The organism is Peribacillus sp. TH27, assembly GCF_016650915.1.
GTDB classification, from domain to species: Bacteria; Bacillota; Bacilli; order Bacillales; family DSM-1321; genus Peribacillus; species Peribacillus butanolivorans.
Genome location: NZ_JAEKEV010000002.1, coordinates 1,384,117 through 1,441,787, shown reverse-complemented (window position 1 = coordinate 1,441,787; position 57,671 = coordinate 1,384,117). Strand labels below are relative to the sequence as shown.

The window sequence follows — 57,671 nt, the reverse complement described above, 5'->3', positions numbered from 1 at the left end:
GCTTTGGCTTGATTGCTGCTGGACTAATTTTACTGGCTTTGACTAATATGACAACTGCCATAATCGGTGCATTTGGCGTATTTGCCTATGTTGTCTTATATACTATGCTTTTTAAGCGGAGATTTGTCTCAAATACAATTATAGGCAGCATTTCCGGTGCCGTTCCTCCACTTATTGGCTGGGCTGCCGTTGATCCTGGTCTTGATACTATGGCGTGGGTTTTGTTCGCTATTATGTTTTTGTGGCAGCCTCCTCATTTTTATGCGCTTGCAATGAGACGTGTCGAAGAATACCGTGCAGCGGGAGTGCCAATGCTTCCAGTTGTAAAAGGGTTCAAGGCCGCAAAAAGATCGATTATGTTATGGATTATTGTATTAATGTTTATTCCTTTCTTTTTAACACCTTTAGGTACTCCGTTAGTTGTTCTGGTCGCTCTATTGAGCACAGGTTGGCTTATTTTAGGAATAAAAGGGTATAGAAAGAAAGATGATGTTAAATGGGCAACATCCATGTTTGTATATTCTTTAAACTATATGACCATTTTATTTGTAGCGATGGTTATTGTCACACTCATTTAGTATTAGTTAAATAATGTATATTGCAGCCTGTTCTTTGACAGGCTGCAGCTTACTTATCAATAATTGTCCACTAACCGCCAACCATACATATAAACTGAGAACGCATCAAGAGAGTACTTCATAAGAGCGGTTACATGAGCCATTTTAATAATTCCTTAGATTAGGGATTCTTTCTTTTTTTAGAAATTGACATAGAGAGAATATTCGCAATTGCGCCCATTTTTATTTTTGTGAGAAAATTTTGACGAAAGAGGGGTTTCTGAAGCTATGAAAAAAAGGCTGCACAAATGGCGCCTAATTGCTTTGCTGGGTATTGTAGGACTTGTCCTTTCGGGCTGCGGCGAACCATTCCTATCCGCGCTGAAGCCAGCTGGCAATGTTGCGCAATCTCAGTATGATTTACTGATATTGAGTACGTTAATCATGGTACTGGTTATTATTGTTGTGGTTATTTTGTTCGTTGTAGTGTTACTGCGCTTCCGCCGAAAGGAAGGCGACGAAACAATACCGAAACAAATTGAAGGAAGTCATAAACTTGAAATTATCTGGACTGTTATTCCTATCCTTCTTTTAATTGTTCTGGCTGTTCCAACTGTCGTCACAACTTTTGACTTAGCTGACACAAAAGCAATGGATAAGAAAGATAAGGATGGAAAGACGAAGGACGCACTTGTGGTAAATGTTAGGGCGAACCTTTATTGGTGGGAGTTTGAATATCCAGACCTTGGTGTTGTTACAAGTCAGGATTTGGTCGTACCAACTGACCAAAAAGTGTATTTCAATTTAACTGCCTCAGATGTTAAGCATTCATTCTGGGTACCGGCTGCCGGAGGAAAGATGGATACAAATACAGATGGAGTTAATCAGTTTTTCTTAGAATTCGATAGTAAAAAGGCAGAAGATTCGAACAATTTATTTTACGGGAAATGTGCTGAGCTTTGCGGACCTTCCCATGCTTTGATGGATTTTAAGGTGGTAACAAAATCTAAATCCGACTTTGAAGCATGGACTAAGGATATGAAGTCTGCAAAAGAACCCACTGTTACTGGTGATTTAGCAAAACAGGGTGAAGACGTCTTTAACCAAAGCTGTATCGGTTGTCATGCGGTTACGCCTAATGACAGTAGACCTGAGGCTGCCCGTCAAGCTCCGAATCTGGCTACATTTGGTGAACGTGAGAAAGTAGCTGGAGTTTTGGATCATACTGAACAAAATGTGAAAAATTGGATCAAGGATCCTGAGAAGTATAAACCGGGTAACACGATGACCGGTACTTACGGTGAACTTTCAGATTCACAAATTAATGCACTAGCAGCTTATCTTTTACAGCTGAAGGTGGAAGGAAAATAGAACATTGATTAAGGAGGTTAAATCGTGAGTACGTACGCTAATAAAAAAGGATTTGGCGCTACGATTTGGGATTATCTGACAACGGTAGACCATAAGAAAATCGCCATCTTATATCTTATTTCTGGCGGATTGTTCTTTGTGATCGGCGGTTTGGAAGCGATGTTTATTCGTATCCAGCTTGCAATCCCAAATAATGACTTTGTAAGTGCCGGATTTTATAATGAAATTTTGACCATGCACGGCACGACGATGATATTCCTGGCAGCCATGCCATTAGTATTCGCTGTAATGAATGCAGTTGTGCCATTACAAATAGGGGCTCGTGATGTTGCGTTCCCATTTTTAAACTCATTAGGTTTTTGGTTATTTTTCTTTGGAGGTATATTCTTAAATCTTTCATGGTTTCTAGGAGGAGCACCTGATGCAGGCTGGACATCGTATGCATCACTTTCTCTGCACTCTGAAGGCCATGGTATTGATTTTTACGTCCTAGGATTACAGATATCCGGACTGGGAACATTAATTGCAGGGATCAACTTCCTTGTAACCATTATAAATATGCGTACGCCAGGTATGACCTACATGCGTATGCCGCTGTTTACATGGTCAACGTTTGTTGTTTCTGCATTAATATTATTTGCTTTTCCTCCACTTACTGTAGGATTAGTGTTAATGATGTTTGATCGGATGTTTGGCTCAAATTTCTTTGATGTAGCAGCTGGAGGTAATACGATTATTTGGGAGCATTTATTCTGGATATTCGGTCACCCAGAAGTATATATTCTGATTCTTCCGGCGTTTGGTATTTTTTCTGAAATTTTTGCGACATTCTCTCGAAAAAGATTATTTGGTTATTCATCGATGGTATTTGCAACCGTTTTAATCGGTTTCTTAGGTTTCATGGTTTGGGCCCATCATATGTTTACCACTGGTTTAGGTCCTATCGCAAATGCAATCTTTGCGGTGGCTACCATGGCTATCGCTGTACCAACAGGTATTAAGATATTCAACTGGATTTTTACGATGTGGGGAGGAAGCGTCAAGTTCACGGTTCCAATGCTTTATGCAGTTGCCTTTATTCCTACATTTACAATGGGTGGCGTAACAGGTATCATGCTCGCATCCGCACCTGCTGATTATCAATACCATGATAGTTATTTCGTTGTTGCACATTTCCACTATGTAATTGTCGGTGGGGTTGTATTAGGTTTATTGGCTGGAATCAATTTCTATTGGCCGAAGATGTTTGGAACTATGTTAAATGAAAAATTGGGGCAGATCACATTTTGGACGTTCTTAATTGGTTTCCATCTAACATTCTTTATTCAACATTTCTTAGGGCTAATGGGGATGCCTCGTCGCGTATTTACATTCTTGGACAATCAAGGTCTCAATACAGGTAATATGATTAGTACCGTTGGAGCCTTCTTAATGGCATTTGGTGTCTTGGTAATGGTCATCAATATAATCATTACATCTGTGAAAAATGAAAAAGTAGGCAATGATCCATGGGGAGATGGTCGTACGCTTGAATGGGCTATTCCATCACCACCGCCATTTTATAACTTCAAACAACTTCCGCTTGTGCGTGGTTTAGATCCTTACTGGGTTGAAAAAATGGAAGGAAAAACGGAAATGACTCCTGCAGAACCACTTGGGGATATCCATATGCCAAATTCATCTATTCTTCCTTTAACGATTGCTTTCGGTTTATTTGTAGCCGCATTCGGTGCTTTATATAATATGGATGATAAGACATGGACCCTACCTATAATCATTGTTGGACTTTTGATTACATTTGGTTCAATGTTAATCCGTTCCGTTAAAGACGATCATGGATACCATATTCATAAAGAAGACCTTATGGACGATAAAGATAAGGGAGGTAAGGCATAATGCAAGCAGATGAAAGATTCACGGATGCTACTTGGCCTGCTTCTCCCGAGAAAGCGACTTTAGAAGGTAAAAATAAGTATTTGGGATTCTGGTTGTTTCTTGGTGGAGAGACGGTATTATTCGCCTCACTATTTGCAACTTACCTTGCTTTAAAGGATAAAGTTCCAAATGGTGATGCAGCCCTAGCAAAAGATTTATTCGAATTACCACTTACTTTTGTTGCGACTATGCTGTTATTGACTAGTTCATTAACTAGTGTGTATGCAATGTATCATATGAAAAATAATCACTTTAAACAAATGCAGGCTTGGCTTGTGATTACGGTTGCACTTGGTTTTGCTTTCCTAGGTCTTGAGATTTATGAATTTAATCACTATGTTCATGAATATCATCATACTTTTACGAGTAGTGCGTTCGGCTCCGCTTTCTATACGTTAGTCGGCTTTCACGGAGGACACGTTGCTTTCGGTTTGATGTGGATTATTTCGCTGATGGTTCGTAATGCAAGAAGGGGCTTGAATTTATATAATGCGCCTAAATTTTATGTTGCGAGTCTATATTGGCATTTCATTGACGTAGTCTGGGTGTTTATCTTTACAGTCGTATACTTAATGGGAATGGTGGGATAACTGATGGCGAATGAACAATCAAATTCAGCGAACCCGAATGTCGATTTAAAATATCGCCGTAAGAAAAATGCTGAAGAGATGAAACATCAAGTGATATCATTTACACTTATGATTTTCTTTACATTAATTGCTTTTGCTGCAGTTGGAATTGAAGGATTTTCACATTGGTTCATTAAACCAGTCATTTTGCTACTGGCAGCCGTACAAGTGGTTTTCCAATTGTATTATTTTATGCATATGAAGCACAAAGGGCATGGTACTATTGCATTGTTTTTATTCTCTGGCCTTGCAGTCGGCTTAATAACTGTCCTTGTTTTCACAACGATTGTTTGGTTATAAACCATAAAGAAAATCGGCTATTGATTAATAGCCGGTTTTCTTATGTCTCATTCATTTGTTAGGAAAATAATCCAAGTTTATCTATATTTGTTACTAATTTTTATTTTAGGTATAATGAAAGTAAGAAAAAGTTTATGACGAGGTGATTTTTTGTCTATTGATATTTTCGGCTTTCGTGCTTTGTGGAGTCCATACTATTTTGCCGCCCTCGTACTTATAACGGTTGGATATTTTTGGTTGGCGACAAAATACAGAGGGAAGTTTCCGGGTAGTTCATCGCTTTCCGTAAAGCAGGTAACTTATTTCTTAATAGCAATGTTCCTTCTTTATATGGTAAAGGGTTCCCCGCTGGATTTATTGAGTCATATCATGTTCAGTGCCCATATGTTTCAAATGGCTCTGCTTTACTTGGTGATTCCGCCATTATTTATCATTGCGATACCAGACTGGTTCTGGAGATCTTTCATAGGTTCAAGGGGAGTGAAACCGTTATTTCAGTATTTCACGAAACCCCTCGTGGCTCTTTTACTATTTAATGTCCTTTTCTCGTTGTACCATATCCCGTTAGTTTTTGACTTTATTAAAACGGGGATATGGTTTCATGCTGGCTACACGGCGATCTTATTTACAACTGCAGTTCTGATGTGGTTTCCTCTTGTTAATCAACTTCCAGAACAAGAAAGTCTATCAGGTGTTAAAAAAGTAGCTTATATTTTTGGCAGTGGTATTTTAATGACACCAGCTTGTGCATTAATCATTTTTGCTAATTATCCGATGTATGATACGTTTACGAATGCGGAATCATGGGCCAGTGCGATGGAGCTTTGCGTGCCTGCTTCAGCATTGTCCAATTTATCACTCAGTGGTCCAGAAATGTTTAATGGGCTGCCGTTACTTGAAGACCAGCAGCTTGGCGGGGTACTTATGAAGGTTATTCAAGAAATCGTTTTAGGATATGTTTTAGGAGTCATTTTCTTTGCATGGTTCAAGAAGGAAAATGGAGAGCAAAATGGGATCGATCCGATTCCTTCAGAATTTCAGACTGTAGAATAGTCGTATCATAAAGGACTTGTCTAGTAACGGACAAGTTTTTTATGATGTCATCGCCATTACGGTGCTGCCTAACGAAGACTTTAATAGGGATAAGAGGCCACCTTTTTTATAAATCGTAAAAGCTAGTGATTAGTCTTAGCTTTTCTATAAAAGTGAGCATTCTGTTAAAAATCCTTGATTTTATTGTATTTTATGATTACCTCTTATAAAATGGTAGTTGATTAATAAATATAGAGAGGACTACAATTCTTATGTCTTTACCAATCCTTCCAACGATAAGTACAGCTTTCATTGTATTAAGTGCCATCACTGTTGCAATAGGCTGGTATCAAATTAAACAGCGCAAAATCGAGACCCATAAGAAGACAATGATGGTAGCTGCAGTTTTTGCGGTAATCTTTTTCACTATCTACCTTTCACGAACAGTCTTTATTGGCAGTACGTCATTTGGTGGACCTGATGACATTAAAATTTACTATACGATTTTTTTGATTTTCCACATAACGCTTGCTACGACAGGAGCTGTTCTTGGAATTATTATGCTTACCACTGGGTTTAAAGGCAATTTTGCTATCCATAAAAAAATTGGGCCTACGACAAGTATTATTTGGTTCTTCACTGGAATCACTGGAGTAGCCGTTTATATTCTGCTTTATGTCATTTATCACGGTGGAGAAACAACATCTTTAATAAAGGCAATTCTAGGGTTTTAAAACAAAGAAAAAGCCTGGTGCAAAAAAGCATCAGGCTTTTGTTATAGGTATTAAAAAAAGAGAGAGCATCTATAGACACCCTCTTTTTTTACTGTATTTTTTGCTAAAGGCTTTTACAGGCCATTAAATTGTGTGAGTTCTTCTTTGATCTGAGCAAGGATTTTTTCACTTTGCTTCACTAATGAAGCAGGGAAGTCCTCTCCTTCGCCGTATTCAACGCCGTGTGGATAATAGTGTTTTCCTAATAGAGGAACCATTAGTTTGATGACGGCTCTGTGAGCGCCTACATCGCCTTCTGTAGCAAAGCCAAGTATTCGCAGATAGAACGTGCCTTCTTTTATTTCAAATTTACGATCGTAACTAACTCTTTCGTAATCCCATTGTTCTGCACGTATTAAACCATATTGCGGCATTAGGTCATCTAGTCGGTTTAAGTCGGCTGTGATGTTCTCGATTCCAAAGCTTTCAAATTTCACGAGTAGTACCTCCTATGTTTACATTTGAGAATTAAAATGACATACCAGGAAAATGTTATGTACATAAAATATTTAAATAATTCTCCAGTATGTTTATAATATACCATTTTATCCTATATTTTATAATAGTACGAAATGGTGGAAGTTGCAATGAACTCAAACATGGTATTTTCATCATTCACAAAAGTTACACTTTTTAAAAATAAATTAAATGGAGTGGCATTCCATTGTAAATTAGAAAATTATGATTGAACAATGATATAATCAGGAAAGAAAGATGTGAGCATTGTATACATAAATTAGATAGAGAGAGGGAGTGTTCCTCTGCGCGGGTTAGGTAAGGTAACGGTATTAATTATTATTTTTTTTGTAATCGGTATTTATCTTAATATCGGCGGTGAAGATGAAGGTAATCCCCTAATTGATGGTAACAAAGGTGTTAACCCTAATGAACATATAAATGAGAAAAGTACTTCTTCTGAAAAAGAGGTGACTGAAGCTACAGAAGGTTTGGCAGTTACAATTGGGAAAAATGCGAAAGAGATAGAAAAAGAATTCGGAGAACCTGATCGAATTGATATGTCCGCTTATGGCTATGATTGGTGGGTTTATAAAAAAGACTATAGTAATTATTTTCAATTAGCCATTGAAAATGAAAAAGTGGTTTCTGCATATGGTATAGGTGATAAGGTTAATGTTGCGCCATTTAAAATCGGACAATCCATTGATGCCATCTATTCTAGTTTGTATGTAGAACCAACTGTTGATATTGAGGTTGGGGATAGTTCCTATCGTTTTGAATTGTCGGAGGAAGATATGAACATGAGGCCTTTGATTGAACTTGGGGATATTCATGTACAGTTGTATTTAGATAAATTCTCAGGAACGGTTTCAAGTGTTCGGTTTTTGAATGATTCTACCCTTTTAAAACAACAGCCTTATGAGTTGACCTACCATGGTAAGCTTGTGAAGGTGGAGGATCTTTCTGAGAAAGACTGGGAAAAGGTGGAGGAAGGCAACGAACAGCAAATATTCGATATTACGAATATCATGCGTAGCAGATTTGATTTGAAGCCTCTAGAATGGGATGATTCTGCAGCGGATGTTGCTTACCTTCATAGCCGTGAAATGAGGGATACTCCTGAAGGGACAAAGGTCCCTGAAACAAAAGGGGATTTGGAAAAGCGTCTGAACGCAGGTCACGTCAAATACAGTGCAGCAGGTGAAAATATTGCTAAAGATTATGTGGATGCAGCGGCAGTCATGGAAGGCTGGCTAAATAGTAAGGGCCATCGGGATGCGATGCTGAATGAGGACTTTACAGGTTTGGGTGTAGGGGTTTATAAAAAGTATTATACACAGAATTTCATAAGAAAATAAAAATGGATCCCTTATGGGATCCGTTTTTATTTTCTAATTATTATATTTTCAAGATGAAAAAGTTGCCTGTCGATACCGCGCAAAGTTCGCCATCATCGCGGTATACCTTTCCTTCGACGATAATCGTTTTATTGCCTCTATGTATTAACTCACACTTACATGTTAAATGATCACCAATAGCGGGTTTTACATACCGAACTTGTATATCTGTCGTTACTGTAGCGTACCCTTCTGGAACTGTTGAGTTGGCAAGGTTCCCCATACACGAATCTATCATGGTAGCAATCATTCCGCCGTGGGTAATGTTCAATTCATTATGTACAAGTGGTGTGTTAGGCATGGTCATTGTAAGTGAGGTATCCTGTTGGCTTACATCCTTATTTAACTGCAATAGGCTTGAAATATAGGAATACTTCTTTTGTTCTCTTTTTACTTGTATTCCTGAGATTATTCCCGATAAAACGGCTAACTCTGTTTCATCTGCTGACTTTGCCAGTTTTTGAAAGTCTTCGACTAAATCCCTGAAATCTATCATGAAAATACCCCCTCATTTTCTAATATTATACTATAAGGAAATGTAATTAAATTCGGAATAGAAATGCCATGCACTTTTTATTTCATTTTAGCATATGGTGAACATAGGCGATGTCTTAGTGTGAGGTGAGAGTAATGGCAAAAAAAAAGCGCCCCTCCGTCGATGGATTTCGGGAGTTTGTCAAGGAGCATCCTTATTTAGTAAATGAAGTGAGAAACAAGCAAGCAACATGGCAGGAACTTTTTGAAGAATGGTACTTACTCGGAGAAGATCATTCACGCTGGCAGGCTGACGGCAGTGTGAATGAATCTATAGTGAAGTCTGAACCTCAATCACAGCCGGTAGAAAAGGGAGATCAAAGTACGGAGTTGATAGGTTCGTTAATGAGTGCAGTTAAAAATATGGATATGGGTCAGATACAACAATATATTACAAATGCCAATCAGGCAATTGGGGCAATACAGGGAGTGCTATCGGCTTTCCAAGGGAATAAATCAGGTGGTGATTCCAATCCGCCCCCGAAGGACAATGGGAAGAGAGCGAATCCATTTATATTTAACAAAGATTAAGTAGTGAAGAGGGGAGGGCTTTTCATGCGCCAGAATGTATATGAATTCATTCAAACAAATGAAGATATGCGTAATTACTTGAGGGTTCAACCTGCATGGTACAAAAGGTTAATGCGGAATCCACATGAAGTGGACGTATTCGAAACGGAAGCGAAATACTATTTTGAGAAGTCGATACCACATCGGGTTTCTAAATTTTCAGAAAGCGTTCAGGTTGCTTCTATGATGCTTCATATGTTTCAAGCGATGAATACTCCAGGAGAATGAAGAAAAAAAGAGTAAATTACTCCTTTTGGCGAACAATAAAGGCAAAAGGGGGACGATGATATGAGAAGATTCATTATGGTTCTAACAGTGTTGATGGCAGCGACAGGTTGTGGAAAGAAAATACCGGAACCTGAAAATTTAGGAGCAGCTCTACAAAATGTTTCTAACTTAAAAGCTGCCACCACTGTATCAACCGTCCAAAATTTGGATGAGAACTTTCAGGTGAAAACTTTTGTGAAAGGGAACTCTGTATATGTTGAATGCTACCTAAAGGATTATGGTTTTTCTGAAACAAATCCTAAACAATTGGCAACTGTGTTGGTATCTATTGATAATCAAAAGAAAAAAGATATGCGGACAGCGGCTTTTATCTTAAAGGATGTTCCAAATGGCATGCATAAGATTAAGCTGGAGATTTTAAATGGTTCAGGTAAAAAAACAGGATTACAAAAAGAGTTTGAGGTACATATCACTTCCTCTATTTAATCAAACCATTAGCATCTGATAGTAAGAAATGTTAAAATGATGGTGGAGGTGAGCTTGTTTATGCTTGCTACTATGGAAATTATCGACATTTTACAACAGGCTGACGGATTAGCTGAAATAATCCTTCATTCTGAAATAGGAGAAGAATATCTCCTTAGTTTATATAAATTACAGAGCGACAAAGAGGCACAGCAGAAGATTTCAAAGTTTACCTCTTTAAAGGATCTGTTTGAAGATGTTCAAAGGTTCGGTAAATATCATCCGGACTACAAACGTATCAATTTAGAGACTAGAGAAGCTAAACGAGATATGGATATGCATTCTACCGTTGCCCAGTTTAAGAGGGCAGAGACGGAATTGCAATCCGTTCTTGACGAAATTAGCGGACGAATTGGCCGGGCAGTTTCTGAGCAGGTTAAAACCCCTGCGGGAAATCCATTTTTTGTATCTTCAGGTGGGTGCTCAACCGGAAGTTGCGGTACTGGTGGAAGTTGTGGATGCTCTGCTTAATAGGAAAAAGCCTGGTCCTTCCAGGCTTTTTTTTATTGCAGTGTTAACTTCTAAATAGAATGCAGTCCGGACAGAGATTCCCACAGCAAAACATCTTTTGTTGTGGTACATAAAAACGGTGGCGGAATACAAATAATTGGTTTTCCTGCCGGACGAAAATGGTTTCGCAATGGAGTTGCTTGCCTCTCATTGAACGGCTTGCTGCTTTTTTTATTAAGAGAAAGAGATTATTTTTTTCGTTTTCCTTAACCTTCTGAGAATAATGAATATATATAAATGGAATGCCCGTAATTTTCTTTAGCGAGGCTTGGCTTATCTCTTCATTATCTACTAGATGTCCGATAAATTGATTCCAGATTTGGTCTAAATCCATCTCTTTTTAGGCTCCTTTCTTATTATTTATATTCATAATAGTAAGAGAATTTAGTTTATAATCTTTTTTTCTTGGTTGAAAGTACAGATTCTGCTATGCTAAACTTAGTTAAAACCTTTATAAAAGGGAGTTATTGATATGCTTGGAGCGAGACAAGGAATTATCGTCTATTTACATACATTAAAACAAGCCAAAATGCTTAGGAAATTCGGGAATATCCATTATGTTTCAAAAAAATTGAAATATGTAGTCCTTTATACAAACATGGATGAAGTCGAACCACTGGTAGAAAAGCTGAATAATTATTCGTTTGTAAAAAAAGTTGACCTATCTTATAAGCCTTTTTTGAAAGTGGAATTTGAAAACTCCAAACCAGATAAAGCGAAAGAATATGATTATAAGATGGGAATTTAAAAAAAGCTGACTCATGCGGAGTCAGCTTTTTTAATTCAGGACATCTATTTTTCTTCAACCTAATGGAGGTAGATATCTATTCATTCGTAATATACCAATCAAATGCTGATAGTATAACTCGATTTCTGCAAAGAGGACTGAAGATTTTACATCGATTTCAATAATGGATTTATCTAGTTCCTCTGCTAATTTCTCAAAAAGCTCATAGCGTTTGTTTACGGTAACATGAGGGTTCGGAATTCCTTCACGGCAAATATAAAGCGGCTGGAATTTCCCTGGATCTGTAGGTTGCATGACAACAACTAATGAAGTTACCTTTTTATCATTTATCGTAGTGTGTAGAGCTAAAAGCCTTGCAACACGATGCTTTTGATTGCGTCCTACTTCAAGCAGCTCATATATATCAGAATAACCTTGTCCAAGTTCAATAAAACGTTGAATCAATTAAACCTCTCCTAACTAACTTATTATTCATTACTTTATCATTATCTCCTTTAAAAGAGAAGGACAATTTCATTGTCTAATCATGACAAAGCCCAACGAGTAATGGAGGTTTATCAAAAAAAAGCCCTGCAAAAATCTGCAGGGTCCTTCTATGTCTAACTTAGGACTAGAAGGCAAAGGGAGAGGAGAAACCGGAGGAAGAACTTATGGGGAAACGTAAGCCTTCTCCGCGGTTGGCAACAACACCTAATAAGGAATGTTGTTATTCACATTATTGCCAAATACAACTTAAATATTCAAAATGTAAGAGATTTATAAAAAGAATGGATGAAGAATAGGTGTTGTAATTGGGTGTAGGAAAATATAATTTGATGTTTGTCTTAGGAAGAAGGTTGGCTTTTATTATTGGCTAGATTTTTCTAATATGTTAGGATAGGAAAGTAACAGAAATTTGTCATAAAATGTGGTGAGAATGATGAGGGTCGTTTCTGGAATTTGTAAAGGAAGACCACTAAAGGCTGTACCGGGAACAGGAACCCGGCCGACTACGGATAAAGTTAAAGAATCCATTTTTAATATGATTGGTCCTTATTTCGAAGGTGGGCTCGTACTTGACTTGTTTGCTGGTAGCGGTGGACTAGGAATTGAAGCATTAAGCAGGGGAATGGATAAAGCCATATTTGTAGACCGAGACTTTAAAGCAAATCAAACGGTTAAGGCAAATTTGGAGATATGTAAGTTTTCAGAACGTGCAGAGGTTTACAAAAATGATTCAGAACGTGCATTGAAAGCTTTGGTGAAAAGGGAAATAACCTTTCAATTAATCTTTCTTGATCCACCTTATAAGAAACAAAAGCTTGTGGATTTACTTGAAGAAATACATAAAAACCGATTGCTAAGCAATACGGGGTATATTGTTTGTGAGCATGGCCATGATGTTACATTGCCTGAGCAAGTTGGTGACTTTACTGTTAAGAGAAAAGAAGTTTATGGTGTCATTGCTGTTACGATTTATCATTGGGGGAACGTAAACGAACAGGGGGAACTATGAATGTCAAAAATAGCGATTTGTCCGGGAAGTTTTGATCCAATCACATTTGGTCATCTTGATATCATTCAGAGGGGAGCGAATGTATTTGATGAGGTATATGTGGTCATTGTGAACAATTCAGCAAAAAATTCATTGTTTACGGTAGAAGAAAGGCTGGAGTTAATTACAGAAGCGACGGCTCATATGCCAAATGTTAAGGTGGATTTCTATCAGGGACTGACGGTCGACTATGCTGAAAGCGTTTCCGCGAATGCGATTATCCGAGGATTACGGGCGACTTCTGACTTTGAATATGAAATGCAGGGAACTTCAATGAACCGTTTCCTGAACAATAACATAGAATCGTTCTTTATCATGACAAAAAATCAATATTCTTTCTTGAGCTCAAGTATCGTGAAAGAGGTTGCGAAATATGGCGGTGATATTTCTGAACTAGTGCCTCCTGTCGTCCAAAAAGCCTTGACTAAGAAGTATGAGCAACAAAAAGAATAGAAAAAAGAGCATTGCCGACCTAGGCAATGCTCTTTTTTCTATTTAAGAAAGTCCTTTGAATAGTCGTTTGGCGAATATCATGATGTAAAGGGTTAAAAAAGCGAGGGTTAACAACGGGCCAAAATCAAGCATATTCTGATAAAGAGAGCTTGCACGTTCACCTGTCGATCCGCTGACTGGGAAGGCATTAAATGGGTTGCCGCTGTAATTATTGCCTTTATAGAATGGCTCCCAAAGCAATACAGTGAAAATGGATGCAAGAAAACCATGTGCTATTCTAGCTAGAAAAAATGGCATGAACCGAATGTCTGTTGCGGCTATAATACTGGCTACTTGCGCTTGAATGCTGAATCCATTGAAAGCTAGGATGAAACTTGTCATTACAGTCTGCTGAAGGAGGCTCGCATTTTCGACTGAGCTGGTTAATTTTGAGCCAAGAGTCATTTCAAACAACCCTGAAATGAACGGGAGGCTTAAAGAATCAGGGAAATTCATAATATGTAATATTCCTCCGACCCACGAGGCTAGCAGTCCGGTAATATTCATATGAAATAAAAGTTTATTGACTACCGAAAAAAGAATGATGAATCCACCAATCATTAGAAGAGTTTGGATGGAGGATAGAACAGCATCTCCAAGCAAACTTCCAAATGGTCTCTTTTCTTTTAGCCGGGTTCGATGCATCTGGCTAAAGGCTTGTCTAATGGAAGGTAGTTTGGTGATTCCTTTTGACTGGGACTTTTCCTCTTTCCAACGGTAAAAGCGCATTAAAATTCCTACACAAAAATTTCCTAGGTAGTGGGAGAGTGCAAGGATGATACCTAATTGAGGATTATGGAAGAACCCTACAGCAACGGCAACAAACAGGAATAATGGATTTGATGAATTAGTAAAGCAAACAAGTCTTTCAGCCTCAATGCGGGTCACCTGTTTCTCTTGACGAAGCCTTACGGTGAATTTGGCTCCGGCTGGAAACCCAGAGGCAAGTCCCATCGCCCAGACAAAACCGCCCACTCCGGGTACCCGAAATAAAGGGCGCATGAACGGCTCGAGTATGACTCCAATGAATCTGACAACACCAAAACTGATTAATAACTCTGAGAAAATTAAGAAGGGTAGGAGAGAAGGAAAAACAATTTTCCACCACATATTCAGCCCACCTTTGGAAGCTTCAAAAGATTCCTGGGGGAAAATGATTAAGCCAATTGTCATTATCGTGACGGTGAGAGCTAATAATACTGTTTTAGATTTTGATTTAAGCAAAGTTCAGCCTCCTCTTGAAGGGATACTAAATAAGGGCAGTTCGTTTCGTCTATATAAAATACGAACTTCCTTTTCTCTAAAAGTAATGCACAGTATGGGTTATCGATTGTAAAAACATGATAAAATGAAGATACTAGGTACTAGAAATGGCTGTAATATTTCAATTTCATTACATTGGGAGTCTTTGTTCGTGCTACCATGCTTGTTTCACTGTCAATATAAACAATATGCTTCTATAAATCTGTTTAAGACCATAACTTTGTATGAGTGTTATTTCAATATTTTGAACTTCTTACAGAGAGGGGGGATTTCTTTGTCAAAACCAAAGATTGGGCTTGCACTTGGGTCTGGAGGAGCAAGAGGCTTTGCCCATATTGGCGTGATAAAGGTGTTGAAGCAAGAAGGCATTCCGATAGATATGATTGCTGGAAGCAGCATGGGGGCGATGGTTGCTGCCTTTTATGGCGCAGGTTCAGATATTGAGAGGCTCTATAAGCTGTCGAGGGCTTTTAAACGAAAATATTATTTAGACTTTACGATACCTAAAATGGGTTTCATTTCAGGTAAACGGACAAAAGATTTAATTAGAGTATTTACATATGGAAAGAAATTTGAAGAACTTGATATTCCTGTAGCAGTGGTTGCTACGGATATAAAGTCTGGGGAAAAAGTCATTTTTCAGGAAGGTCCTATTGCCCCTGCTGTCAGAGCAAGCATCTCAATTCCTGGTATCTTCATTCCGGAAAAAATCGGAAATAGACTCCTTGTCGATGGAGGCGTTGTTGACAGGGTTCCTGTTTCTGTAGTGAAGGATATGGGAGCGGATATCATAATAGGAGTAGATGTCGCTCATGTTAAACAAGATATGGAGATAAACTCTATCTATGATGTTATCATGCAAAGCCTCGATATCCTTCAAATGGAATTGGTTAAAAGCAGGGAATTTGCCTCAGACGTCATGATCCGTCCTAGGGTTGAGAAATACAGCTCGAAATCATTTACAAACATACAGGAGATAATTAGTATTGGAGAAGAAGCTGCAAGAGGAAAGATCGATCAAATTAAGCAAAGCATTGTTACTTGGAAGGAGTCATTTGAAGATGAGCCGTAAAATGTATGTACGCACTTTCCTGGTGGCCGCTATACTACTGATAGCATCTGCTCTTTATTCCCTACCTTATTATGTGTCAAAACCAGGAATGGCTAAAGAATTAGAGCCAATTATTGAGGTTTCCGGTGGTGATGAAGCGGAAGGTAGCTTTATGCTGACCACGGTAAGGATGGGCAAGGCTAATATTTATTCCTATATGCTGGCAAAGTGGAGTGATTATCAGGAAATTTATCCGGAGACATCGATTCGTAGCGAGGATGAAACCGATGAAGAATATAATATTAGGCAGTTGCATTTGATGGATGGTTCTAAAAATAATGCAATCCAAATAGCTTATGAAAAAGCAGGGAAAGAAGTGGATTACGAATACTTAGGTGTATATGTTTTGGACGTGCTAAAAGGAATGCCAGCTGCTAAAGAACTGAAGGCGGGCGACCAAATCATTCAGGTGGATAATGTGAAATTTAAGTCCGCAGAGGAATTCATGGATTACATTAATGGGAAAAAGGCTGGAGACGAAGTTGAATTAGTGTATAAGAGGGAAGAGACAGAGAAAACAGCTCATCTCTCGTTGCAGTCTTTTAAAGATGATCCAAGTAGGGTTGGGATAGGCATTTCTCTCGATGATAATCGAAGGGTCATAACGAAACCTGCCATCGCCATAGATTCTGAACAAATAGGTGGTCCTTCAGCTGGATTGATGTTTTCTTTGGAAATTTATAATCAATTAACAGAGGGAGATCTCACAAAAGGCTACGATATTGCGGGGACAGGAACGATGTCAGATGATGGAACAGTTGGCCCAATAGGAGGGATTCAGCAGAAAATTGTCGCTGCCGATAAGTCCGGAGCGGAAATTTTCTTTGCGCCAAATGAAAATGGAGCAGCTGGTTCGAATTATGAAGACGCATTGGTTGTAGCAAAGGACATTGAAACAAAAATGAAAATTGTCCCGGTTGACAATTTTGAAGATGCGTTAGATTATCTAACGAAATTAAAGGAAAAAGAAGAATAAAAAAAGCGCAAGCAGTTCATCTGTTTGCGCTTTTTTTTGTTAAATTTCGATGTCAAAAACACTGCTGAATTTCACTGCGAAATAAACTGGTGGGACTTGGCGGCCTGGGTCAACCTGTATTTTCTTTATTTGATAATAATTGGTGATTCGTATTCTCGTTTCATTAAGGAAGCTTGATATGGGTCAGGTAAGCCCAATGCATATACCTGTGCCGCCCGTAAGTCCGTTTCAATGCCATGCTTTTGATATGCTGATAGTTTAGAGATGAGCGGAACCGGCAAGCCTTTCTTGACGGTGCGAAGGTACTCCTGCCCCCGGGCATTCATGCCAAGGAGTCTGATATATGAAGGTAGATCATTGTGTATCATTTTTCCCTTTAAGGTATGTGTGAAAATATGGACGCACATCCGCTGGAGTCGTGTCCAGGTATAGCGCTTTGTCTTCATTGCGGCCATGAAGTCTGAAAAGGTTGTAGCTTGTTTTGCCATTTCCTTAAATCGGTGCTCAATGCCTTCTTCGATTTCGTAAATTTCTGCCAACTCCATGAGTGAAGAGGATAGAATCCGGTATTTCAACATAGGCCAATACATTTCCCAGTCATGTAAGGTACGGTAGGTCGATAAATAATGCTCAAGGCCGATTCTTGTTGATTGTGGAATATAGCCAGCAACAGGATCCAATTCCTGTTTTTGTTCCATGATGGCTTTCCGGATTCCTGTTGCACTTGCTATCGACTCGGAAGATAACTGTGTTTCATGGTATCCGGCCGCAACCCGTTGAATCGTATAGGGTTGAATTGAAAAACCGTTTTTTAGGGCAACACTAACATATTCTTTACCAAGAATATTATTTGGCTTCGTCAAATCCAGAACATCATCATTTTGGATTATTGATTGAAAAGCCAGGGAGGCACTTGTCGGATAGCTGTTACCGGCATCCATGGCCGATTTAATGGCTGCATCGAATGCTACAGAATTGTCAGAAAGAATTTTATGTGCCGTTATGAATGGTTCAATTCGGCCATCCTCGCTTCCAAAGCAAAAAGAGTCGCAGCCAAGGTATTCCAAAAGAGAAATCGAGCCTTTTGCAAAGATCTCCGCCTTCTGGGTTGCAAAGGCATAGGGAAGCTCGATGACAAGGTCAATGCCGCCGCGTAAAGCCATTTCTGCCCTTGCCCATTTACTGACAATAGCAGGTTCACCGCGCTGTAAGAATGGTCCGCTCATAACCGCTACCACGACATCTGCCCCTGTATTTTCTCTACTTTCTCTAGCATGTAAAACATGTCCATTATGAAAAGGGTTATATTCGACTACTAAACCGCAAGCTTTCATTCCTTCACCTCAGAGAAAAACTTTGTATTTTTTCAACTTAGTGCTAAAATAGTATTTCAAGTAAAATTACTATAATGATTCTTCGTGATTTTTTGTTTAAAATGAATCATAAACTTGGATAATCAGTTAGGATGACTACATTATAGTGTAAAGAAAAAATATTGACAAACTTATAATTGAAAGCTATAATTATTTTTGTTGCCTTGAGGTGATTTCATTTGAAATGGACGATTAGTCAACTTCAAAAAATTCGGGACAAAGATTTACGGTTTGATGAACTAGTGGATGTCTTAGACATTAAGGAAAGAGACCCGCAAATTCGCGATGTTTCTCCGATTAGAGTAGCAGGAAGAGCTGATATCAACTCGACCGAGATTACTTTTCACTTGCATCTTTCAGGTGAATTAACATTACCATGCTCCCGTACACTGGTAGACGTGAAATATCCGATTGATATTGATACAAAGGAAACCTTTCTTTTAAAGGCAGAAGACACTGATTTCTACGGAGATGATGTCACTGTTGTGGAAGGCGATGTTGTAGACCTTATACCGGTAATTAAAGAAAATTTATTGCTAGAAATTCCGATGCAGGTTTTTTGTGAGGATGTCGATTCGAACGAAGCTGCTCCTCAATCTGGGAAAGACTGGGCTGTTATTTCTGAAGAAGAAAGTAAACATAAGGTTGATCCGAGATTTGCAAAGCTTGCCGACTTTTTTGACAACAATAAAGAATCTTGATTGGAACGAAAAATCGTTAATTCGATTTTTCCAGCTTTTTTATATTTTTTAAGGAGGTGGGAATAATGGCTGTACCTTTTAGAAGAACGTCGAAAACTGTAAAAAGAAAACGTCGTACACACTTCAAGCTTCAAGTACCTGGTATGGTAGAATGCCCAAGCTGTGGTGGAATGACTCTTTCACATCACGTTTGTAAAGAATGTGGAACATACAAAGGAAAAGAAGTTGTCGCAAAATAATTTCTTGACCTACTTGAAAGCTTTGCTTTCTTGATGCAACACGCTAATCAAAGCACAGAGATATTTCTCTGTGCTTTTTTTACTAAGATTTTTGGCAGAATATTTAGAATTTTTTGCAGCTTGACAGACAATTTATTGGAGAAGGTGTTTACATGAATAAGGTGCTAATTGTTGAAAAGGATGTACACGGTTACATGAAGATTTTATTTAATAGACCGGAAAAAAGGAATGCTGTGAATTATCAATTAATGGACGAACTTGAGGCGGTTTTGTCAAAAGCGGCAAGCGACGACGAAGTAAAGATGCTGGTCCTGACAGGGGCAGGCTCTCAGGCGTTCTGTTCAGGTGGGGATTTAAGCGAGTTTCATGACCTCTACACAGAGGAAGAGGCCTTTACCATGTTATCAAAAATGGGTAAGATTCTTTATTCACTAGCGGTTTTTCCAAAACCTACACTAGCACTTCTTAATGGGAGTGCTGTCGGTGGCGGGTGTGAAATAGCGACTGCTTGTGATTTTAGATTGGCAAAAAGTGGAGTGAAACTTGGTTTTGTACAGGGGACACTTGGGATTACGACAGGATGGGGCGGTGCTTCGCTTTTACTTGAGAAAATACCAGAGCAAAAAGCGCTGAAACTATTGTTGGATGCAAAAATACATAAAGCTGAAGAAGCCAGGGAATTTGGTTTCGTAGATAAGATAATCGAAGAAGATACGAATGGATGGGAAGAATTTGTAGAAGATTTACTTCGTCATGAGACAGGAGTACTGATGGCTTATAAAAAATTATTGGTCAAGAAATGGAAGGATAGCGGGATTAAAGGAAGAATGGAAGCGGAAATTCGTGAATGTGCTAAACTATGGGCGACTGATGCACATCATGCTGCAGTCGATCGATTTTTAAACAAGAAAAAATAAATGTTACACCCTCTATATTTCTTCTATCTTTCCTAGCATGTGCATATTATGAAGTAAAACTTGCTGGGAGGTAGAGAGATGTCACTTACGAGACAAGATGCATGGACACAGGATGAGGATTTGTTGCTGGTTGAAGTGGTATTAAGGCATATTCGAGAAGGCAGTACACAGTTAAGGGCATTTGAAGAAGTAGGGAAGCAGGTATCGAGAACATCAGCCGCTTGTGGATTTCGTTGGAATTCTTTTGTAAGAAAGCAATATAAATCAGGAATTGAGCTGGCCAAAAAGCAAAGGAAAGAACAGGCTGTAAAGGAAACCGAATTTGAAATGGAAACTGTAGTAGCAGAATTCAAGACTATTGAACAAAAGACAAACGAGGAAAGGGAAAATGAATCTATTACCCTTCAGGAAGTTATATTATATTTAACGAAAATGGATGAATTAATCCAACTTGATAGTAAGGAAAAAGAACGAATTTCTGAGCACTCACTTTTACTTGAACAGGAAAATGATCGTTTACAGGATGAAAATAGACTGCTGAAAGAAAACTTGAAAGTGGTAGAGGAAGATTATCGTGCGTTAATGCAAATTATGGAGCGGGCTAGAAAGCTCAGTGTGCTAGAAGACGAAAAGGCGAATCCGAAAGTTAGTTTCCAAATGGATAAAAACGGAAATTTGGAAAGGGTTAATAAATAAAAAAAGCGGGTGGAAATATCCGCCCGCTTTTTTTATCAGCTTATTCTTGTGTATCTATGTTAATGTTCTCTTCTTGTTTGACAAATGGGCTCCAAATTAGCGGGTTTTCTCCAAGGTCCCGGTCCATATCATAGGAAACAGCAGAGAAATCCATTTTTTTCCAAAAGTCTTGTGAATGAACTCTTGGGTTCGTTTTGATTGGCATGTTCAGACTTTTAGCGAATTCAACTAAAGCTCTTCCATAACCTTTTTTCTGATAGTTAGGCAAGACTTCAAGTTTCCAAAGAACGAGGAAGTCTCTTGTATTATCAAAATACTGGTCAAAATTAGCACTTTTTTTGTACAGACTCATCCTTGCTACAAGTTTGTCACCATAAAAGATACCGTAAAAAGGTGATTGGCTGTCATTTTCAATGATGTTACCTTCTAAATCATCGAGCATTGACAGTTCCTGTATCCCGTATTCTTTGAATTTTTTGAATTCCTCAAGCGTTTTAAAATTTACAAGTAATCTCTCCACCTTGTATTCCATAAAAAAGCTCCCCCTTAATTCTGATAAACCTCTTCCAACAATACCTTTGAAAGTACCTCAATGCTAAGTTATCATGTGGAATTCCAGCTTAAGGCATAAATCTAGTGTGGCATCAATCGATTCATCCTTGCTGACTAAATGCTTACAGCCGAGTATCCCCCGCCCTTTTTCCTTCGATTTCTCGTCGGCGTAAGATTGGAGGTATCTTTTGTTCCTATAAAGTCAAAAAAATGGCTCGGCTTTTATATCTAATATACCATTAATTTATCTCATAAAGAAGGAAATAAAACTTAGGCTGTCGTATTTATAATTCGCTCCCCTTATTTTTATAGCGAGCGGAAAAGAGCATGGGGATAGCGATGCAGGGGTTTCTTCGATCGAGGGGAGGAATCGCCGCAGGTTAAAAAAGAAAATGTGTTAAAATAGTAAATATATATCAAAAAGTAAGGAAGGTTATTATGAGAATTGGAATCATAGGGGGCGGGGCAATCGGTTTGTTGTTCGCATCTCGTTTGAGTGGGAATCATAGTGTTACTCTTTATACTCGTACAATGGAACAAGCATCCATTATAAATCGTGATGGTCTGTGTCTTATTGAGAATGGGGAAAGCCGGTTGCTGACAGGGATAGTTTCGAAGGCTATGGAAGAAGGTACATCGAGTGAAGATCTTATCATAATAACTGTCAAGCAATATCACCTTTCGCAAATCTTACCCGTTATTGAACGAATACAAGTTCCATTGCTATTCTTGCAGAATGGCTATGGACATATATCTTATTTGAAACAGCTGCAATCACCAGTCATCTATGTTGGGGTAGTGGAGCATGGGGCACTGAAACATGACCAGAATACTGTGGAGCATACGGGACTCGGTATCACGCGGGTGGCATCCTTCAAAGGAAGTCTTGATCAGCTGTCGTTATTAGATGAAAAAATCAATCGTTTTCCTTTTTCTAAGAGTGAGAACTATCACTCTATGCTGATAGATAAGCTGATCGTTAATGCAGTTATTAATCCATTAACAGCGATACTATCTGTGGAAAATGGAAAATTAATCAGTAATCCCTTTTATTATCAGCTGTTTCAGGCTCTTTTCGAGGAAATTTCTGCTATTTTAGAATTGCCAAATAAGATGGGGTCATTTGAACATGTAAGATCCGTATGCTTTGCAACAGCAGAAAACCGATCTTCCATGCTTAAAGACATAGAAAATGGCAGGAAAACGGAAATCGATGCTATTTTGGGTTATATCCTCTCGGAGGCAAAGAGGAAAGAGAAAAGTGATTGCGTAACGGCTTCTCTATATAAGATGGTTAAAGGAAAAGAGTTTCAGGGGGGATGAGGGTGTGCCGAACTTTGTATCAAGTCTTGCTGCGATTTTTATTACCCTGCCCTTTATAGGGTATATTCTATTTTTTATCGGTGCTAAACAATTCACTGGAAACCATAGACGATCCGTTCAATTTGCGATGGATATGAGTACATTGCTTTTCGTTTTATCAGTCCATTATTTAATTATTACAATTTGGGATATACATATTCTTTGGGTGATCATGCTGATCATGATTGTCAACGCATTTGTTGTTGTTCTTGTCCATTATAAGGTGAAAGAAGAAATCATTTTTCATAAGGTTTTAAAAGGTTTTTGGAGAGTGAATTTTGCTTTCTTTTTCTGCGCTTACCTACTATTATTTTCCATTGGTTTGATTACAAGTATTACGAAGATATTGACTACATAACATAGAACATAACATCAATTTTCTGCTGCTGGGCAACTTCTTTTGTTTTCTTAAAACAGAATGTTATACTCTAAAAAGAATTGTAGTTGCAGAGAAAGGGAGAACAGAAATGGAGATGAAAGATCTCGCGTTACCATCTTTAAATCGATTTGCATCGGACTATTTACAAAACCGTCTTGAAACTGAGGAGTATTTTCACTATGACCTGTCCAATCCGGACATATATCGTAATAGATACCTTGAATTGATGAACCGTTCGTTTTTACGAGGGGAGTTATCAGATTACATACAACAATACATGTCTCGTTTTCCAAGCAGTGATGCTGTTAATGGAAATATTGAAAGGTTGCGCAGTAACGATTCAGTGGTCGTGATTGGCGGGCAGCAGGCTGGTTTATTGTCAGGTCCACTTTATACGATTCATAAAGTGATATCAATCATTAAGCTTGCTGAAGAACAAGAAAAAGAACTAGGGAAGTCTGTAATTCCTGTTTTTTGGATAGCTGGTGAAGATCATGATTTAGCTGAAGTCAATCATGTTTATGTGATGAAAAACAGTAAACCTAATAAAAAGACATACCCTTCATATCAGCCATATAAAACAATGGTTTCGGATATGGAGCTTGATACGGAAAAGGCAGAGAAGTGGTTCGAAGAAATCATTGAAACTTACGGAGAAACAGCCTTTACGAATAAACTTCTTATTGATATTAAAGAAACAATCGAGCAATCGAACACATTCGTCGACTTTTTTGCCCGTCTGATTCACGAATGGTTCCATGAATATGGCCTTTTACTTGTCGATGCTGGTGATCCGAAACTAAGGGAAATAGAAACAGGCTTCTTTGAATCGATGATTAAAAAAAGTGAACGGATTGCAGAAGTTGTCGTGGAGCAACAATCATATATGCATGCTCAAGGCTATGCAAAAATGATAGAAATGGATAAACAGGCAGCTAATTTATTTTATTATGATACAGATAAAAAAGATCGATGTTTACTCGAACGGGTAGATGGTATGTTCAGCGGGAAGAACGGAGAGGTTTCATTTTCTGAGCAGGAACTCTTGCAGATAGCCAAAGGTCATCCAGAACAACTAAGCAATAATGTCATTACTCGTCCGCTTATGCAGGAAATGCTTTTCCCGGTATTAGCCTTTATTTCTGGACCGGGGGAAATTGCTTATTGGGCAGAATTGAAACAGGCATTTGAGTTGTTTTCAATGAAGATGCCGCCAATCGTTCCGAGGTTAAACATCACGCTTGTAGAGCGTGGCGTTCAAACTGATCTTGAGGAAACAGAACTCGAGTTGGAAACCGTGTTGACTGAAGGAACCACGAATGCTGTTCGATGTTACCTTGATACTGTGAAGGATGAGACGATTGATCAATTATTCGGGCAGTTGAAATCGCAACTTGAAGATAATCATGAAAAGCTATCAGTGCACGCTGTTTCGTTAGATAGAGGTCTTGAGCCGATGTTGAATAAAAATATCGAATTCATCCAAAAGCAATTGGATTTCATGTATGGGAAAATTGGTGACCGTACTAAGGAACGCCACTCGGTTGTATTGAAAAAGTTTGAACGGATAGCAAATTCGCTGTATCCTCTGGAATCACCACAGGAGAGGATCTGGAATGTTTTTTATTACTTGAATCAATATGGACCAGATTTTGTTCGGGAAATTATGAAACTGGATTATCAGTTTAATAACCAGCACAAATTGATTTTTTTGTAGAAAAACTCACCTGATTGGATGAGAGTGGTGGGCTAATGATTTTGAATAAAGAGACTCACCTACTTTTAGGAAGAATGGGAGTATAAAAATCAGCAGAAAGACAGGCGGCCAGCCTGTCTTTTTTTTGTTGGTGGCCATTTGCATGTAAGCCTTCGACAGTATTAGTGTGACTGTGTCTTAGTGTGCGTTAATTCGAGTGAAATGGTGTTGTCTTTAAATAAATTGGCTAAATAAACTTAAGTAGAAAAGAAGGGAATTTTTACTTATAAGGAGAAAGTAAAAACAAGTGGAGAAAGGTGGGGGAATGTGGTACATTGAGATTAGAATGTGGGGGTTGTGGGTATGTTCATGGGAGAGTACCATCATAACATCGATATAAAAGGTCGTCTGATTGTCCCAGTTAAATTCAGGGACAACCTTGGGGAACAATTTGTACTGACCCGTGGACTTGATCAATGTTTATTTGGTTACCCTATGGAAGAGTGGAAGCTGCTTGAAGAGAAGCTGAAAGCCCTGCCTTTAACTAAAAAAGATGCCCGAGCCTTTACCCGTTTTTTCTTTTCGGCAGCAACAGAATGCGAAATAGATAAACAAGGGCGAATAAATATTCCCACGCCGCTTACTTCATATGGCCAATTGGAAAAAGAATGTGTAATTCTTGGTGTTACCAATCGTATTGAGATTTGGAGCAAATCCCTTTGGGAAAACTATTTTTCAGCTTCAGAGGATTCTTTCGCTGAGATAGCAGAAAATATGATTGGCTTTGATATTTAAGGCTGCCCTCAGAAATAGAGTTACTCAATAACCGATTGGAAGGATGTCTAGCATGTTTCAACATACAACAGTGTTATTAAAAGAGACGGTTGATGGATTAAACATCAAACCTGATGGAATTTATGTAGATTGTACTTTAGGAGGGGCAGGTCACAGTCAATACTTGCTCTCACAGTTATCTGACAAGGGCAGACTTTATGCTTTTGATCAGGATGAGACGGCGATTCAGAATGCCAAGGCTAAATTAGAAAGCTATGGAGACCGTATTGTACTCGTTCCTAATAATTTTAAATACTTAAAAGAAGAGTTGAATGCCCGGGGAATCGAGAAAGTGGATGGGATTCTTTATGATTTAGGTGTGTCATCTCCACAGTTGGATACACCAGAGCGAGGATTCAGTTATAACCATGATGCGCCACTGGATATGAGGATGGATCAGAGTGCTGCTATTTCTGCATATGATGTTGTGAATACTTGGTCATTCCATGAATTGATGAGAATCTTCTTTCAATATGGAGAAGAAAAATTTTCTAAGCAAATTGCCAGGAAAATTGAAGCAGCTCGTGAAATAAAACCGATTGAAACAACGTTTGAGCTTGTAGAGCTAATTAAAGATGGAATTCCTGCACCGGCAAGAAGAAAAGGCGGACACCCCGCGAAACGAGTATTTCAAGCAATACGAATTGCTGTAAATGATGAACTTGGTGTCTTTGAAGATTCTTTAGAGCAAGCTATTTCCCTATTGGATATAGAAGGAAGAATATCTGTCATTACATTCCATTCACTAGAAGATAGAATTTGTAAAACAGTATTTAAAAAAGCCAGTGCCTTGCCTGACCTTCCGCATGGACTTCCAGTTATTCCTGATGAATTTAAACCGCCTATGAAATTAATCACGAGAAAACCAATCTTACCTTCAGAAGAAGAATTGGAAGGGAATAATCGTTCCCGTTCAGCTAAGTTAAGAATTGCCGAGAAACAATAAATATAGAAAAATCAGTAAGGGGGAGCATGAATGAGTTCCATAGCCAAAAAAATACAAGAACAGCAATATGAAGACCAACAGCAACAACAGACACATCAAACAGTGGTCATCCGTAAAGCGAAGATATCCATTGGTGAAGTAATCTTACTATGTGCCCTTGCTATTATGGTTACCTTTTTGGGAGTGAAAATAGTTTCTAACCAAGCGGCCATTTATGAAACGAATAAAGAGATCCAGCAAGTCGAAGTATCAATTGATAAACAGAGTAAAGTGAACGAAGATTTGAAAGTGCAGGTTGATGAACTCAGTACATACGAAAGAATTTGGAAAAAAGCTGAAGAGCTAGGGTTCAAGTTAAATAAGAATAATGTGAAGGGTGTGCAGTGATAATGCAGAAACAAAAAAATATGAAGCATGGAGCAGCCGGATTATTCTTCTTATTCGGCCTGCTCTTTTTTGTATTAATCTGCCGCTTTTTGTATATTCAGGTGACAGGCACAGCCGGTGGTGAGGTATTAGCTTCGAAAATCGACAAGAAATATGAAAGAGAACAGGTCATAGAAGCTAAAAGGGGAAGTATCCTCGATACAAAGGGTGAAGTCATTGCCGAGGATACTTCTTCCTATATTTTAAGGGCTGTACTTAGTGAAAAGGAAACTGAACATGTCAAAGACCCAGAAATGACGGCTGCTAAACTTGCTAAATATATAGATATGGATGAGCAGGACATCTATGAGCGCCTTACGAAAAAAGGGGCATACCAGGTGGAGTTTGGGAAGGCCGGCAAGGATTTGACTCAGGTTGTCAAACAGAAAATAGAAAAATTGGAACTGCCGGGAATTACATTTGGAAGAACGAATAAACGCTTTTATCCGAATGGAATCTTCGCTTCGCATCTAATTGGCTATGTAGAAAAAGATGAGAAAACCGGAGAAATGGCTGGTAAGTTCGGAATAGAAAAGTACCTCAATAAAGAATTGCAGGAAACGGATGGAAAACTGACATATGACAGTGACAAATGGGGAATTCTTTTACCGGATACGAAGGAAAAGGTGGTAGCTCCGGATAATGGTAATGATGTAATGCTGACCATCGACAAGAAAATACAAACTTTCTTGGAAGATTCGTTGAGTAAAGTGCAAGAAAAGTATGATCCCGAGCAAATCATAGCGATTGTATCCAATCCCAAAACGGGGGAAATTGTAGCGATGGGGCAAAGACCTACCTTCCATCCGACAACGAAAGAGGGGCTTACGGATACGTGGCGTAACCTTGCTATCGAAGAATCATTCGAACCAGGCTCAACCATGAAAACGTTCACCCTTGCAGCTGCTGTGGAAGAAGGGGTCTTTAATCCCAATGAAAGTTTTACTGCCGGCACTTACAAGACGGGAGCGGGCTCCATCGGTGATCACAGCGGAATCGAAAGAGGAAAAAGTATGACCTTTCTTGAAGGTGTACAACGTTCTTCCAATGTCGCTTTTGCGACATTGGCAATGGATAAAATCGGTGCAGATACCTTCCGAGAATATTTGACGAAGTTTGGTTTCGATAATAAGACGGGGATTGATCTGCCGAATGAGATAACTGGTAAAATTCAATATAAGTATAAGCTTGAAAAGGTTACAACATCTTTTGGGCAAGGCTCAACCGTTACACCGATTCAACAGATCCAAGCAGCCTCGGCAATTGCCAATGATGGAAAAATGATGCAACCGTATGTGATTAAAAGTATTTCCGATCAGGATACCGGAAAAGTATTGAAAACGACAAAACCAAAAGTATCAGGTGAACCGATTTCAGCAGAGACTGCTAAACAAGTACGTGACTATTTGGAAACGGTAATCTCTGCGAAAAAAGGAACAGGGAAAAAATATGCAATTGAAGGATACGAAGTAGCAGGGAAAACAGGTACAGCTCAGATTGCCGGTCCAACAGGCCGATATTTAGAAGGGAAGAATAACTATGTATTCTCCTTTTTAGGTATGGCTCCAAAAGATGACCCACAACTGGTCATCTATGTGGCGGTCAAAAAGCCAAACTTAGGTGCCACTTATGTAGGAGCGGATCCATTGTCTGAGATATTTAATCCTGTCATGCAAAATAGCCTGCAATATTTAAATATAAAGCCTTCTGATGTGAAAAAACAAACAGCCAATAAAATTGAAGACTATACTAATCAATCTGAGAGTTCTTCTGTTAAGGAGCTGGAACAGTTAGGATATGAAGTTAGTACGATCGGAAGCGGTCGGAAAGTTCTCGATCAATCACCTAAAGCAGGGAGCACCCTCTTACAGGGTGAAAAAATAATCCTTCGAACAGAAGGTGATATGAAAGTTCCTGATATGAAAGGATGGTCCTTACGTGATGTAATGAAATTAGCTAAGGTTGCGAAGCTGGATCTCCAAACTTCAGGAACAGGTTATGTGAGTAAACAGAATATCAAGGTAGGTAAAAAGGTTAAGGAAGGGGACTCTTTCAATGTTGAATTGTCCCAACCCGAAGGCGCTGCCGATAATTTATCAAGTAATGAGAATAAAGGGTCTGATTAAAAAAATAGATATTAAAATAAAGAGGGTGATCCAAATAGATCACCCTCTTTATTTTTTTGATTGTTTTCTTAGTCTAGCATTGAGTAGACAAGCATATATATTGAAGCATGTATGAAATGGAGGTGCCTGTTTTTGCGTGTTTCAAATGTTACGGTCCGAAAAAGGCTGGCAATCGCATTGGCAGTAGGTCTCATTGTGTTTTTTATCATTGATATCCGCTTAGGGATTGTTCAATTTTATCTTGGGGACAAGTTGACCGGTTTGGCTAAGGATTCCTGGAGCAGGAATATTCCTTTCGAGGCCAAACGTGGTGAGATTTTAGATCGGAATGGTGTCGAACTGGCAACGAATATATCAGCACCAACAGTATATGTCATCCCGAGACAGATTGAGAACCCCGGTGAGACGGCGGAACAGCTGGCTTCAATATTAGATATGACGAAGGAAAAAGCTTATCAATGGTTAACGAAACAGGCGATGAGTGTCAGAATTCCGGAAGGTAGAAAGATATCTCATGAAAAGGCGAAAGAAATTAAAGCATTAGGGATAAAAGGCGTGTATATCGCCGAAGATTCAAAGCGTCATTACCCATTTGGGGAATACCTCTCGCATGTGCTTGGCTTTACGGGTTCGGATAACCAGGGATTGATGGGAATTGAATTATCCTATGATAAGGAGCTAAGTGGGGAAAAAGGATTTGTGAAATTTTATTCAGATGCCAAAGGGAAAAGGCTTGAGAATATGGCAGATGACTATAAGCCGCCTGTTGATGGAGATAACTTGAAACTGACGATTGATAGCAGAATTCAGACAATAGTCGAACGGGAGCTCGATAATGCAGAGGCGACTTATAATCCTGATGGTCTTATTGCCATTGCGATGGATCCTAATACCGGGGAAATATTGGCGATGTCGAGCAGGCCGACTTTTGACCCAGCTAATTTTCAAAATGTACCCTCTGAAGTGTATAATCGCAATTTACCAGTTTGGAGTATTTATGAACCGGGTTCGACTTTTAAGATCATCACCCTTGCTGCAGCGCTTGAGGAAGGGAAGGTCGACTTACAAAATGAACACTTTTACGATTCCGGGCATGTGGAAGTCTCAGGGTCCACGTTGCATTGTTGGAAAAGGGGAGGACATGGAGACCAAACTTTTCTAGAAGTTGTTGAGAACTCATGTAACCCTGGTTTTGTAGAGCTTGGTAACCGTCTTGGCAAAGATAAGCTGTTTAAATATATTAATGATTTCGGTTTTGGACAAAAAACTGGAATTGATTTAACAGGAGAAGGAAAAGGAATCATGTTTAATATGGATCGGGTAGGCCCAGTTGAGCAGGCAACAACTGCGTTTGGACAAGGTGTTGCTGTAACACCTATTCAGCAGGTCACAGCGGTTTCGGCAGCAGTTAATGGAGGAACATTATATACACCTTACATTGCAAAGGAACTGGTTGATCCAAAAAATGGCGATGTACTAATGAGAAAGACCCCCCAGGCGAAAAAAAGGGTGATTTCAGAAGAAACTTCCAAGAAAGTCCGTGAAGCACTTGAATCCGTTGTTGCAAAAGGAAGCGGTAAAGGAGCATTCGTGGAGTCGTATCGGGTCGGTGGGAAAACGGGTACTGCCCAAAAAGCGGAAAATGGCCGATATTTAGAAAATAATTTTATACTCTCATTTATTGGTGTCGCTCCGGCGGATGATCCGCAAATCGTCGTCTATATAGCGGTTGATAATCCTAAAGGAACGGTTCAATTCGGTGGCGTTGTTGCCGCACCAATCGTCGGAAATATCATGGAAGATTCATTAAGAGCCATGGGTGTAAAGCCAAGGAAAAACCAGATTGAAAAAGAAACGCTCTGGACGGATCCTGTTATGATCGAGGTACCAAATGTTGTAGGTATGAGCAGGAAAGAGCTGCAAACCCAGCTCATTGATCTTAAACTTGATATAGCCGGTAATGGGGATAAAGTCATAAATCAAGCTCCGGATGCAGGGGTTAAAGTAAAAGAAGGCTCTACAATAAGAATTTATCTTGGCGAAAATACAGAATAAGTATAAAATAATATATGATTAGTTAAGGCGGCTGAAGAATCATCAGCCGCTTTGTTTACGGAGTCGTGTAAACCCCGTATAATAAAAATTGGTTTCTCGACAAGCCAAAGTTAATCACATATAATGAATCCTCAAATTAAGTTGAGAGGGATGGAAAAATGAAGCTTCACAAATTACTATCTTATTTACACTCCTTATTTAAGTATGAAGGAGAAAATCCTGAGATCACCTCCATTGAAAATGATAACCGTAAAGTCAAAGACGGAAGTTTATTTGTTTGTATAAAAGGTTATACAGTCGATGGTCATGATTTTGCCCAATCAGCTGTCGAACATGGAGCTTCGGCAGTGATCGCCGAACGGCCGCTTGACTTGAATGTTCCAGTAATTGTAGTCCGTGATTCAAGCAGAGCCATGGCAGTCCTTGCAGATGCATTTTTCGGCCATCCGACCCAAAAGTTGCGCTTGATTGGAATTACAGGTACGAACGGCAAAACGACGACCAGTCATTTACTTGAAAAGATTTTCGAGGATCAAAAGGAAAAAACAGGATTGATTGGCACCATGTATACGAAAGTTGCTGACAAGGTGTATGAAACTAAGAATACGACGCCAGATAGTGTTACGTTACAGAAAGCTTTTCATGAAATGACCGAAGCAGATGTCTCAACGGCTATCATGGAAGTTTCTTCACATGCGCTTGAGCTTGGGCGTGTCCACGGATGTGATTATGATATTGCCGTTTTTACAAATTTAACGCAGGATCATTTGGATTTCCATAAAACCATGGACAGATATAGGCAGGCAAAATCATTATTTTTCTCCCAGCTTGGCAATGCCTACATAGAAAATCGTCCCAAATATGCTGTGCTTAATGCTGATGATGCTGCAACAGATGATTTCATCAAGGTGACCGCTGCTACAGTTGTTACATATGGAATTGACAAAGAAGCTGATATTAATGCCAAGGATATAAAGATTGATGCAAAAGGCACAGCATTCACCTTGACTGCAGGTAAAGAAGAGCGTGAAGTTCAGCTGCAGCTAATTGGTAAATTCAGCGTCTATAATGTTCTAGCAGCCATTTCTGCTGCTCTATGCGCCGGGAACGATTTGGATGAGACCATAAAATCTATTGAGGAAATAGAAGGTGTTGCCGGCCGTTTTGAGCTTATTTCGGCGAATCAGGATTTCCCGGTCATTGTTGACTATGCTCATACTCCGGACAGTTTAGAAAATGTTTTAAAGACAGTCGGGGAATTTGCTGAAAAGAAAATTTTTGTAATAGTGGGCTGCGGTGGAGATCGTGATAAAACAAAGCGTCCAATCATGGCTGAAATAGCTTGCAGATTGGCGTCTGACCCTATATTCACTTCAGATAATCCCCGTAGTGAAAATGCCGCCCAAATCCTGAGGGATATGGAAGCTGGTGTAGCTGGTAAAGAATATACGGTTATCGAAGATCGCAGACAGGCAATCGATTATGCTGTTTCCAAAGCCAAAACAGGCGACGTTATCTTAATAGCGGGAAAAGGACATGAAACGTATCAACAAGTCGGTGACGAAGTACTTCACTTTGATGACCGTGAAGAAGCAGAAAAAGCGATTCAAAGAAGGTTGGGTTCAGTCTGAATCATAGATATTTGACCCACCGGACAAACATGAAACGACAACAAGTAGAATTTATATTTGAATTGTGTTAGGAATGAGGGAGTAAGGAATGTTGGAACAAGTAATTTTTTATACAATTTTGGTGGCGTTTTTAGTAACCGTTCTTCTATCGCCGATTTTTATCCCGTTTTTAAGAAGATTGAAATTCGGGCAAAGTATTCGGGAAGAAGGCCCACAATCACATCAAAAGAAAACAGGAACACCTACTATGGGCGGACTGGTTATATTATTATCGGTGACCATCGCTACATTAATAATGACTTTTAAATTTTCGGTACCATCTACCGAAACGTATTTATTATTATTCGTTACTTTAGGATTTGGTTTATTAGGTTTCTTGGACGATTTTATCAAAGTGGTCATGAAGCGGAATCTAGGCTTGACTTCGAAGCAAAAACTATTGGGCCAAATCGTGATATCAGTCATTTTTTACTTCGTCTTTAAGCAGACAGACCGTTTTAATCCGGAATTGACGATTCCTGGTACTGATTTTGCGATTGATTTTGGCTGGTTTTATCTCTTTATCGTGATTTTCTGGCTAGTCGGTTTTTCTAATGCCGTCAATTTGACGGATGGGCTTGATGGACTTGTCTCAGGTACGTCTGCTATTGCTTTTGGTGCTTTTGCAGTACTAGCTTGGAGTCAGTCACAATATGATGTTGCTATATTTTCTGTAGCAGTTGTCGGTGCTGTTTTAGGTTTCCTTGTCTTCAATGCACATCCTGCAAAGGTATTTATGGGGGATACAGGGTCCTTAGCTCTTGGGGGAGCGATTGCTACCATTGCCCTGTTAACTAAACTTGAAATACTGCTGGTAATCATTGGTGGCGTCTTCGTCATTGAAACGCTATCGGTCATTTTACAAGTAGGATCGTTTAAAACCACTGGAAAGCGTATTTTTAAAATGAGTCCGCTTCACCATCATTATGAGCTTTCTGGCTGGTCGGAATGGCGCGTCGTCGTGACTTTCTGGACAGTAGGGCTACTGTGTGCGGTACTTGGAATCTATTTAGAGGTGTGGATATAATTGAAAGAGACTGTAAAGTATTCAGAGAAAAAAGTATTGGTATTAGGATTGGCGAAAAGCGGAGTGATGGCAGCTTCGCTTCTACATAAATTAGGTGCTTTCGTGACGGTTAATGACATGAAGCCATTATCAGAAAATCCGGAGGCGCAGGGGCTTCTTGAACAGGGAATCAAAGTCATTTGCGGTAGCCATCCGATAGAACTGCTTGATGAAGGATTTGAACTGATTGTAAAAAATCCAGGAATTCCCTATCGAAATCCACTTGTTAAAGGTGCTTTGGAAAAAGGGATTCCGGTTATCACGGAAGTTGAACTTGCCTATCAGATCAGTGAGGCTCCTTTCATAGGCATCACGGGTACAAATGGGAAAACGACAACGACAACGTTGATTTTTGAAATGTTGAAGACCGGTGAAAAATCACCACTTATTGCTGGGAATATTGGGACGGTTGCCTCTGGTGTTGCTGAGAAAGCAAAATCTGATGACGCGATTGTCATTGAATTATCATCTTTCCAGCTGATGGGGATTGAGGAATTCCGTCCTGAAATCTCAATCTTGACGAATTTATATGATGCGCATCTGGATTATCATAGCTCCAAGCAGGAATATGCTGAAGCAAAGGCTGCGATTACGAAAAATCAAATAGCTTCAGATTTCATGATCTTTAATGCAGATCAAGATGCTGTTTTGGCTATGGCAAATAAGTCCAAGGCCGAGCTTGTACCATTTTCAACTGAAGTAAAACATGAGAATGGAGCATATGTCGAAGATTTTGCTGTCTTTTTCCGAGGGGAAAAAGTGATTGATGTTTCAGATATCGCCCTTCCTGGAAAACACAATTTGGAAAATGTGCTCGCGGCAATTTCAGCGGCCAAACTTAAGGGTGTTGCTAACGAAGCTATTCAAAAAGTATTAAAAACGTTTTATGGTGTAGAGCATCGTCTGCAGTTTGTGGCGACGGTTGAAAATCGTAAATTTTATAATGATTCGAAAGCCACAAACATTCTTGCTGCCTCCAAAGCTCTAACATCATTTACAGAACCTGTAATCTTATTGGCAGGCGGGTTGGATCGTGGAAATGAATTTGACGAGTTAAAACCTGCTATGAAAAATGTCAAAGCCGTGATTACGTTTGGTGAAACGGCAGAAAAAATTGAACGGATAGCCAAAGAAATAGGAATAACGAATATAAAACGTGTCGATAATGTAGAAAAGGCCGTACCGGCTGCTTTTGATTTATCAAATGAAGGCGACTGTATTCTCCTCTCCCCGGCTTGTGCAAGCTGGGATCAATATAAAACTTTTGAGCAAAGAGGAGACATGTTTATGGAGGCCGTGCATAAACTGAAATAAGAGCTTTCGCAGAAGGAAGTGAACCTGCTTCTACGTTGACATCTTGGAAAAAAGCGATAATGAGCCGTTATCGCTTTTTTTTTGACTAAAGTGCTGACAAGCAATCAGCATACATGTTTTATATTCGTACAGGCTCGAAAAACTTCCTAGAGGTGGATGTCCGTGCCATTAAAAAAATCCAATCCTGATCTCATTCTCATTATCGTCACCTTAAGTCTCTTGACCGTAGGTTTAATCATGGTTTACAGCGCGAGTGCCATTTGGGCGACTTATAAATTTGATGATTCCTTTTATTTTGCAAAAAGACAGCTGCTGTTTGCCTGTGTTGGGGTTATAGCAATGTTTTTCATCATGAATGTGGATTACTGGACGTGGCGAACTTGGGCCAAAATCCTAATCATCATTTGTTTCATTATGCTACTGGCTGTCCTGGTTCCTGGTATCGGAATGGCGAGAAATGGTTCTAGGAGCTGGATTGGTGTAGGGGCCTTTTCGGTTCAACCATCAGAGTTCATGAAGCTAGCGATGATTGCTTTTTTAGCTAAGTTTTTATCTGAACGGCAAAAGTTGATCACCTCCTTTAAAAAAGGGATGCTCCCATCTTTGGGCCTTGTATTTTTAGCATTTGGACTAATTATGTTACAGCCCGATCTTGGGACGGGAACGGTCATGGTTGGAACATGTATCGTGATGATTTTTATTTCAGGAGCAAAAATCAGCCATTTTGTTGGCTTAGGGTTAATCGGGGTACTAGGTTTTGTTGGTCTGATTTTGTCGGCTCCGTACCGGATAAAAAGGATCACTTCGTTTCTGGATCCATGGGAAGACCCTTTGGGGAGCGGCTTTCAAATGATTCAATCATTTTATGCAATCGGACCCGGGGGATTGTTTGGTCTCGGTTTGGGCCAAAGCCGGCAGAAGTTTTTCTATTTACCAGAACCACAGACCGATTTTATTTTCGCAATACTTTCTGAGGAACTTGGCTTCATCGGAGGCTCGATGATTATCTTGTTATTTTCGCTTATGCTCTGGCGGGGCATTCGAATCGCTCTTGGTGCACCAGATTTGTATGGGAGCCTTGTAGCGGTGGGGATCATTGCGATGGTCGCCATTCAAGTGATGATCAATATAGGTGTTGTCACTGGTTTGATGCCTGTTACTGGAATTACCTTGCCGCTTTTAAGTTATGGGGGTTCATCCCTAACGCTCATGCTGATGGCCATCGGTGTACTACTGAATATTAGCCGCTATTCAAGGTTCTAACCATAATAAAACATGTGTTATATCAAAAGGAAGCCCTGTTCAAACAGTAGGCTTCCTTTTTTATTCTTTAGCTGAAAACCGTTGTGGGGAAGATAGTAGCGGGTACATTGATGCAATTTAGAAATATCTGAAATGCTACATAAAAATTACCATGTATGAATGTTAGGGATTCTATAATAAATATTGGCAATACGGCTTTGTTTAGACTATAGTATAAGAGGGTTAGGCCGCATTGGCGCTTACTTCTGCTCATATTTCTGCTTTTAAATAAAAGGTGTTATTATTTTTGTATAATAAGAGACCTCGTATGGTGAGGATATGAAAATTATAATTTGGAATTTTTGGAACAACAAGGAGGTTTATCATGAATAAAATGATAAAACAATTAACAGAACTGCAAATCGGCAAAGTTCTTGAACAGGAACCACTTGCGAATCATACAACTATGAAAATTGGGGGACCGGCTGATTTATTCATCGTGCCATCATCCATTGAAAATATAGAAAAAACGATGCAGGTCATCAAGGAACATGCCACACCTTGGAGAGCGATTGGTAGGGGCTCGAACCTCTTAGTCAGCGATGGCGGAATTGAAGGTGTAGTGCTGAAATTGGGCAAAGGACTTGACCATCTTGAGATAAATGGCCCGGAGATTAAAGCAGGGGCTGGTGTGTCTCTTGTTAGCTTGTCTGTACAAATTAGCAAAAAAGGATATGCAGGTCTGGAATTTGCCAGTGGAATTCCTGGCTCAATTGGTGGAGCGGTCTATATGAACGCTGGTGCACACGGTTCCGATATGAGTGAAATTCTAAAGGAGGCGCATGTTCTGTTTGAAGATGGAACGTTGGCCTGGCTTTCTAAGGAGGAAATGGAGTTTTCTTATCGAACTTCAATACTTCAAAAGAAAAAACCAGGAATCGTACTGGAAGCCATTTTTCAACTAACTGAGGGAAATAAAACTGAAATAGTAGAAAGAATGCAGAATAACAAAAACTATCGTAAGGATACCCAGCCGTATAATCTACCATGTGCCGGGAGCATATTTAGAAATCCGCTGCCACATCATGCAGGGAAATTAGTGGAGAATGCTGGCCTAAAGGGACACTCCATTGGTGGAGCACAGATTTCCCCTATGCATGGGAACTTTATCGTTAACACAGGAAATGGAAGTGCAGCAGATGTTCAAGCATTGATACAGCACGTGAAGGACACTGTGTATGACAAGTTTGAAATTGAATTGGAAACCGAAGTGGAAATAATCGGACGGAAATAAAAGAAGATTTATTTTTCATATCCAAATATTGTGGTATAATGTGTTACCTGAAAAGTATAGTAATAAGTTTTTCTTAAATTTGTCATGATTTAATATAGTGTCAAAAACCATCCATTTTTTCAGGAAGAGGTGAAAGGGATGGAAAAGGGGAAAATCGTTTCTATTGAGGACCGCATCCCGAAACTAAAACAATTAAGAAAAAGTAAAGCAAACAGACGACTTGTTCTTTTGCTTTCCCTTTTCTTCATTCTGATTGCTTGTGTGTTATATTTCTTATCCCCTTTGAGCTATGTTCAATCCGTGCAGGTAGAAGGGAATCGTTATATTACATCTAAGCAAATTGTTAAATTAAGTGAAATAAAGAAGGATCGAAGTATTTGGAAGGTTGATACAGGATCAACAGTAGCAAATATTAAAAAAAATCCGGAAATAGCGAGCGTTAAGGTTACACCTATATTTCCCAATTCTATAAAAATTACAGTTTCTGAACATAATAGAATGGCGTATCTATCCAATGATGGGAAGTTTTCACCTATTTTGGAAAATGGTTCTGTTTTGGAAGAGTTAGCAACTGGTGAAATTCCAGTATTTGCCCCGGTTTTAATTGGCTTCAAAGAGGGTAAAGCATTAAAGTTGCTTTTAGAGGAGTTGGACAAGCTTCCTGTCGAGATTCAGAACGCTATATCGGAAATCCATCATGCTCCAACTAAAACTGATGGTTACCATATCGTAATGTTTATGAATGATGGATATGAAGTAAGTGCTACAAGTCGAACTTTATCCGAAAAAATGATTCACTATCCATCGATTGTCAGTCAGTTGGATCCGAAGGTAAAGGGTGTCATTGATCTAGAAGTCGGTTCTTATTTCAAAGCCTATAAACCTGCTGAACAAAAGGAAGACACTAATGAGGAAAATTAATAGCAAACAGGTGATTTTATCCCTTGTTAGTGTTGTTCTAGGATTTATGATTGCCTTTTCTTACAATTTAACGAAAGATGGTCAAGGAGTAGTGAAAGATAAAGCGTGGGATCAAGAATATGAACTCAGGCAGCAATTAATAGAGCAAGAGAAGCAGAACCGGGAACTACAGAAGGAACTCCTTCAAAAGCAAGCAAAAGTATCCAACATAGAAAAAGATTTAGCACAGGAAAAGCAGCTGTTTTTCAATCTAGCAAAGGATACCGAGAAATATCGGATGTACCTTGGAAAAGTGAAAGTGAAAGGTACAGGCCTTCAGGTAACACTTGAAGATGGTTCCGATATTGATTCAGAAGCCAATGTGAATAATTACCTGGTTCATGAACAGCACGTCTTCAAGGTTGTCAATGAATTATACATATCAGGGGCAGAGGCTGTCGCGATTAACGGTCAGAGGCTAGATCATGATTCGTATATAGTCTGTAATGGACCTGTGATTACAATCGATGGTCATCAGCACCCTGCTCCATTTATCATTTCGGCGATTGGGGACCCCGATATCTTAGAGGCTTCCTTAGATATACCAGGTGGTATAAAGGAACAGTTGGTTAATGAAAATGTTATTTTTACTATGGAAAAGCAAAAGAAAATCATTTTTGATCCAATTATTGGAGGGTGAATAATCGCCGGATTCGATGAAAGATTGGTGAAACACTGGAAATGAGAAAAAAGCTATCTTTTAGTTTGATTACTTTGATTGCTGGCTTCATGCTTGCTATTCAATTCAATTTGGTAAATCAGCCAGTAGTTTCTGATACCAGAGATATGTGGCAACTGAAAAATGATTTATTAAAAGAACAGCAGTCCCAGGTTGAATTATTAGAGAGTATTAGTAAGCTTGAGGAGAAAATTGCATCCTATGAAACAAAGAAAAATGAAAGTAAAGAAGAATTATTGCGTGAAACACTTTCTGAATTTAAGACTGACGCAGGTTTGACTGAGATAACGGGAAAAGGAGTCAGTGTGTCTGTCCAACCTATAAAAGAAGGTCTCCTACTTGGTGAGAAGATAGAGTATATTTCCCCTGTATTATTAAGAAGGCTCATTAATGAAATGTATATGTTTGGCGCAGATGAAATTTCCATTTCGGGACAACGGTACATTTCTACATCAGTGATTCGTGATATTAATGGGAAGCCAAAAGTAGACGGATATTCGCTCACTGATTACCCGCTTGAAATACAAGCCCTAACCGTTAATCCCAAAAAACTAAAACAGCGTATTCAAGGTTCTGAACTAATGGATGATTTCTTTATAGATAATTTTGAAGTTCAAATTACAACTCCATCTAGTGAACTGACATTGCCAGCATATCAAAATACGATTAATGTGGAACACATGGAGCCCATTATAGATGGAGGGGAATCGTAATGTGGCTTCCAGTTTTTGGACTGTTAATTGGGATTACCCTAGGCTTTTTGGTGGATTTTGATATTCCTCATGAATATTCAAATTATCTTTCCATTGCCGTCCTTGCTGCTTTTGATACCTTATTTGGAGGAATACGGGCACATTTGCAAAATCTTTATGATGAAGTTGTATTTGTAACGGGATTCTTCTTTAATATTGTTTTAGCCGCAGGTTTGGCTTTTCTAGGTGTACATCTTGGTGTAGACTTGTATTTAGCCGCAATCTTTGTGTTTGGCGTTAGACTCTTTCAAAATATCGCACAGATTAGAAGAATATTAATTGATAAATGGTCGATTTCACGGAAAAAACAGAAAAAAATCTATAATTTTAAAGGGAATTACGTGATAAATGACGAATAGTTTAAGGCAGTATCTAGTTTGGAAATGATATCCGTTTTTTTGAGAAGCGAACAATAACCATCATAAAGAGCTAAACCTACGAGTTTTATCCAAAACATATTAGATAATCTAGTTTATTATCATATTAGCGAGTTGCAATTAGGTTTGTTATTCAATTATGAATAGGTCTTTCAATATAAAAATGTTATTCTACTAATACATGTATAAAACCGAAGGAGGTGCCATGGAATGAACAGCAACGAAATTTACGTAAGTCTTGACATCGGTACATCCAGTGTAAAAGTTATCATTGGGGAAATGGTCAATGACACATTAAATATAATCGGCGTAGGGAATGTTAAATCAGAAGGGCTCAAAAAGGGTTCGATCGTCGATATAGATGAAACCGTCCAATCTATTCAAAAAGCTGTAGAGCAAGCTGAGCGAATGATTGGGATGGAGATAAAAAAAGTAATCGTCGGTATCAGTGGAAATCACGTCACGCTTCAACCTTGTCATGGGGTGGTAGCAGTATCCAGTGACAATAAAGAGATTACTGAGCATGACGTTTTCCGTGTTAGAGAAGCAGCGGAGTTAATAACGATACCATCCGACAGGGAAATTATCGACGTGGTACCGATTCATTACAAGGTTGATGAACTTGATGAAATCAGTGATCCAAGGGGCATGATAGGTGTTCGTTTGGAAATGAGAGGGATATTAATCACGGGTCTGCGGACAATCTTACATAATACTCTGAGGTGTGTGGAAAGAGCTGGGTTAGAAATAACCGATATTGCTCTTCAGCCCTTAGCAGCAGGTGCCCTTGTATTATCCAAGGATGAAAAAGAACTTGGTGTGGCACTTGTCGATATTGGCGGAGGTTCTACAACTCTGGCAATTTTCGAACAAGGCTATTTACAATATACGTCTGTGATTCCTATAGGCGGGGAGACTCTTACGAAAGATCTTTCCATCGTTCTAAGGACAACGATGGAAGAAGCTGAAAAAATTAAAGTTAAGCATGGACATGCCTATTATGATGACGCGTCTGAAGATGAAGTATTCCAAATACCAATCATCGGCAGCGACCAGCAGCAGCCCTGCAATCAGTTAATGCTTTCAGATATTATTGAAGCAAGGGTGACCGAAATATTTGAGCTGATTCAAGATGATTTGAGGAGACTTGGCTTCCAGGATGTCCCGGGAGGTTTTGTGTTGACCGGTGGTGTCGTCAAGATGCCAGGAGTCCTGGAGCTTGCTCAATATGTGTTCCAAAATCGTGTGAGGACGGCAGAACCGAATTATATCGGAGTTAGAGAGCCTCAATACACGACAGCTGTAGGTCTGATTAAACACGCATGCAAGAAAGAGAGAATGCAAAAAAACACCGCTAATAAAACTCCTGTAGCAGCTGGACAAGCACAAGAAAATAATGACCAGCGCAGTCAAAAAGTTTCTCAGAAAAGTAAAGAGAACACGGCTAAAAAACAAGGTGAAAAAGGTGAATCTAAATTCAAAAAAATCCTGGGTTACTTTTTTGAATAACAATCATAAAGAATCGGGAATTTCGTCAAAATAGGAGGATTGTCATGTTGGAGTTTGATTCTAATTTAGAACAATTAGCAACGATAAAAGTAATAGGTGTTGGCGGCGGCGGAAACAATGCGGTAAACAGAATGATCGAGCATGGCGTACAAGGTGTTGAGTTTATTTCAGTCAATACTGACGCGCAGGCTCTTAATCTATCAAAAGCAGAAATCAAAATGCAAATCGGTGGTAAGCTTACACGTGGATTGGGTGCTGGTGCCAACCCGGAGGTAGGAAAGAAAGCCGCAGAAGAAAGCAAAGAACAAATTGAAGAAGCGCTTAAAGGTGCCGATATGGTTTTCGTAACTGCTGGAATGGGTGGCGGAACAGGTACAGGAGCTGCGCCGGTTATTGCTGGTATTGCTAAAGATTTAGGAGCACTTACGGTAGGTGTAGTCACACGTCCATTCACATTCGAAGGCCGAAAACGTGCAACTCAGGCACAAGGCGGTATTTCTTCCATGAAGGAATCGGTTGACACACTAATCGTCATTCCAAACGACCGTCTCCTCGAAATTGTTGATAAAAGTACGCCAATGCTTGAAGCATTCCGTGAAGCGGATAATGTTCTTCGTCAAGGTGTACAAGGGATTTCAGATCTAATTGCCGTCCCTGGTCTTATTAACTTAGACTTTGCCGATGTTAAGACAATCATGTCCAACAAAGGTTCAGCTCTTATGGGCATTGGGATTTCCTCAGGGGAAAACCGTGCAGCAGAAGCAGCGAAGAAAGCTATTTCCAGTCCCCTCCTTGAAACATCCATTGATGGTGCTCAAGGCGTCCTGATGAATATTACTGGTGGAACGAACCTAAGTCTTTTTGAAGTTCAGGAAGCAGCCGATATCGTGGCTACTGCATCCGATCAAGACGTAAACATGATTTTCGGTTCGGTTATCAATGAAAATCTTAAAGATGAAATCGTCGTTACAGTTATTGCAACTGGGTTTAACGAGGTTGAATCTTCAATACGGCCTGCTGGACGTCCAACGCTTGGACAACAGCAGCAACCTAGACCTCAGACACAACAAACGCCACAGTCAAATGTTAAGCGTGAAGTGAAGAGAGAAGAAGTCAATGAGCAGCCTGTGCGTAATACTAATCAAGGTGATGAGGCTCTGGATATTCCAACCTTCCTTCGTAACCGTAATAGAAGGCGTTAATTTCTTAACCATAATGAACCGTTCCCAATGGGAACGGTTTTTTTGTGTTTAAAAAAATCTCTGCTGAAAAGCTGAATTTTGATTGAAATCATCAGATAAGCGCATTAAATACTCTATGGCCTTCAAAAAGGTACTATCAATAGCGTTACACGGTTTCTCTGTATCTGACTAATGGGTTTCTAACTAAGAGTAAACTGAGAAGTGGCTTAGGGTTATTCATTGCACTCAATGCCCTATTTTAAACGTAGTAAAAACAACTAGACATTCTCATTTGAAAAATAGGTGAAGAACGTTTCCGAGCAGACGTTCTATTTGTATTTTGAACTTTCATCATCTTAAGGAGAAAAAGATAACGGGCGGGAAGAAATTCTTTATCTTTTGAAACATAAATCGACAGCAATAAAAGGGAGCAGGATAGTCTCTATGACTTAATTGAAAATATCAATAGCTGTTTTTCTACAAAAAGGGAAAAAATGACTGAAAAACTCTTAAGTTTTCAGTACAAAAAGTGACACACTTTCTAAGGGAAGGTACGCTATACTTTTTGCAAGTGGAAGGTTAGTTCCTAAAAGGAGGGGAGGGTTTTTGACCTTATATTTAGATGTGATCTGGTTGTTGAATTGGTCATTTGACTGCCTCCTTCTATATTGGACTGCAATTATTCTCAAACGAAGGGTTGCTCTATGGCGGGTTTGTGTCGGTGGGCTGATTGGTTCCTTCATTATCGTATTGGCGTTCACTCCTTTTTATGCAATTGCCGACCGAGTTTACATGAAGATTTTAGTTTCTCTATTTATGGTTCTGGCTACCTTTGGGTTTAATAGGTTCAACCTTTTCATGAAGTCGGTAGCTACTTTATATTTTGTGACGTTTTTATCGGGAGGAATCCTTCTTGGCCTTCACTATTTGTTTGAATTTCAAATAGTTTCCAAGGACCCTAGCCAATATGCTGGAATCAATCGTTTTGGTGACCCTGTCAGCTGGATATTTGTGATGATTGGGTTCCCGCTTGCTTGGCAATTTTCCAAGCGCACACTCGAGGGGATGGAGATGACAAAGCTTACACATGAACAAATGGTTTCAGTATCGGTTAAAATTTCAGACTTTGAAGGAACATTTAATGGGCTGGTGGATAGTGGAAATCAGTTATATGATCCGATTACCCGCTCTCCAGTAATGATTATCTCCCTTTCAGGGGGGGAAGAAGGAATCCCAGCAGATATGCTAGACCTGTTTAAAAACCCTGATAGCCTGGTTCAGCAGGAGGAACAGCCTGAGTATTCGTGGACTGGACGAATGCGAGTTATCCCTTATAAAGTTGTCGGTCATGAACATCAATTGTTAACTGCGATTAAGCCGGATTTTATTAAAATCGTTCAAGGTGAAAAAGAGTATCATGTCAAGCAGGGACTCGTTTCGTTTACCTTTCAGCAACTTTCTCCCGACAATAGCTATCAATCTATTGTTCATCCAAAAATGTTAACCGGCATACCGGTGCAAAATGCCTCCTGAACCACTGATTCATTCAAAAATTTTACCCATTAACCGTTTATTTAGAAGGGAGAATTATTTTGAAGAAATTCATTCTTCGACTCACTTATTTTTGGTACAAACTATTGTTCAAGCTCGGATTGAAAACGGACGAAATATTTTATATAGGAGGGAGTGAGGCGCTGCCACCGCCGCTTTCAAAAGAAGAAGAGGCAATACTGATTAATAAATTGCCTAAGGGCGATGAAGCTGCACGATCGATTTTAATCGAACGAAATTTAAGGCTGGTTGTCTATATTGCAAGGAAATTTGAAAATACAGGTATCAATATAGAAGACTTAATCAGCATCGGTACCATAGGTTTAATTAAGGCTGTAAATACATTCAACCCCGAGAAAAAAATTAAATTAGCTACATATGCCTCTAGATGCATAGAGAATGAAATTTTAATGTATTTACGAAGGAATAACAAAATACGTTCTGAAGTGTCTTTTGATGAACCACTGAATATTGACTGGGATGGAAATGAGCTCCTGCTATCGGACGTCCTTGGTACTGACGATGATATAATTACGAAGGACCTGGAGGCAAATGTGGACCGTAAGCTGCTAACGAAGGCTCTAACGCAGCTCTCCGAACGTGAAAAACAGATAATGGAGCTTCGTTTTGGACTTGCAGGTGGAGAAGAAAAAACCCAAAAAGATGTTGCCGATATGTTGGGAATTTCCCAATCTTATATTTCACGTTTGGAAAAAAGAATTATTAAGAGGCTTCGAAAAGAATTTAATAAAATGGTGTAAAAAAAATGATGGGCGCAAATACCAATTAAATCAATGCTTTGAATGCAATAATGAAAAATAATGGTGATTTTCTGTTCAAGCCTTGTGCATATTTTTTTCTCCCGCGGAAATACTGTTTTTTGTACAGCGCTCCTGTGAGGAGGGAATAATTTTGTCTCGTAATAAGGTTGAAATCTGCGGTGTGGATACATCAAAATTACCGGTTTTAAAGAATGAAGAAATGAGAAAACTCTTTAAAGAACTGCAAGATGGCGATATTTCAGCAAGAGAGAAACTGGTAAACGGGAATCTTCGACTCGTTTTAAGCGTTATTCAGCGCTTTAACAATCGGGGAGAGTATGTAGATGATCTATTTCAGGTAGGCTGTATAGGGTTGATGAAGTCGATAGATAACTTTGACTTAGGTCAAAATGTTAGGTTTTCAACGTATGCTGTACCAATGATTATTGGAGAAATCAGAAGATATCTCCGTGACAATAATCCGATTCGAGTTTCCCGTTCTTTAAGAGACATTGCTTACAAAGCTTTGCAGGTTAAAGAAAAGCTCATTAGCCAAACTCTTCGAGAGCCGACAGCTGAAGAAATCGCCAAAGTGTTGGAGGTACCTCATGAAGAAATTGTTTTTGCATTAGATGCAATACAAGATCCAGTTTCCCTTTTTGAACCGATTTATAATGATGGCGGGGATCCGATTTATGTACTCGACCAGCTGAGTGATGAGAAAAACAAAGATAGTACTTGGATTGATGAAATAGCAATAAATGAAGGCATGAGACGGTTGAATGACCGGGAAAAAATGATTCTTCGAAAACGGTTTTTCCAAGGGAAGACGCAAATGGAGGTAGCTGAGGAAATCGGCATTTCACAAGCGCAGGTCTCCCGATTGGAAAAAGCAGCAATTAAGCAAATGAATAAAAATATCCAACAGTAGAAGCTGAGCATGAGAAAAAGTTGGCTGAAGCGGGTAGGGACAAAACGTCCAACTACCCGCTTATCAGCAACTTATCCATAGCGGCTTTTTTATTATGTTTAAAAACTCTGAAGAAGTACTTCACAAACACCATGAAGGTACGTTTATTTATTGTAATCTTCATCCTTAAGTGAATCATGTCATATACATAGAAATAGGACCTTCATTTATGATGAAAATTTGAGGAGCTGAGTGAAATGACTAGAATTTCTGAATTTCAAATTAAGGATATCGTCAATATAGCTGATGGGAAGAAATTAGGTAATATGTCAGATCTTGAAATCAATACAGCTACAGGGAAGATTGAAGCGATTATAGTCTCCAATGGCACCAGGTTAATGGGGTTTTTCGGGAGGGAACAGGACATCGTGATTCCTTGGCGTAAAATAAAAAAAATCGGTGCGGATGTCATTCTTGTTGAACATCAGACAGTATTTCAAGCAGAACTGAAAGATGAAAGGTTTTAGAGGGTGCAGGGTGCAAATATATGATACACTAGACTAAAAATAAAGAGGTTTAAATCATGAAAGAACCATTTGTTATAATAGAAGACCAATATTTGCTCATTGACAGCTGGAGACATCAAAACCTCCAGCTTGTAGCGGGCTTCTCCACGAAAGATGGGGGAGTTAGTTCTGGAAACTTTAAAACGTTGAATACCGGTTTTCATGTAGGGGATAAGCTAGATGATGTCCAGGAAAACCGCCGAATTTTAGCAGAAAAGCTATCTTTTCCGCTCGATGAATGGATAGGAGCCGAGCAAACGCATGAAACATATATCCAGCAAGTGACCAGTCTCGATGCCGGGAAAGGCGCAGCAGATTATGCTTCAAGCTTTAAGGCTACCGACGGGTTTTATACGAAGGATAAAAATGTTTTATTGACCCTTTGCTATGCTGACTGCGTGCCCTTATATTTTCTGGCTCCAGCACATGGTATGATTGGAGTGGCGCATGCTGGCTGGAAGGGTACCGTTAATGGAATTGCACGAAAAATGGTTGAAGCTTGGCAGAGTAAGGGTATAAAGTCAACGGAGATATTTGCTGTAATTGGACCATCGATTTGTTCAAAGTGCTATGTTGTTGATGATAAAGTGATAGATTTGGTGCAGAATTTGCTGGAAGATAATGACGAAAAGCCCTATAATTTAATCAGCGAAGGACAATATCATTTAGACCTTAAACAGCTTAATGCAATGGTTCTTCAAAAATCGGGAATTCCAAAAAGTCAGATTGAAGTGACATCATATTGTACAAGCTGTAATCATGACTTGTTTTTTTCGCATCGCCGTGATAACGGAAAGACAGGTAGATTGATGAGTTTTATTGGTTGGAAGGAGGATTTAGGGAAGCAGTGAAAGTAGTAGATAATTTAAAAAACATCGAAGAAAAGATAAATAAAGCATGTGAAATTAGTGGAAGGAACCGTGATGAGATAAAGTTAATCGCGGTGACGAAATATGTTTCCATTGAGAGAGCAAAAGAGGCCTTGGAAGCAGGCATATTCGATTTAGGTGAAAATCGAGATGAGGGTTTATTGAATAAATATGAAGTGCTGAAGGATGAACCAAACTGGCATTATATTGGCTCCATGCAAACACGCAAAGTAAAGAATGTCATTGATAAAATTTCGTATATTCATTCATTGGATCGTATTTCTTTGGCAGAAGAAATACAAAAACGGGCAAATGAGCCGATAAACTGTTTAGTCCAGGTTAACGTTTCAGGTGAAGAATCTAAACATGGAATAGATCCTGAAGCGGCACTTGATTTTATACAAGGGCTATCGACTTTAGATAAGGTAAATGTTGCTGGATTAATGACAATGGCGCCTTTGACAGATGATGAACAATTATTGCGCAGATGCTTCCGAAAATTAAAGGGACTTCAAGTGGAAATCCAAAAAGCTGGCTTAAGACATGCTCCATGCACTGAATTGTCCATGGGGATGTCCAATGATTTTACGATTGCGATTGAGGAAGGCGCTACAATGATTCGCATTGGTACAGCACTGGTAGGCGAAGAATTATAAGGAGGTACGCATAGATGACGTTCGTATCAAAATTTAAATCTTATTTCGCGCTGGATGATGAGTATGAGTACAAGGAAGAAGTGGTGGAAGAAGAGGAGGCTGAACAAAAAGTCGTGAAATCAGGTAAACAACAGCAGCCCACTTCTACAGGAAATAACTCCAATAAGAATATCGTAAGTTTGCAAAGCGTACAGAAATCTTCTAAAGTAGTATTGTTGGAACCTCGTGCTTATGCAGAAGCCCAAGAAGTTGCGGACCATTTGAAAAACCGTCGTGCCGTTGTTGTGAACCTTCAGCGGATTCAACATGACCAAGGAAAGCGAATCATTGATTTTTTAAGTGGAACTGTCTATGCAATCAGCGGGGATATCCAAAAAATTGGAACAGATATATTCTTATGTACTCCGGATAACGTCGATGTTTCGGGTAATATTACCGGTTTCGCCGCCGAAGAGGAGTATGAAGAAGCGAGGTGGTAATGTTTAATGGGTTTAGTGCTTCAAGGTTTATATTATTTAATTGAAATTTATTCAATGGCATTAATCGGTTACATATTAATGTCATGGTTCCCTAATGCTCGGGAAACATCGATTGGCCAATTCCTGGAAAAGATTTGCGAACCTTATTTAGAACCGTTCAGAAAATTTATACCACCCCTTGGCATGATCGACCTTTCACCGCTTGTGGCCTTGTTGGTTCTTAACTTTGCCAGCGGATATGGAATCTATTATCTGCAAACTTTAATCGGGTGATTAACTTTTAATCTGAAAATGCGTATTTCTTACTACACAGTTGGATAATGCCCCACTGTGTAGTAGCGCAACGAAGAAGTCAATATTTATATCCTGATGAGCGACCATTAATTAGACAAGTAAGGAGCAATTATTCAATCATGAGTATTTATCAGCATTTCAGGCCGGAGGAAAAGGATTTTATCGATCAGGCAGTGAATTGGATTGACCAGGTGAAAAATTCTTATGCTCCAAAACTTTCTGATTTTCTCGATCCGCGTCAGCAGGAAATCCTTTCTTCCTTATTAGGGAATGATTCGGATGCAAAGCTGCAATTTTATGGCGGGAGTGATTTCGTTGAACGAAAACGTGTGCTCATTTACCCTGATTATTACTCTCCTGAACCATCAGATTTCAATATCTCCTTATACGATATCTCCTATCCAAAAAAATTTGTTACATTAGAGCACAGGCAAATACTTGGAACCTTGATGTCTCTGGGGGTAAAACGTGAAAAATTTGGTGATATAATAGTGACAGAGGAGCAAATTCAATTTATCGCTGCCGAAGAGATGGATTTATATCTCGTAGGAAACCTAGAAAAAATCGGTAGCGCTTCCGTTACGATTAAAAGGCTTCCCATCGAGAATATCATCAAGTTGAAAGAAAATTGGGAAGAGCAAGTAACTACTGTTACTTCTTTAAGGCTTGACAGTGTTTTATCGTCCGTCTTGAATATTTCTCGTCAAAAAACACAAGTGCTGATAACATCGGGAAAAGTAAAGGTGAATTTTAAGCAAACAGATAATGTTTCGGAAGAATGCCGCGAGGGTGATACACTTTCTATCAGAGGTTTTGGTAGATGTAAATTAGCCTCAATAGATGGAAAAACCAAAAAGGATAAGTGGAGAATCTCATTAGGCAGACAAAAATAATTCAATCGCAAGCAGGATTCATACATTTATTGTCGAATATAGAGTTTTAACATACTAGAGTAGAAACCGTTCTGGAGGTGCCGTAATGCCCTTAACCCCGATAGATATACATAACAAGGAATTTGGTAAAGTATTTCGAGGGTATGATGAAGATGAAGTAAATGAGTTTCTCGACCAGGTCATTAAAGATTATGAACTGATTTTGAGAGAGAAAAAAGAACTTGAAGAAAAATTAAACGAAACTTATGATCGTTTAGGACATTTTACGACCATTGAGGGTACACTTAATAAGTCGATTATTGTCGCACAGGAAGCAGCAGAAGAATTAAAGCGCAATGCTCAAAAAGAAGCCAAGCTGATCATTAAGGAAGCTGAGAAAAATGCTGATCGGATCGTCAATGAGTCGCTTGTGAAAGCAAGAAAAATAGCGATGGATATTGAGGATTTGAAAAAGCAGTCAAAAGTATTCCGGACACGTTTTAAAATGCTTGTCGGAGCACAGCTTGATTTGCTGGACAATGACGATTGGGATCATCTTCTTGATTATGAAGTAGATGCGACTGAAATAGAACTAAATGAAAGAGTGGAAGAGGAAATTTAAAGGTTTCCTTGACTTTAAACACTTTTTTCGCATATAATTTTTTAACAATACTATTCATGATGACATTAGACGATGACAGGGACAGTAGATTCTTCAAACACTTATATTTAGCGAGCCGGGGATGGTGCAAGCCCGGAATAAGCGAAGAATTTGAATATCACCCTTGAGTTCTGAGTTGAACCTGCTGTTGCAGTAAGTAAACGATGCGTTTCATTCACGTTACGAATGCTCGAGAGGATGGATTCGCTTTATTGTGAATCTTTCTAGCCAGGGTGGTACCGCGGGAAGCAAAGCTTTCTCGTCCCTTTTTTAGGGATGAGAGGGCTTTTTATTTTGTCCGGATATCAAGTCATCGGTTCGAATGAATTTGTGTAAAGACGGATGGAGGATTTTATAATGGAATATAAAGATACCTTATTGATGCCTAAAACTGAATTTCCAATGCGTGGTAATTTACCGAAACGTGAGCCAGAAATCCAGGAAAAGTGGAAAGAAATGGACATTTATAAAAAAGTGCAAGAACAAACTGAAGGACGCCCTTTATTTATTTTGCATGATGGACCTCCATATGCAAACGGCGATATCCATATGGGCCATGCAATGAATAAAGTTTTAAAGGATTTCATTGTCCGCTTTAAATCAATGAGCGGTTTTCAAGCACCATATGTACCGGGCTGGGATACGCACGGACTACCGATTGAAACGGCACTAACTAAAAAAGGTGTAAAGCGGAAAGAAATGAGCGTAGCTGAATTCAGAAAGCTATGTGAAGAGTATGCGTACGTACAGATCAACAATCAACGTGAGCAGTTTAAACGTATTGGGGTTCGCGGAGATTGGGAGAATCCTTATATTACCCTAAAACCTGAATATGAAGCACAACAGATCAAGGTTTTTGGTGAAATGGCGAAAAAAGGCTATATCTACAAAGGAAAAAAACCTGTTTATTGGTCTCCTTCAAGTGAATCAGCCCTAGCGGAAGCTGAAATTGAATATCAAGACAAACGTTCTGCATCTATCTATGTTGCTTTTGAAGTCACAGATGGAAAAGGTGTAATTGAAGAAGGCGTAAAAATCATTATTTGGACAACAACACCTTGGACGATTCCAGCTAACCTTGGAATCTCATTGCATCCACAATTAAATTATGTGGTGGTATCTGTCGAAAATGAAAAATATTTAGTAGCTGAAGCTCTTCTTGAATCAGTTACAGAAACTCTAGGCTGGGATAACCCAACTATATTGAAATCGGTAAAAGGTAGCGAACTGGACCGTGCCGTTGCTAAACACCCTCTTTATGACCGGGAATCACTTGTGATGTTGGGCGAGCACGTAACAACTGAGGCTGGTACTGGTTGTGTTCATACTGCACCTGGACACGGGGAAGATGACTTTATCGTCGGGCAAAAATATGGCTTGGATGTTCTTTGTCCTGTAGATGAAAAAGGTGTCATGACAGAAGAAGCAGGGGAATTTGCAGGATTATTTTATGATCAAGCAAACAAACCAATTACGGAAAAATTAACAGAAGTGGGCGCACTATTGAATTTGACGTTCATTACCCATTCTTATCCACATGACTGGCGGACGAAGAAACCGACTATTTTCCGTGCAACGGCGCAATGGTTCGCGTCAATTAAAGACTTCCGTGGTGAACTGCTAAAAGCGATTGAAGAAACGAAATGGGTGCCGGCATGGGGTGAAACACGCCTGTTTAATATGGTCCGTGACCGTGGAGATTGGTGTATTTCCCGTCAGCGTGCATGGGGCGTGCCAATTCCAGTATTTTATGCAGAAAATGGTGAACCAATCATCACGGATGAAACAATCAACCATATTTCAGAATTATTCCGCGAACAAGGGTCAAACATCTGGTTCGAACAGGAAGCGAAAGATCTTCTTCCAGAAGGGTTTACCCATGAAGGCAGCCCGAACGGTATCTTCACGAAGGAAACGGATATCATGGATGTATGGTTTGACTCAGGTTCTTCCCATCAAGCAGTACTTGAAGAAAGAGATGATCTGCAGCGTCCTGCTGACCTTTATTTAGAAGGTTCGGATCAATACCGCGGCTGGTTTAACTCATCTCTTTCAACAAGTGTGGCTGTAACAGGAAAAGCACCATATAAAGGTGTGTTAAGCCACGGGTTCGCTTTGGATGGTGAAGGCCGTAAAATGAGTAAATCGATTGGGAACGTTGTACTTCCATCTAAAGTCATGAACCAACTTGGCGCAGATATTTTACGCCTTTGGGTTGCTTCTGTGGATTACCAATCAGATGTAAGAGTTTCAGATCCGATTTTAAAACAAGTTTCTGAAGTGTATCGCAAAATCCGCAATACATTCCGCTTCCTGTTAGGTAATTTGGATGGCTTTAATCCTGATACTGATAAAGTGGTATTCCAAGAATTACGTGAAGTCGATCAATATATGCTAGTAAAATTGAATAAGCTGATTACTCAATCGAAACAAGGCTATGAGAATTATGAGTTTGCTACAATTTATAATATGGTCAATAACTTCTGTACGCAGGACTTAAGTTCGTTCTACCTTGATTATGCGAAAGATATTTTATATTGTGAAGCACCTAACGGTAAAGATCGTATGGCGATCCAAACGGTTCTTTACGAATCATTGGTCGGCTTAACGAAATTGGTGTCACCAATTCTTTCTCATACAGCTGATGAAGTATGGGCGTTCATTCCAGGTGTAACGGAAGAAAGTGTACAATTGACATTGATGCCCGAAGCAATTTCAATCGATAATGCTGAAGCCATTGAAGAAAAATGGACGGCATTTATGGATGTCCGTGATAATGTCTTAAAAGCATTGGAAGAAGCTCGTAATCAGAAAGTTATCGGAAAATCACTGAACGCAAAAGTGATGGTATATGTAAATGAAGAAACAAAGAATCTGCTTGATAGCATCGAAGAGAGCTTTGAACAGTTATTCATCGTATCCGAGTTTGTAATCGCTGGCGATGTGGCAAGTGCCCCAGCAGAAGCGGTAAAACTTGAGGATATTGCTATTCTTGTAACAAAAGCAGAAGGTGAAACGTGTGAACGTTGCTGGAATGTTTCAAAAGAAGTAGGCCAAGTGGAAGAACATTCAACACTTTGTCCACGCTGTGCAACTGTAGTGAAAGAGCATTATGTGAATCAATAATTTAAAAGGAGGGCCGGTTCCCATTAGATGAGGGGACCGGCCTTTTTCATGGGAAATGGTATCTAGTGTGTGAAACAACCAAAATCATTTGCGAAAATAAATTGTTTCCTAAAAAAGGAAAAGAGCACCTTGTCAGCCCAAGCTTATATTCTCCACGTGCTGATTGAGGTCTTCTGTTTTTCGTATTAGTCATTATTTCTAGTTTATGCTACAATTCAAAAGTGAAGATTTGATTAGTTTGGGGGAAAAAATGTGTTTTATTACTTAATTGCCCTTTTGGTCATAGCTTTCGATCAGCTGACAAAATGGATGATTGTGAAAAAAATGGAGTACGGAGAAAGCATTGAAATTATTGAAAACCTTCTATATATCACCTCGCATCGTAACCGTGGGGCCGCATGGGGAATTCTACAAGGTCAAATGTGGTTTTTCTACATCATCACCATCGCTGTCATTATTGGACTTGTCTATTATATTCAGAAAATGGCGAAGGAAAGCCGTTTGCTTGGAGTTTCACTTGCGCTCATGCTAGGCGGTGCGATTGGTAATTTTATCGACCGTGTTGTTCGTCAGGAAGTAGTCGATTTCGTTCATACCTATATATTCAGCTATAGTTTCCCGGTATTTAATGTTGCTGATGCTGCGCTTTCAATTGGTGTCGGACTGCTCGTGATTCATATGTTTTTAGAAGAAAAAAACGCTAAGGAGTAAGATAATGGATAAAAGGTTATACAGCATCGATGAAACACTAAAAGGCGTTAGGATTGATAAGGCTCTTTCTACATTAAATGAGGAATGGTCACGTACTCAAGTCCAGCAATGGATTAAAGATGACCACGTTTTAGTTAATGGGTCTGCAATAAAAACGAATTACAAATGTATTACAGGCGATACAATTGAAGTAACGATTCCTGAACTTGAGGAATTGGATGCAGTCGCTGAAGAAATGAATTTGGATATCTATTATGAAGATGCAGATGTGCTGGTTGTTAATAAACCGAGCGGTATGGTAGTCCACCCAGCGCCAGGACATGTATCTGGTACCCTTGTAAATGGATTGATGGCTCACTGCCAGGATCTTTCTGGAATCAACGGTGTAATGCGTCCAGGTATCGTCCACCGAATCGATAAAGATACATCAGGTTTATTAATGGTTGCTAAAAATGATATGGCGCATGAAAAGCTTGTTCAGCAACTGGTTGATAAAACTGTTACCCGTAAGTACCAAGCTGTAGTTCATGGGGTTATCCCGCATGACTTCGGAACGATTGACGCTCCAATTGGCCGTGATAAAAAAGAACGCCAAAGCATGACGGTGACAGACTCTAACTCCAAAAATGCTGTAACTCATTTCCGTGTCATCGAACGTTTCACTGCTTTTACTTTGGTGGAATGTCAGCTTGAAACAGGAAGAACTCATCAAATCCGTGTTCATATGAAATATATCGGATTCCCGCTTGCAGGAGATCCAAAATATGGTCCGAAGAAGACGTTGAAGTTAGATGGACAAGCATTGCATGCCGGTTTGCTTGGTTTCGTTCATCCTCGTACAAATGAGTATATGGAATTCGAAGCACCAGTTCCGGAAGAGTTCGAAAATCTTATTAATCAATTACGTAGAAGTAAGGATTGACAATAGAGTTTTTATGATATATTATAATAATAACTTAATGAGAACCTTTAACACAGTCCAGAGAGACTGAGAAGGAAACGGATACGCTAAATGGGATAATTGTACCCATAGCGATGAAATCCTCACGCCTTCTGGGTGTGAGGATTTTTTGTTAAAGGGGACCAATCAGATGAAAGAATTCGGGGTGGCCAATATGTTGAATGAGAAAGCAATAGTACTTGATGAACAGGCCATTAGCAGAGCCTTGACGAGAATTGCCCATGAGATTATTGAGAAAAATAAGGGGATTGAGGATTGCGTCTTAATTGGGATTCGTACACGCGGGATTTTCTTGGCTGACCGACTTGCAAAGCGCATCAATCAAATAGAAGGTAAAGAAATTCAGTTAGGTGAACTTGATATTACACTTTACCGCGATGACCTATCGAAAAATACGAATGATGGTGAACCGGTCGTAAAAGGTTCAGACATTCCAGTCAATATTAGCGATAAGAAAGTGATTTTAGTAGATGATGTTCTCTTTACCGGTAGAACCGTTAGGGCGGCAATGGATGCACTTGTGGATCTGGGAAGACCTTCACAAATCCAGCTCGCAGTATTAGTTGACAGAGGACATAGAGAGTTGCCGATCCGTGCAGATTTCGTTGGGAAGAACGTTCCAACATCACAATCGGAAAAAATCACCGTTACTTTAACAGAAGTAGATGAAGTAGATCAAGTCACTATACTAGAAAAATAAACAACAACATGAAAATTAAATAAAACCCTTTTAAAGACAGTCCAGAGAGGCTGGCAAAGGGGAGTGAATTGGGAGATCTATGCCTATGTATAGGTAATGATCTTCTGAGAAACCCTCTTTGTGTAATACTGCAAAGAGGGTTTTTGCAGTTTTGATGCAATTTTCATGAGGGGGATATGAAAATGGAAGAAATAAAAAGTGACGTCGTACTTGATGTTGAAGACGTACCTAGAGTTGGCCAGTGGATAACATTAAGTATCCAGCACCTATTCGCAATGTTTGGTGCAACGGTGTTAGTGCCATTCCTAGTAGGGTTAAGCCCGGCTGTGGCTTTGGTTTCAAGCGGCTTAGGAACATTATCCTACTTGTTGATTACCAGAGGTCAAATACCTGCTTATCTCGGTTCATCCTTCGCCTTCATCACGCCAATTATTTTGGCAAAGGCGTTGGGCGGACCGGAAGCGGCCATGATTGGCTGCTTTGCAGCAGGACTCATATATGGAATAGTAGCCTTGATTATCCAAAAAGTCGGTTTACGCTGGTTAATGAATTTGCTGCCTCCGGTTGTGGTTGGACCAGTTATCATTGTAATCGGGTTAAGCCTCGCTGGAACGGCTGTAGACATGGCGATGTATGATCCGCAAGATAAATACAGTGTCACATATATTATAATAGCGCTAATAACTTTAGCGGTAACCATTATCTGTAACGTTTTCTTTAAAGGATTCATTAACTTGATTCCCATTTTAATGGGAATTATAGTTGGCTACAGCTGTTCAGCAGTTGCGGGAATTATAGATTATGAACCAATTAAATCTGCACAATGGTGGGAAATGCCGAAATTCATGTTTCCTTATATAACCTATACACCAATCTTTTCATGGGAAGTCATTGCTATCATGGTCCCTGTGGCCGTCGTCACATTATCAGAACATATCGGCCACCAGATGGTACTGAGTAAAGTAGTTGGCAGAAACTTTTTGGAAAAGCCCGGTTTACATCGATCCATCCTAGGGGATGGAGCCGGAATCATGATCGGTTCCCTCATCGGTGGGCCACCACTAACATCATATGGTGAAAATATCGGCGTTCTGACGATGACAAAGGCATTTAGCGTGTATATCATCGGCGGAGCTGCTTTAACTGCAATCGTCTTTGGCTTTAACGGTAAGATTTCAGCAGTCATCAGCTCGATTCCTACAGCTGTGATGGGTGGAATATCAATTTTACTTTTCGGTATCATCGCTTCAAGCGGATTAAGGAT

The 57,671-nt window shown here is 39.4% G+C and carries 62 protein-coding genes (2 of these 62 only partly in view); 55 read left to right on the top strand and 7 right to left on the bottom strand.

All coding sequences use genetic code 11. The annotated features are described in order from the left end of the window. The 7 genes from cyoE to JFU24_RS08295 form a co-directional block, all read left to right on the top strand. A protein-coding gene (cyoE, locus tag JFU24_RS08325; protein ID WP_201249837.1) for a heme o synthase crosses the window boundary here: on the top strand, nt 1–578 show its 3' portion. Its footprint begins 361 nt before the window's first position; 578 of the gene's 939 nt are visible here — the last part of the coding sequence; its start codon lies beyond the left edge, outside the window; it ends in the stop codon at nt 576–578. A 267-nt stretch (nt 579–845) separates the two neighbouring features. After that, nucleotides 846–1,928 (top strand): cytochrome c oxidase subunit II, encoded by a 1,083-nt coding sequence (gene coxB / locus JFU24_RS08320; RefSeq protein WP_053345202.1) that lies wholly within the window; start codon nt 846–848, stop codon nt 1,926–1,928. Nucleotides 1,929–1,952: 24 nt separating this feature from the next. Beyond that, complete coding sequence (gene ctaD, locus JFU24_RS08315) at nt 1,953–3,824, top strand: cytochrome c oxidase subunit I (protein WP_053345203.1); 1,872 nt, start codon at nt 1,953–1,955, stop codon at nt 3,822–3,824. Next, a complete protein-coding gene (locus JFU24_RS08310) occupies nt 3,824–4,453 on the top strand; it encodes a cytochrome (ubi)quinol oxidase subunit III (protein ID WP_098175429.1) in 630 nt (209 codons plus the stop codon). Before ctaD ends, JFU24_RS08310 begins: the two co-directional genes overlap by 1 nt. A 3-nt stretch (nt 4,454–4,456) precedes the next feature. Then, nucleotides 4,457–4,792 carry a cytochrome c oxidase subunit IVB gene (gene ctaF, locus JFU24_RS08305; RefSeq protein WP_053345205.1) on the top strand — a complete coding sequence of 112 codons (336 nt, stop codon included), beginning with the start codon at nt 4,457–4,459 and terminating at the stop codon, nt 4,790–4,792. 150 nt (nt 4,793–4,942) lie between these two features. After that, complete coding sequence (gene ctaG, locus JFU24_RS08300; protein WP_201181577.1) at nt 4,943–5,845, top strand: cytochrome c oxidase assembly factor CtaG; 903 nt, start codon at nt 4,943–4,945, stop codon at nt 5,843–5,845. Nucleotides 5,846–6,096: 251 nt separating this feature from the next. Continuing rightward, nucleotides 6,097–6,558 (top strand): DUF420 domain-containing protein, encoded by a 462-nt coding sequence (locus JFU24_RS08295; protein WP_053345207.1) that lies wholly within the window; start codon nt 6,097–6,099, stop codon nt 6,556–6,558. Nucleotides 6,559–6,671: 113 nt separating this feature from the next. On the opposite strand, the gene JFU24_RS08290 is transcribed toward JFU24_RS08295, so the two are convergent. Then, nucleotides 6,672–7,034 carry a YugN family protein gene (locus JFU24_RS08290; RefSeq protein ID WP_053345208.1) on the bottom strand — a complete coding sequence of 121 codons (363 nt, stop codon included), beginning with the start codon at nt 7,032–7,034 and terminating at the stop codon, nt 6,672–6,674. A gap of 510 nt (nt 7,035–7,544) precedes the next feature. Between JFU24_RS08290 and JFU24_RS08285 the strand changes: the two genes are divergently transcribed. Next, complete coding sequence (locus tag JFU24_RS08285; protein ID WP_242485304.1) at nt 7,545–8,414, top strand: CAP domain-containing protein; 870 nt, start codon at nt 7,545–7,547, stop codon at nt 8,412–8,414. A 40-nt stretch (nt 8,415–8,454) separates the two neighbouring features. Here JFU24_RS08285 and JFU24_RS08280 read toward each other — a convergent pair whose 3' ends face one another. Continuing rightward, complete coding sequence (locus tag JFU24_RS08280) at nt 8,455–8,949, bottom strand: PaaI family thioesterase (RefSeq protein WP_201221498.1); 495 nt, start codon at nt 8,947–8,949, stop codon at nt 8,455–8,457. 134 nt (nt 8,950–9,083) lie between these two features. On the opposite strand from JFU24_RS08280, the gene JFU24_RS08275 reads away from it, so the two are divergent. The 4 genes from JFU24_RS08275 to JFU24_RS08260 are packed head-to-tail and all read left to right on the top strand — an operon-like array spanning nt 9,084 to nt 10,781. Then, a complete protein-coding gene (locus JFU24_RS08275; protein ID WP_201221496.1) occupies nt 9,084–9,518 on the top strand; it encodes a YlbD family protein in 435 nt (144 codons plus the stop codon). Between the two features lie 24 nt (nt 9,519–9,542). Beyond that, complete coding sequence (locus tag JFU24_RS08270; RefSeq protein ID WP_053345212.1) at nt 9,543–9,785, top strand: YlbE-like family protein; 243 nt, start codon at nt 9,543–9,545, stop codon at nt 9,783–9,785. Nucleotides 9,786–9,845: 60 nt separating this feature from the next. Continuing rightward, nucleotides 9,846–10,271: a hypothetical protein gene (locus tag JFU24_RS08265; RefSeq protein WP_201249836.1), complete on the top strand. Its 426-nt coding sequence runs from the start codon at nt 9,846–9,848 to the stop codon at nt 10,269–10,271. Between the two features lie 60 nt (nt 10,272–10,331). Beyond that, entirely contained in the window at nt 10,332–10,781 is a 450-nt protein-coding gene (locus JFU24_RS08260; RefSeq protein WP_201181569.1) for a YlbF family regulator, read from the top strand. Between the two features lie 43 nt (nt 10,782–10,824). Here the strand turns inward: JFU24_RS08260 and JFU24_RS08255 are convergent, their stop codons facing one another. Beyond that, nucleotides 10,825–11,154: a hypothetical protein gene (locus tag JFU24_RS08255; protein ID WP_201249835.1), complete on the bottom strand. Its 330-nt coding sequence runs from the start codon at nt 11,152–11,154 to the stop codon at nt 10,825–10,827. A gap of 138 nt (nt 11,155–11,292) precedes the next feature. On the opposite strand from JFU24_RS08255, the gene JFU24_RS08250 reads away from it, so the two are divergent. Next, on the top strand, nt 11,293–11,568 hold the full coding sequence (locus JFU24_RS08250; protein ID WP_048684554.1) for a YlbG family protein: 276 nt from the start codon (nt 11,293–11,295) through the stop codon (nt 11,566–11,568). Between the two features lie 54 nt (nt 11,569–11,622). Here JFU24_RS08250 and JFU24_RS08245 read toward each other — a convergent pair whose 3' ends face one another. Further along, nucleotides 11,623–12,012 carry a DUF7147 family protein gene (locus tag JFU24_RS08245; RefSeq protein ID WP_201181561.1) on the bottom strand — a complete coding sequence of 130 codons (390 nt, stop codon included), beginning with the start codon at nt 12,010–12,012 and terminating at the stop codon, nt 11,623–11,625. Between the two features lie 475 nt (nt 12,013–12,487). Between JFU24_RS08245 and rsmD the strand changes: the two genes are divergently transcribed. Beyond that, complete coding sequence (gene rsmD, locus JFU24_RS08240; RefSeq protein ID WP_201181559.1) at nt 12,488–13,063, top strand: 16S rRNA (guanine(966)-N(2))-methyltransferase RsmD; 576 nt, start codon at nt 12,488–12,490, stop codon at nt 13,061–13,063. After that, nucleotides 13,064–13,555: a pantetheine-phosphate adenylyltransferase gene (coaD, locus tag JFU24_RS08235; RefSeq protein ID WP_053345217.1), complete on the top strand. Its 492-nt coding sequence runs from the start codon at nt 13,064–13,066 to the stop codon at nt 13,553–13,555. 42 nt (nt 13,556–13,597) lie between these two features. Here the strand turns inward: coaD and ylbJ are convergent, their stop codons facing one another. Continuing rightward, nucleotides 13,598–14,818, bottom strand: coding sequence for a sporulation integral membrane protein YlbJ (gene ylbJ, locus JFU24_RS08230; protein WP_201221494.1), 1,221 nt, complete (start codon nt 14,816–14,818; stop codon nt 13,598–13,600). A 313-nt stretch (nt 14,819–15,131) separates the two neighbouring features. Here ylbJ and JFU24_RS08225 point away from each other — a divergent pair, with 313 nt between their 5' ends. After that, entirely contained in the window at nt 15,132–15,929 is a 798-nt protein-coding gene (locus JFU24_RS08225; protein ID WP_201249834.1) for a patatin-like phospholipase family protein, read from the top strand. Continuing rightward, on the top strand, nt 15,919–16,944 hold the full coding sequence (locus JFU24_RS08220; RefSeq protein ID WP_056526530.1) for a SepM family pheromone-processing serine protease: 1,026 nt from the start codon (nt 15,919–15,921) through the stop codon (nt 16,942–16,944). The genes JFU24_RS08225 and JFU24_RS08220 overlap by 11 nt, the downstream gene beginning before the upstream one ends. Before the next feature lie 125 nt (nt 16,945–17,069). Here the strand turns inward: JFU24_RS08220 and JFU24_RS08215 are convergent, their stop codons facing one another. After that, the gene (locus tag JFU24_RS08215; protein WP_201181556.1) at nt 17,070–18,278 is read right to left on the bottom strand and encodes a nucleotidyltransferase; all 1,209 of its coding nucleotides are present in this window, start codon (nt 18,276–18,278) and stop codon (nt 17,070–17,072) included. A 218-nt stretch (nt 18,279–18,496) separates the two neighbouring features. Here JFU24_RS08215 and JFU24_RS08210 point away from each other — a divergent pair, with 218 nt between their 5' ends. The 4 genes from JFU24_RS08210 to JFU24_RS08195 all read left to right on the top strand — a co-directional run bounded on the left by JFU24_RS08210 (nt 18,497) and on the right by JFU24_RS08195 (nt 20,870). Beyond that, the gene (locus tag JFU24_RS08210; protein ID WP_201181555.1) at nt 18,497–19,018 is read left to right on the top strand and encodes a YceD family protein; all 522 of its coding nucleotides are present in this window, start codon (nt 18,497–18,499) and stop codon (nt 19,016–19,018) included. Between the two features lie 65 nt (nt 19,019–19,083). After that, nucleotides 19,084–19,257: a 50S ribosomal protein L32 gene (gene rpmF, locus JFU24_RS08205; RefSeq protein ID WP_034313929.1), complete on the top strand. Its 174-nt coding sequence runs from the start codon at nt 19,084–19,086 to the stop codon at nt 19,255–19,257. A 152-nt stretch (nt 19,258–19,409) separates the two neighbouring features. After that, the gene (locus tag JFU24_RS08200) at nt 19,410–20,174 is read left to right on the top strand and encodes an enoyl-CoA hydratase/isomerase family protein (RefSeq protein ID WP_201249833.1); all 765 of its coding nucleotides are present in this window, start codon (nt 19,410–19,412) and stop codon (nt 20,172–20,174) included. A 78-nt stretch (nt 20,175–20,252) separates the two neighbouring features. Continuing rightward, nucleotides 20,253–20,870, top strand: coding sequence for an RsfA family transcriptional regulator (locus tag JFU24_RS08195; protein WP_201181553.1), 618 nt, complete (start codon nt 20,253–20,255; stop codon nt 20,868–20,870). A gap of 40 nt (nt 20,871–20,910) precedes the next feature. Here the strand turns inward: JFU24_RS08195 and JFU24_RS08190 are convergent, their stop codons facing one another. Beyond that, entirely contained in the window at nt 20,911–21,402 is a 492-nt protein-coding gene (locus JFU24_RS08190; protein WP_053345225.1) for an N-acetyltransferase, read from the bottom strand. A gap of 458 nt (nt 21,403–21,860) precedes the next feature. On the opposite strand from JFU24_RS08190, the gene JFU24_RS08185 reads away from it, so the two are divergent. The 34 genes from JFU24_RS08185 to JFU24_RS08020 form a co-directional block, all read left to right on the top strand. Next, nucleotides 21,861–22,745: a 2-dehydropantoate 2-reductase gene (locus JFU24_RS08185; protein ID WP_201181552.1), complete on the top strand. Its 885-nt coding sequence runs from the start codon at nt 21,861–21,863 to the stop codon at nt 22,743–22,745. A gap of 4 nt (nt 22,746–22,749) precedes the next feature. Continuing rightward, the gene (locus JFU24_RS08180; RefSeq protein ID WP_053345227.1) at nt 22,750–23,142 is read left to right on the top strand and encodes a DUF3397 domain-containing protein; all 393 of its coding nucleotides are present in this window, start codon (nt 22,750–22,752) and stop codon (nt 23,140–23,142) included. Between the two features lie 109 nt (nt 23,143–23,251). After that, nucleotides 23,252–24,880 (top strand): bacillithiol biosynthesis cysteine-adding enzyme BshC, encoded by a 1,629-nt coding sequence (gene bshC / locus JFU24_RS08175; RefSeq protein ID WP_201181550.1) that lies wholly within the window; start codon nt 23,252–23,254, stop codon nt 24,878–24,880. Between the two features lie 342 nt (nt 24,881–25,222). Further along, on the top strand, nt 25,223–25,654 hold the full coding sequence (mraZ, locus tag JFU24_RS08170) for a division/cell wall cluster transcriptional repressor MraZ (RefSeq protein WP_053345229.1): 432 nt from the start codon (nt 25,223–25,225) through the stop codon (nt 25,652–25,654). A 52-nt stretch (nt 25,655–25,706) separates the two neighbouring features. Beyond that, nucleotides 25,707–26,639 (top strand): 16S rRNA (cytosine(1402)-N(4))-methyltransferase RsmH, encoded by a 933-nt coding sequence (gene rsmH / locus JFU24_RS08165; protein ID WP_201181542.1) that lies wholly within the window; start codon nt 25,707–25,709, stop codon nt 26,637–26,639. A 30-nt stretch (nt 26,640–26,669) separates the two neighbouring features. Further along, nucleotides 26,670–27,026 (top strand): cell division protein FtsL, encoded by a 357-nt coding sequence (gene ftsL, locus JFU24_RS08160; RefSeq protein WP_201181540.1) that lies wholly within the window; start codon nt 26,670–26,672, stop codon nt 27,024–27,026. Nucleotides 27,027–27,028: 2 nt separating this feature from the next. Next, a complete protein-coding gene (locus JFU24_RS08155) occupies nt 27,029–29,191 on the top strand; it encodes a penicillin-binding protein (protein ID WP_201181535.1) in 2,163 nt (720 codons plus the stop codon). A 132-nt stretch (nt 29,192–29,323) separates the two neighbouring features. Beyond that, a complete protein-coding gene (locus JFU24_RS08150) occupies nt 29,324–31,246 on the top strand; it encodes a stage V sporulation protein D (RefSeq protein ID WP_201181533.1) in 1,923 nt (640 codons plus the stop codon). A 158-nt stretch (nt 31,247–31,404) separates the two neighbouring features. Further along, the gene (locus JFU24_RS08145) at nt 31,405–32,877 is read left to right on the top strand and encodes a UDP-N-acetylmuramoyl-L-alanyl-D-glutamate--2,6-diaminopimelate ligase (RefSeq protein WP_201221483.1); all 1,473 of its coding nucleotides are present in this window, start codon (nt 31,405–31,407) and stop codon (nt 32,875–32,877) included. Nucleotides 32,878–32,965: 88 nt separating this feature from the next. Continuing rightward, nucleotides 32,966–33,943: a phospho-N-acetylmuramoyl-pentapeptide-transferase gene (gene mraY / locus JFU24_RS08140; RefSeq protein ID WP_053345236.1), complete on the top strand. Its 978-nt coding sequence runs from the start codon at nt 32,966–32,968 to the stop codon at nt 33,941–33,943. After that, the gene (gene murD / locus JFU24_RS08135; RefSeq protein ID WP_201181531.1) at nt 33,944–35,296 is read left to right on the top strand and encodes a UDP-N-acetylmuramoyl-L-alanine--D-glutamate ligase; all 1,353 of its coding nucleotides are present in this window, start codon (nt 33,944–33,946) and stop codon (nt 35,294–35,296) included. Between the two features lie 162 nt (nt 35,297–35,458). Next, complete coding sequence (gene spoVE / locus JFU24_RS08130) at nt 35,459–36,559, top strand: stage V sporulation protein E (protein WP_053345238.1); 1,101 nt, start codon at nt 35,459–35,461, stop codon at nt 36,557–36,559. Nucleotides 36,560–36,923: 364 nt separating this feature from the next. Continuing rightward, nucleotides 36,924–37,832 (top strand): UDP-N-acetylmuramate dehydrogenase, encoded by a 909-nt coding sequence (gene murB / locus JFU24_RS08125; protein ID WP_116821762.1) that lies wholly within the window; start codon nt 36,924–36,926, stop codon nt 37,830–37,832. 138 nt (nt 37,833–37,970) lie between these two features. Further along, on the top strand, nt 37,971–38,753 hold the full coding sequence (locus tag JFU24_RS08120; RefSeq protein WP_201181529.1) for a cell division protein FtsQ/DivIB: 783 nt from the start codon (nt 37,971–37,973) through the stop codon (nt 38,751–38,753). Continuing rightward, the gene (locus JFU24_RS08115) at nt 38,740–39,432 is read left to right on the top strand and encodes a DUF881 domain-containing protein (protein ID WP_201181527.1); all 693 of its coding nucleotides are present in this window, start codon (nt 38,740–38,742) and stop codon (nt 39,430–39,432) included. Before JFU24_RS08120 ends, JFU24_RS08115 begins: the two co-directional genes overlap by 14 nt. A gap of 41 nt (nt 39,433–39,473) precedes the next feature. Further along, entirely contained in the window at nt 39,474–40,184 is a 711-nt protein-coding gene (locus JFU24_RS08110) for a DUF881 domain-containing protein (RefSeq protein WP_053345242.1), read from the top strand. Continuing rightward, the gene (locus JFU24_RS08105; RefSeq protein WP_201221477.1) at nt 40,184–40,582 is read left to right on the top strand and encodes a small basic family protein; all 399 of its coding nucleotides are present in this window, start codon (nt 40,184–40,186) and stop codon (nt 40,580–40,582) included. The genes JFU24_RS08110 and JFU24_RS08105 overlap by 1 nt, the downstream gene beginning before the upstream one ends. A 228-nt stretch (nt 40,583–40,810) precedes the next feature. Beyond that, nucleotides 40,811–42,109, top strand: a complete 1,299-nt coding sequence (ftsA, locus tag JFU24_RS08100; protein ID WP_201181525.1) for a cell division protein FtsA — start codon at nt 40,811–40,813, stop codon at nt 42,107–42,109. Nucleotides 42,110–42,153: 44 nt separating this feature from the next. Continuing rightward, nucleotides 42,154–43,311 carry a cell division protein FtsZ gene (gene ftsZ, locus JFU24_RS08095; RefSeq protein ID WP_053345245.1) on the top strand — a complete coding sequence of 386 codons (1,158 nt, stop codon included), beginning with the start codon at nt 42,154–42,156 and terminating at the stop codon, nt 43,309–43,311. 585 nt (nt 43,312–43,896) lie between these two features. After that, nucleotides 43,897–44,823 carry a sigma-E processing peptidase SpoIIGA gene (gene spoIIGA, locus JFU24_RS08090; protein ID WP_201249832.1) on the top strand — a complete coding sequence of 309 codons (927 nt, stop codon included), beginning with the start codon at nt 43,897–43,899 and terminating at the stop codon, nt 44,821–44,823. A gap of 59 nt (nt 44,824–44,882) precedes the next feature. After that, nucleotides 44,883–45,602 carry an RNA polymerase sporulation sigma factor SigE gene (sigE, locus tag JFU24_RS08085; protein ID WP_053345247.1) on the top strand — a complete coding sequence of 240 codons (720 nt, stop codon included), beginning with the start codon at nt 44,883–44,885 and terminating at the stop codon, nt 45,600–45,602. A gap of 151 nt (nt 45,603–45,753) precedes the next feature. Beyond that, nucleotides 45,754–46,533 carry an RNA polymerase sporulation sigma factor SigG gene (gene sigG, locus JFU24_RS08080; protein WP_053345248.1) on the top strand — a complete coding sequence of 260 codons (780 nt, stop codon included), beginning with the start codon at nt 45,754–45,756 and terminating at the stop codon, nt 46,531–46,533. A gap of 236 nt (nt 46,534–46,769) precedes the next feature. Continuing rightward, a complete protein-coding gene (locus JFU24_RS08075; RefSeq protein ID WP_053345249.1) occupies nt 46,770–47,039 on the top strand; it encodes a YlmC/YmxH family sporulation protein in 270 nt (89 codons plus the stop codon). Between the two features lie 56 nt (nt 47,040–47,095). Continuing rightward, entirely contained in the window at nt 47,096–47,929 is an 834-nt protein-coding gene (gene pgeF / locus JFU24_RS08070; RefSeq protein WP_201249831.1) for a peptidoglycan editing factor PgeF, read from the top strand. Beyond that, on the top strand, nt 47,926–48,603 hold the full coding sequence (locus JFU24_RS08065) for a YggS family pyridoxal phosphate-dependent enzyme (RefSeq protein ID WP_201181512.1): 678 nt from the start codon (nt 47,926–47,928) through the stop codon (nt 48,601–48,603). The genes pgeF and JFU24_RS08065 overlap by 4 nt, the downstream gene beginning before the upstream one ends. A 14-nt stretch (nt 48,604–48,617) precedes the next feature. Continuing rightward, the gene (locus JFU24_RS08060) at nt 48,618–49,082 is read left to right on the top strand and encodes a cell division protein SepF (RefSeq protein ID WP_201181511.1); all 465 of its coding nucleotides are present in this window, start codon (nt 48,618–48,620) and stop codon (nt 49,080–49,082) included. Nucleotides 49,083–49,088: 6 nt separating this feature from the next. Beyond that, the gene (locus JFU24_RS08055; RefSeq protein WP_053345253.1) at nt 49,089–49,355 is read left to right on the top strand and encodes a YggT family protein; all 267 of its coding nucleotides are present in this window, start codon (nt 49,089–49,091) and stop codon (nt 49,353–49,355) included. Between the two features lie 140 nt (nt 49,356–49,495). Continuing rightward, the gene (locus tag JFU24_RS08050) at nt 49,496–50,269 is read left to right on the top strand and encodes a YlmH family RNA-binding protein (protein WP_201181510.1); all 774 of its coding nucleotides are present in this window, start codon (nt 49,496–49,498) and stop codon (nt 50,267–50,269) included. An 85-nt stretch (nt 50,270–50,354) separates the two neighbouring features. Further along, a complete protein-coding gene (locus JFU24_RS08045; RefSeq protein WP_053345255.1) occupies nt 50,355–50,870 on the top strand; it encodes a DivIVA domain-containing protein in 516 nt (171 codons plus the stop codon). A gap of 396 nt (nt 50,871–51,266) precedes the next feature. Beyond that, entirely contained in the window at nt 51,267–54,035 is a 2,769-nt protein-coding gene (gene ileS / locus JFU24_RS08040) for an isoleucine--tRNA ligase (RefSeq protein ID WP_201181509.1), read from the top strand. A gap of 252 nt (nt 54,036–54,287) precedes the next feature. Continuing rightward, a complete protein-coding gene (gene lspA / locus JFU24_RS08035; RefSeq protein WP_053345257.1) occupies nt 54,288–54,746 on the top strand; it encodes a signal peptidase II in 459 nt (152 codons plus the stop codon). 4 nt (nt 54,747–54,750) lie between these two features. Beyond that, a complete protein-coding gene (locus JFU24_RS08030; RefSeq protein WP_201221465.1) occupies nt 54,751–55,668 on the top strand; it encodes an RluA family pseudouridine synthase in 918 nt (305 codons plus the stop codon). 193 nt (nt 55,669–55,861) lie between these two features. Continuing rightward, nucleotides 55,862–56,407: a bifunctional pyr operon transcriptional regulator/uracil phosphoribosyltransferase PyrR gene (pyrR, locus tag JFU24_RS08025; protein ID WP_056527097.1), complete on the top strand. Its 546-nt coding sequence runs from the start codon at nt 55,862–55,864 to the stop codon at nt 56,405–56,407. 182 nt (nt 56,408–56,589) lie between these two features. Continuing rightward, nucleotides 56,590–57,671, top strand: partial view of a solute carrier family 23 protein gene (locus tag JFU24_RS08020; protein WP_201181507.1) — the 5' portion only. The gene runs 208 nt beyond the window's last position; only the first 1,082 of its 1,290 coding nucleotides appear in the window; its start codon is at nt 56,590–56,592; the stop codon falls past the right edge of the window.

Coding starts and splice junctions, on each gene's coding strand:
- mraY (WP_053345236.1), top strand. CDS start 32,966: ATGTTGGAACAAGTAATTTTTTATACAATTTTGGTGGCGTTTTTAGTA.
- JFU24_RS08105 (WP_201221477.1), top strand. CDS start 40,184: ATGTGGCTTCCAGTTTTTGGACTGTTAATTGGGATTACCCTAGGCTTT.
- pyrR (WP_056527097.1), top strand. CDS start 55,862: ATGTTGAATGAGAAAGCAATAGTACTTGATGAACAGGCCATTAGCAGA.
- JFU24_RS08295 (WP_053345207.1), top strand. CDS start 6,097: ATGTCTTTACCAATCCTTCCAACGATAAGTACAGCTTTCATTGTATTA.
- JFU24_RS08250 (WP_048684554.1), top strand. CDS start 11,293: ATGCTTGGAGCGAGACAAGGAATTATCGTCTATTTACATACATTAAAA.
- JFU24_RS08275 (WP_201221496.1), top strand. CDS start 9,084: ATGGCAAAAAAAAAGCGCCCCTCCGTCGATGGATTTCGGGAGTTTGTC.
- bshC (WP_201181550.1), top strand. CDS start 23,252: ATGGAGATGAAAGATCTCGCGTTACCATCTTTAAATCGATTTGCATCG.
- rsmH (WP_201181542.1), top strand. CDS start 25,707: ATGTTTCAACATACAACAGTGTTATTAAAAGAGACGGTTGATGGATTA.
- murB (WP_116821762.1), top strand. CDS start 36,924: ATGAATAAAATGATAAAACAATTAACAGAACTGCAAATCGGCAAAGTT.
- rpmF (WP_034313929.1), top strand. CDS start 19,084: ATGGCTGTACCTTTTAGAAGAACGTCGAAAACTGTAAAAAGAAAACGT.
- JFU24_RS08195 (WP_201181553.1), top strand. CDS start 20,253: ATGTCACTTACGAGACAAGATGCATGGACACAGGATGAGGATTTGTTG.
- JFU24_RS08215 (WP_201181556.1), bottom strand. CDS start 18,278: ATGAAAGCTTGCGGTTTAGTAGTCGAATATAACCCTTTTCATAATGGA.
- JFU24_RS08045 (WP_053345255.1), top strand. CDS start 50,355: ATGCCCTTAACCCCGATAGATATACATAACAAGGAATTTGGTAAAGTA.
- JFU24_RS08220 (WP_056526530.1), top strand. CDS start 15,919: ATGAGCCGTAAAATGTATGTACGCACTTTCCTGGTGGCCGCTATACTA.
- coaD (WP_053345217.1), top strand. CDS start 13,064: ATGTCAAAAATAGCGATTTGTCCGGGAAGTTTTGATCCAATCACATTT.
- coxB (WP_053345202.1), top strand. CDS start 846: ATGAAAAAAAGGCTGCACAAATGGCGCCTAATTGCTTTGCTGGGTATT.
- JFU24_RS08110 (WP_053345242.1), top strand. CDS start 39,474: ATGAGAAAAAAGCTATCTTTTAGTTTGATTACTTTGATTGCTGGCTTC.
- JFU24_RS08280 (WP_201221498.1), bottom strand. CDS start 8,949: ATGATAGATTTCAGGGATTTAGTCGAAGACTTTCAAAAACTGGCAAAG.
- JFU24_RS08115 (WP_201181527.1), top strand. CDS start 38,740: ATGAGGAAAATTAATAGCAAACAGGTGATTTTATCCCTTGTTAGTGTT.
- JFU24_RS08155 (WP_201181535.1), top strand. CDS start 27,029: ATGCAGAAACAAAAAAATATGAAGCATGGAGCAGCCGGATTATTCTTC.
- ftsL (WP_201181540.1), top strand. CDS start 26,670: ATGAGTTCCATAGCCAAAAAAATACAAGAACAGCAATATGAAGACCAA.
- JFU24_RS08075 (WP_053345249.1), top strand. CDS start 46,770: ATGACTAGAATTTCTGAATTTCAAATTAAGGATATCGTCAATATAGCT.
- JFU24_RS08185 (WP_201181552.1), top strand. CDS start 21,861: ATGAGAATTGGAATCATAGGGGGCGGGGCAATCGGTTTGTTGTTCGCA.
- JFU24_RS08055 (WP_053345253.1), top strand. CDS start 49,089: ATGGGTTTAGTGCTTCAAGGTTTATATTATTTAATTGAAATTTATTCA.
- mraZ (WP_053345229.1), top strand. CDS start 25,223: ATGTTCATGGGAGAGTACCATCATAACATCGATATAAAAGGTCGTCTG.
- pgeF (WP_201249831.1), top strand. CDS start 47,096: ATGAAAGAACCATTTGTTATAATAGAAGACCAATATTTGCTCATTGAC.
- ileS (WP_201181509.1), top strand. CDS start 51,267: ATGGAATATAAAGATACCTTATTGATGCCTAAAACTGAATTTCCAATG.
- JFU24_RS08260 (WP_201181569.1), top strand. CDS start 10,332: ATGCTTGCTACTATGGAAATTATCGACATTTTACAACAGGCTGACGGA.
- JFU24_RS08060 (WP_201181511.1), top strand. CDS start 48,618: ATGACGTTCGTATCAAAATTTAAATCTTATTTCGCGCTGGATGATGAG.
- JFU24_RS08030 (WP_201221465.1), top strand. CDS start 54,751: ATGGATAAAAGGTTATACAGCATCGATGAAACACTAAAAGGCGTTAGG.
- JFU24_RS08310 (WP_098175429.1), top strand. CDS start 3,824: ATGCAAGCAGATGAAAGATTCACGGATGCTACTTGGCCTGCTTCTCCC.
- ftsZ (WP_053345245.1), top strand. CDS start 42,154: ATGTTGGAGTTTGATTCTAATTTAGAACAATTAGCAACGATAAAAGTA.
- JFU24_RS08265 (WP_201249836.1), top strand. CDS start 9,846: ATGAGAAGATTCATTATGGTTCTAACAGTGTTGATGGCAGCGACAGGT.
- JFU24_RS08200 (WP_201249833.1), top strand. CDS start 19,410: ATGAATAAGGTGCTAATTGTTGAAAAGGATGTACACGGTTACATGAAG.
- ftsA (WP_201181525.1), top strand. CDS start 40,811: ATGAACAGCAACGAAATTTACGTAAGTCTTGACATCGGTACATCCAGT.
- JFU24_RS08120 (WP_201181529.1), top strand. CDS start 37,971: ATGGAAAAGGGGAAAATCGTTTCTATTGAGGACCGCATCCCGAAACTA.
- rsmD (WP_201181559.1), top strand. CDS start 12,488: ATGAGGGTCGTTTCTGGAATTTGTAAAGGAAGACCACTAAAGGCTGTA.
- JFU24_RS08190 (WP_053345225.1), bottom strand. CDS start 21,402: ATGGAATACAAGGTGGAGAGATTACTTGTAAATTTTAAAACGCTTGAG.
- JFU24_RS08270 (WP_053345212.1), top strand. CDS start 9,543: ATGCGCCAGAATGTATATGAATTCATTCAAACAAATGAAGATATGCGT.
- ctaF (WP_053345205.1), top strand. CDS start 4,457: ATGGCGAATGAACAATCAAATTCAGCGAACCCGAATGTCGATTTAAAA.
- JFU24_RS08145 (WP_201221483.1), top strand. CDS start 31,405: ATGAAGCTTCACAAATTACTATCTTATTTACACTCCTTATTTAAGTAT.
- JFU24_RS08255 (WP_201249835.1), bottom strand. CDS start 11,154: ATGGATTTAGACCAAATCTGGAATCAATTTATCGGACATCTAGTAGAT.
- JFU24_RS08050 (WP_201181510.1), top strand. CDS start 49,496: ATGAGTATTTATCAGCATTTCAGGCCGGAGGAAAAGGATTTTATCGAT.